The 56657-nt window shown below is 60.5% G+C and carries 55 protein-coding genes and 1 pseudogene (2 of these 56 running past the window's edge); 27 read left to right on the top strand and 29 right to left on the bottom strand.

Going from position 1 to position 56657, the window contains the following annotated elements; genetic code table 11:
• From mupP to FW796_RS09100, 3 genes are all read left to right on the top strand, one after another.
• Positions 1–21: the final stretch of an N-acetylmuramic acid 6-phosphate phosphatase MupP gene (gene mupP / locus FW796_RS09110; RefSeq protein WP_346632203.1), read on the top strand. The gene continues 651 nt to the left of window position 1, outside the view; 21 of the gene's 672 nt are visible here — the last part of the coding sequence; the start codon falls outside the window, past its left edge; the stop codon is at positions 19–21.
• Positions 22–77: 56 nt separating this feature from the next.
• Positions 78–818: a YciK family oxidoreductase gene (locus FW796_RS09105; RefSeq protein ID WP_015636577.1), complete on the top strand. Its 741-nt coding sequence runs from the start codon at positions 78–80 to the stop codon at positions 816–818.
• A 369-nt stretch (positions 819–1187) separates the two neighbouring features.
• On the top strand, positions 1188–2114 hold the full coding sequence (locus FW796_RS09100) for a GGDEF domain-containing protein (protein WP_346632204.1): 927 nt from the start codon (positions 1188–1190) through the stop codon (positions 2112–2114).
• Positions 2115–2210: 96 nt separating this feature from the next.
• Here FW796_RS09100 and FW796_RS09095 read toward each other — a convergent pair whose 3' ends face one another.
• From FW796_RS09095 to FW796_RS09065, 7 genes are all read right to left on the bottom strand, one after another.
• On the bottom strand, positions 2211–2963 hold the full coding sequence (locus tag FW796_RS09095) for a TenA family transcriptional regulator (protein WP_371261283.1): 753 nt from the start codon (positions 2961–2963) through the stop codon (positions 2211–2213).
• A gap of 77 nt (positions 2964–3040) precedes the next feature.
• Positions 3041–5500: an EAL domain-containing protein gene (locus tag FW796_RS09090; RefSeq protein WP_404937461.1), complete on the bottom strand. Its 2460-nt coding sequence runs from the start codon at positions 5498–5500 to the stop codon at positions 3041–3043.
• Between the two features lie 207 nt (positions 5501–5707).
• The gene (locus tag FW796_RS09085; protein WP_446439264.1) at positions 5708–7528 is read right to left on the bottom strand and encodes an ABC transporter ATP-binding protein; all 1821 of its coding nucleotides are present in this window, start codon (positions 7526–7528) and stop codon (positions 5708–5710) included.
• Positions 7521–8123 carry a DsbA family protein gene (locus FW796_RS09080; RefSeq protein ID WP_346632561.1) on the bottom strand — a complete coding sequence of 201 codons (603 nt, stop codon included), beginning with the start codon at positions 8121–8123 and terminating at the stop codon, positions 7521–7523. The genes FW796_RS09085 and FW796_RS09080 overlap by 8 nt, the downstream gene beginning before the upstream one ends.
• A gap of 36 nt (positions 8124–8159) precedes the next feature.
• Positions 8160–9101: an oxygen-dependent tRNA uridine(34) hydroxylase TrhO gene (gene trhO, locus FW796_RS09075; protein ID WP_346632208.1), complete on the bottom strand. Its 942-nt coding sequence runs from the start codon at positions 9099–9101 to the stop codon at positions 8160–8162.
• Positions 9102–9203: 102 nt separating this feature from the next.
• The gene (locus tag FW796_RS09070) at positions 9204–9503 is read right to left on the bottom strand and encodes a BolA family protein (RefSeq protein ID WP_346632209.1); all 300 of its coding nucleotides are present in this window, start codon (positions 9501–9503) and stop codon (positions 9204–9206) included.
• A 12-nt stretch (positions 9504–9515) separates the two neighbouring features.
• Positions 9516–10031 (bottom strand): DUF2059 domain-containing protein, encoded by a 516-nt coding sequence (locus FW796_RS09065; protein WP_042940787.1) that lies wholly within the window; start codon positions 10029–10031, stop codon positions 9516–9518.
• A 192-nt stretch (positions 10032–10223) separates the two neighbouring features.
• Between FW796_RS09065 and FW796_RS09060 the strand changes: the two genes are divergently transcribed.
• On the top strand, positions 10224–11618 hold the full coding sequence (locus tag FW796_RS09060; RefSeq protein WP_346632210.1) for a class II fumarate hydratase: 1395 nt from the start codon (positions 10224–10226) through the stop codon (positions 11616–11618).
• 72 nt (positions 11619–11690) lie between these two features.
• Here the strand turns inward: FW796_RS09060 and FW796_RS09055 are convergent, their stop codons facing one another.
• The 3 genes from FW796_RS09055 to pap form a co-directional block, all read right to left on the bottom strand.
• Positions 11691–12650, bottom strand: a complete 960-nt coding sequence (locus FW796_RS09055; RefSeq protein WP_346632211.1) for a DMT family transporter — start codon at positions 12648–12650, stop codon at positions 11691–11693.
• Between the two features lie 159 nt (positions 12651–12809).
• Positions 12810–13994, bottom strand: a complete 1185-nt coding sequence (locus FW796_RS09050) for a thiolase family protein (RefSeq protein WP_446439263.1) — start codon at positions 13992–13994, stop codon at positions 12810–12812.
• A gap of 103 nt (positions 13995–14097) precedes the next feature.
• The gene (pap, locus tag FW796_RS09045) at positions 14098–15621 is read right to left on the bottom strand and encodes a polyphosphate:AMP phosphotransferase (RefSeq protein WP_346632213.1); all 1524 of its coding nucleotides are present in this window, start codon (positions 15619–15621) and stop codon (positions 14098–14100) included.
• Positions 15622–15769: 148 nt separating this feature from the next.
• On the opposite strand from pap, the gene mnmC reads away from it, so the two are divergent.
• From mnmC to FW796_RS09020, 5 genes are all read left to right on the top strand, one after another.
• The gene (mnmC, locus tag FW796_RS09040) at positions 15770–17746 is read left to right on the top strand and encodes a bifunctional tRNA (5-methylaminomethyl-2-thiouridine)(34)-methyltransferase MnmD/FAD-dependent 5-carboxymethylaminomethyl-2-thiouridine(34) oxidoreductase MnmC (protein WP_446439262.1); all 1977 of its coding nucleotides are present in this window, start codon (positions 15770–15772) and stop codon (positions 17744–17746) included.
• Between the two features lie 203 nt (positions 17747–17949).
• The gene (locus FW796_RS09035) at positions 17950–19722 is read left to right on the top strand and encodes an N-acetylglutaminylglutamine amidotransferase (RefSeq protein ID WP_446439261.1); all 1773 of its coding nucleotides are present in this window, start codon (positions 17950–17952) and stop codon (positions 19720–19722) included.
• 3 nt (positions 19723–19725) lie between these two features.
• Complete coding sequence (ngg, locus tag FW796_RS09030) at positions 19726–21471, top strand: N-acetylglutaminylglutamine synthetase (RefSeq protein WP_446439260.1); 1746 nt, start codon at positions 19726–19728, stop codon at positions 21469–21471.
• Between the two features lie 125 nt (positions 21472–21596).
• Positions 21597–22781 (top strand): osmoprotectant NAGGN system M42 family peptidase, encoded by a 1185-nt coding sequence (locus FW796_RS09025; RefSeq protein WP_446439259.1) that lies wholly within the window; start codon positions 21597–21599, stop codon positions 22779–22781.
• Positions 22782–22866: 85 nt separating this feature from the next.
• The gene (locus FW796_RS09020) at positions 22867–23094 is read left to right on the top strand and encodes a YheU family protein (RefSeq protein WP_025127101.1); all 228 of its coding nucleotides are present in this window, start codon (positions 22867–22869) and stop codon (positions 23092–23094) included.
• Positions 23095–23129: 35 nt separating this feature from the next.
• On the opposite strand, the gene FW796_RS09015 is transcribed toward FW796_RS09020, so the two are convergent.
• Together FW796_RS09015 and FW796_RS09010 are read right to left on the bottom strand one after the other, a co-directional pair.
• Positions 23130–23462, bottom strand: a complete 333-nt coding sequence (locus tag FW796_RS09015; RefSeq protein WP_446439258.1) for a YnfA family protein — start codon at positions 23460–23462, stop codon at positions 23130–23132.
• Between the two features lie 64 nt (positions 23463–23526).
• Positions 23527–24342: an SDR family oxidoreductase gene (locus tag FW796_RS09010; protein ID WP_346632218.1), complete on the bottom strand. Its 816-nt coding sequence runs from the start codon at positions 24340–24342 to the stop codon at positions 23527–23529.
• A 306-nt stretch (positions 24343–24648) separates the two neighbouring features.
• Here FW796_RS09010 and FW796_RS09005 point away from each other — a divergent pair, with 306 nt between their 5' ends.
• A complete protein-coding gene (locus FW796_RS09005) occupies positions 24649–24801 on the top strand; it encodes a DUF3309 family protein (RefSeq protein ID WP_003226960.1) in 153 nt (50 codons plus the stop codon).
• Positions 24802–24859: 58 nt separating this feature from the next.
• On the opposite strand, the gene FW796_RS09000 is transcribed toward FW796_RS09005, so the two are convergent.
• The 10 genes from FW796_RS09000 to FW796_RS08955 all read right to left on the bottom strand — a co-directional run bounded on the left by FW796_RS09000 (position 24860) and on the right by FW796_RS08955 (position 37347).
• Positions 24860–25840 (bottom strand): fimbrial protein, encoded by a 981-nt coding sequence (locus FW796_RS09000; RefSeq protein ID WP_346632219.1) that lies wholly within the window; start codon positions 25838–25840, stop codon positions 24860–24862.
• Between the two features lie 72 nt (positions 25841–25912).
• Positions 25913–26779, bottom strand: a complete 867-nt coding sequence (locus FW796_RS08995; RefSeq protein ID WP_346632220.1) for a fimbrial protein — start codon at positions 26777–26779, stop codon at positions 25913–25915.
• Between the two features lie 95 nt (positions 26780–26874).
• Positions 26875–29385 (bottom strand): fimbria/pilus outer membrane usher protein, encoded by a 2511-nt coding sequence (locus FW796_RS08990; RefSeq protein ID WP_446439310.1) that lies wholly within the window; start codon positions 29383–29385, stop codon positions 26875–26877.
• A gap of 226 nt (positions 29386–29611) precedes the next feature.
• Positions 29612–30352, bottom strand: a complete 741-nt coding sequence (locus FW796_RS08985; RefSeq protein ID WP_446439257.1) for a fimbrial biogenesis chaperone — start codon at positions 30350–30352, stop codon at positions 29612–29614.
• A gap of 57 nt (positions 30353–30409) precedes the next feature.
• Positions 30410–30967 carry a fimbrial protein gene (locus tag FW796_RS08980; RefSeq protein ID WP_346632223.1) on the bottom strand — a complete coding sequence of 186 codons (558 nt, stop codon included), beginning with the start codon at positions 30965–30967 and terminating at the stop codon, positions 30410–30412.
• A gap of 421 nt (positions 30968–31388) precedes the next feature.
• Positions 31389–33476, bottom strand: coding sequence for an LTA synthase family protein (locus FW796_RS08975; protein ID WP_346632224.1), 2088 nt, complete (start codon positions 33474–33476; stop codon positions 31389–31391).
• Between the two features lie 496 nt (positions 33477–33972).
• The gene (locus FW796_RS08970; RefSeq protein WP_404937470.1) at positions 33973–34164 is read right to left on the bottom strand and encodes a PLDc N-terminal domain-containing protein; all 192 of its coding nucleotides are present in this window, start codon (positions 34162–34164) and stop codon (positions 33973–33975) included.
• Between the two features lie 84 nt (positions 34165–34248).
• Positions 34249–34779: a hypothetical protein gene (locus tag FW796_RS08965; protein WP_346632226.1), complete on the bottom strand. Its 531-nt coding sequence runs from the start codon at positions 34777–34779 to the stop codon at positions 34249–34251.
• 113 nt (positions 34780–34892) lie between these two features.
• Positions 34893–35411 carry an ankyrin repeat domain-containing protein gene (locus tag FW796_RS08960; protein ID WP_446439256.1) on the bottom strand — a complete coding sequence of 173 codons (519 nt, stop codon included), beginning with the start codon at positions 35409–35411 and terminating at the stop codon, positions 34893–34895.
• A 97-nt stretch (positions 35412–35508) separates the two neighbouring features.
• On the bottom strand, positions 35509–37347 hold the full coding sequence (locus FW796_RS08955; protein WP_346632227.1) for a long-chain-acyl-CoA synthetase: 1839 nt from the start codon (positions 37345–37347) through the stop codon (positions 35509–35511).
• Between the two features lie 693 nt (positions 37348–38040).
• On the opposite strand from FW796_RS08955, the gene FW796_RS08950 reads away from it, so the two are divergent.
• Entirely contained in the window at positions 38041–38319 is a 279-nt protein-coding gene (locus FW796_RS08950; protein WP_019093389.1) for a DUF3509 domain-containing protein, read from the top strand.
• A 72-nt stretch (positions 38320–38391) separates the two neighbouring features.
• Here FW796_RS08950 and FW796_RS08945 read toward each other — a convergent pair whose 3' ends face one another.
• From FW796_RS08945 to aroC, 3 genes are read right to left on the bottom strand one after another with little or no spacing between them, the layout of a single operon-like run.
• Positions 38392–38937, bottom strand: a complete 546-nt coding sequence (locus tag FW796_RS08945; RefSeq protein ID WP_446439255.1) for a 1,2-dihydroxy-3-keto-5-methylthiopentene dioxygenase — start codon at positions 38935–38937, stop codon at positions 38392–38394.
• On the bottom strand, positions 38934–40091 hold the full coding sequence (locus FW796_RS08940) for an MFS transporter (protein WP_346632562.1): 1158 nt from the start codon (positions 40089–40091) through the stop codon (positions 38934–38936). Before FW796_RS08940 ends, FW796_RS08945 begins: the two co-directional genes overlap by 4 nt.
• A 28-nt stretch (positions 40092–40119) precedes the next feature.
• Complete coding sequence (gene aroC, locus FW796_RS08935) at positions 40120–41211, bottom strand: chorismate synthase (protein WP_446439254.1); 1092 nt, start codon at positions 41209–41211, stop codon at positions 40120–40122.
• Between the two features lie 142 nt (positions 41212–41353).
• Between aroC and FW796_RS08930 the strand changes: the two genes are divergently transcribed.
• The gene (locus FW796_RS08930) at positions 41354–42307 is read left to right on the top strand and encodes an alpha/beta hydrolase (RefSeq protein ID WP_446439253.1); all 954 of its coding nucleotides are present in this window, start codon (positions 41354–41356) and stop codon (positions 42305–42307) included.
• 98 nt (positions 42308–42405) lie between these two features.
• Entirely contained in the window at positions 42406–43197 is a 792-nt protein-coding gene (locus FW796_RS08925; protein ID WP_346632230.1) for a hypothetical protein, read from the top strand.
• Positions 43198–43248: 51 nt separating this feature from the next.
• On the opposite strand, the gene prmB is transcribed toward FW796_RS08925, so the two are convergent.
• Entirely contained in the window at positions 43249–44157 is a 909-nt protein-coding gene (prmB, locus tag FW796_RS08920; RefSeq protein WP_346632231.1) for a 50S ribosomal protein L3 N(5)-glutamine methyltransferase, read from the bottom strand.
• Positions 44158–44397: 240 nt separating this feature from the next.
• Here prmB and FW796_RS08915 point away from each other — a divergent pair, with 240 nt between their 5' ends.
• The 6 genes and pseudogenes from FW796_RS08915 to FW796_RS08890 form a co-directional block, all read left to right on the top strand.
• Entirely contained in the window at positions 44398–44988 is a 591-nt protein-coding gene (locus tag FW796_RS08915; RefSeq protein WP_346632232.1) for a cysteine hydrolase family protein, read from the top strand.
• A gap of 129 nt (positions 44989–45117) precedes the next feature.
• A complete protein-coding gene (locus FW796_RS08910; RefSeq protein WP_346632233.1) occupies positions 45118–45438 on the top strand; it encodes a hypothetical protein in 321 nt (106 codons plus the stop codon).
• 74 nt (positions 45439–45512) lie between these two features.
• Positions 45513–46070 (top strand): Smr/MutS family protein, encoded by a 558-nt coding sequence (locus tag FW796_RS08905; RefSeq protein WP_103739899.1) that lies wholly within the window; start codon positions 45513–45515, stop codon positions 46068–46070.
• 77 nt (positions 46071–46147) lie between these two features.
• Entirely contained in the window at positions 46148–46693 is a 546-nt protein-coding gene (gene folE / locus FW796_RS08900; protein ID WP_011062625.1) for a GTP cyclohydrolase I FolE, read from the top strand.
• A gap of 102 nt (positions 46694–46795) precedes the next feature.
• Positions 46796–47167, top strand: coding sequence for a glutathione S-transferase N-terminal domain-containing protein (locus FW796_RS08895; protein ID WP_404937471.1), 372 nt, complete (start codon positions 46796–46798; stop codon positions 47165–47167).
• A gap of 42 nt (positions 47168–47209) precedes the next feature.
• Positions 47210–47317: pseudogene (locus tag FW796_RS08890) on the top strand (LysR family transcriptional regulator); the annotation flags it as partial.
• A gap of 58 nt (positions 47318–47375) precedes the next feature.
• Here the strand turns inward: FW796_RS08890 and FW796_RS08885 are convergent.
• Positions 47376–47978 carry a glutathione S-transferase family protein gene (locus FW796_RS08885; RefSeq protein ID WP_346632235.1) on the bottom strand — a complete coding sequence of 201 codons (603 nt, stop codon included), beginning with the start codon at positions 47976–47978 and terminating at the stop codon, positions 47376–47378.
• Positions 47979–47988: 10 nt separating this feature from the next.
• The gene (locus FW796_RS08880; protein ID WP_446439252.1) at positions 47989–49155 is read right to left on the bottom strand and encodes an aminotransferase-like domain-containing protein; all 1167 of its coding nucleotides are present in this window, start codon (positions 49153–49155) and stop codon (positions 47989–47991) included.
• A gap of 82 nt (positions 49156–49237) precedes the next feature.
• On the opposite strand from FW796_RS08880, the gene FW796_RS08875 reads away from it, so the two are divergent.
• From FW796_RS08875 to FW796_RS08865, 3 genes are all read left to right on the top strand, one after another.
• On the top strand, positions 49238–49681 hold the full coding sequence (locus FW796_RS08875) for a MarR family transcriptional regulator (protein ID WP_346632237.1): 444 nt from the start codon (positions 49238–49240) through the stop codon (positions 49679–49681).
• Positions 49682–49972: 291 nt separating this feature from the next.
• A complete protein-coding gene (locus FW796_RS08870; protein WP_404937474.1) occupies positions 49973–51322 on the top strand; it encodes an NCS2 family permease in 1350 nt (449 codons plus the stop codon).
• A 63-nt stretch (positions 51323–51385) separates the two neighbouring features.
• On the top strand, positions 51386–52012 hold the full coding sequence (locus FW796_RS08865; protein WP_346632239.1) for a LysE family translocator: 627 nt from the start codon (positions 51386–51388) through the stop codon (positions 52010–52012).
• A gap of 146 nt (positions 52013–52158) precedes the next feature.
• Here FW796_RS08865 and uraH read toward each other — a convergent pair whose 3' ends face one another.
• Entirely contained in the window at positions 52159–52512 is a 354-nt protein-coding gene (gene uraH / locus FW796_RS08860; protein ID WP_221811274.1) for a hydroxyisourate hydrolase, read from the bottom strand.
• Positions 52513–52937: 425 nt separating this feature from the next.
• Here uraH and puuE point away from each other — a divergent pair, with 425 nt between their 5' ends.
• From puuE to FW796_RS08835, 5 genes are all read left to right on the top strand, one after another.
• Positions 52938–53864 carry an allantoinase PuuE gene (gene puuE / locus FW796_RS08855; protein WP_346632240.1) on the top strand — a complete coding sequence of 309 codons (927 nt, stop codon included), beginning with the start codon at positions 52938–52940 and terminating at the stop codon, positions 53862–53864.
• Positions 53861–54376 (top strand): 2-oxo-4-hydroxy-4-carboxy-5-ureidoimidazoline decarboxylase, encoded by a 516-nt coding sequence (gene uraD / locus FW796_RS08850; RefSeq protein WP_102860803.1) that lies wholly within the window; start codon positions 53861–53863, stop codon positions 54374–54376. Before puuE ends, uraD begins: the two co-directional genes overlap by 4 nt.
• A 99-nt stretch (positions 54377–54475) precedes the next feature.
• Positions 54476–55471, top strand: coding sequence for an allantoicase (gene alc / locus FW796_RS08845; RefSeq protein ID WP_346632241.1), 996 nt, complete (start codon positions 54476–54478; stop codon positions 55469–55471).
• A gap of 99 nt (positions 55472–55570) precedes the next feature.
• Positions 55571–56074 (top strand): ureidoglycolate lyase, encoded by a 504-nt coding sequence (locus FW796_RS08840; RefSeq protein ID WP_102880511.1) that lies wholly within the window; start codon positions 55571–55573, stop codon positions 56072–56074.
• A gap of 51 nt (positions 56075–56125) precedes the next feature.
• Positions 56126–56657: the start of a urate hydroxylase PuuD gene (locus FW796_RS08835; protein ID WP_346632242.1), read on the top strand. Its footprint extends 791 nt past the window's final position; only the first 532 of its 1323 coding nucleotides appear in the window; its start codon is at positions 56126–56128; its stop codon lies beyond the right edge, outside the window.

Genomic DNA, 56657 nt, shown 5'->3' with positions numbered 1-56657 from the left:
AACGCATTGTGCAGCTGCTAAACGGCAGCATTCCCGGCTAAGCGCCGGAGACGATCGAATTTCTGTTGAGGCCTTTTATGTTTGATTATTCCGCTCGCCCCGAACTGCTCAAGGACCGGGTCATTCTGGTCACCGGCGCCGGGCGTGGTATCGGCGCTGCCGCCGCCAAGACCTTTGCCGCCCACGGCGCCACCGTACTCCTGCTGGGCAAGACCGAAGCCAACCTGACCGAGGTCTACGACGCCATCGAAGCGGCCGGCCATCCCCAGCCGGCAGTGATTCCGTTCAACCTGGAAACTGCCCTGCCGCACCAGTATGACGAACTGGCGGCGATGATCGAGACCGAGTTCGGCCACCTCGACGGCCTGCTGCACAACGCCTCGATCATTGGCCCACGCACACCGCTGGAGCAGCTGTCGGGGGAAAACTTCATGCGAGTGATGCAAGTCAACGTCAACGCCATGTTCATGCTGACCAGCACCCTGCTGCCGCTGCTCAAACTGTCCCAGGATGCTTCGGTGGTCTTCACCTCCAGCAGCGTCGGCCGCAAGGGACGGGCCTATTGGGGCGCCTACGGCGTGTCCAAATTCGCCACCGAAGGCCTGATGCAGACCCTGGCCGATGAGCTGGATACCGTGGCTCCGGTCCGGGCCAACAGCATCAACCCGGGCGCCACCCGCACCAGCATGCGTGCCCAGGCCTACCCGGGCGAAAACCCCAGCAATAACCCGACACCGGAAGAGATCATGCCGGTCTACCTGTATCTGATGGGCCCGGACAGCACCGGAATCAACGGCCAGGCTTTCGACGCGCAGTAATCCCCTCCCGTTCGTCGCGACAGAATACTGTCGCGACGTCTTGGCAAGCCCCGATCCCCGCGGGTTTCAAGCCAAACAAATGTCAATCAAGGTGAGCCGTTTTCTCGCAGACTCACCAACCAATTGAATTCAAACAAGTTTTATTCGTGTGAACCGAATGGCACGAGTTTCGCTCTAAGAACACTCAACCCACGGCGTATTGACACTGTGGAAAACGGCTTGTGCCGAGGGCTTTCTAGCCAAAGGTGAAGCGGCATAAAATATGCGCGATTGTCCTACGGGACTGAAGGAACAGTATGACGCGCAGCTCTGAGCCGCTCTCACCTAGGCAGAAACACCGTACATAGTGCTCAGGGGGCTCAAGCTCAGATGAAAACACCGACCCAGACCAACGCAATTGACTTCGATAGCGCCAAATTGCAACGCCTGGGCTTTGGCCAGCAGACGCCGCTGATCAAACAACCCGTCAGCCTCGGACAATTGCGCCAGCAACTGGGACTGCAACTGCAAACCAGCCTTGAGCCGCAACGCATCCTCGGCCTGTTCTTTCGCGAAGTGCAACGCCTGGTCCCCCTCGACGCCCTGCATTACCAGCATTCCCCCAGCGATCTGCGCCTGGAATTCGGCCAGCGCGGGCACCACTCCATCAGCTACAGCCTGAGCCACGAAGGCCAGCCCATGGGCGAGCTGGTCTTCCGCCGCAACCAACGCTTCAGCGATACCGAACAGGGTCACCTGGAGTCGTTGCTCTCTACCCTTTTGTACCCGATGCGCAACGCCTTGCTGTATCGCGCCGCAACCCGCAGCGCCCTGCGCGATCCGTTGACCGACACCGGCAACCGCATCGCCATGGACCAGACCCTGCAACGGGAAATCGAGATGGCTCGCCGCCACTCGCTTCCACTGTCCCTGCTGATGCTGGACATCGACCATTTCAAGCGCATCAACGACAGTTACGGCCACAGCACCGGCGACGAAGTGCTCAAGGCCGTTGCCGCCTCGATCAAGGGGCAATTGCGCAATGTGGACATGGTGTTTCGCTTTGGCGGGGAAGAGTTTCTGATCCTGCTTTCCAACACCGGGCGCGACGCGGCGGCAATGGTCGGAGAACGACTGAGAAATGCCGCCCAAGCCCAGGAGTACTGGGCTGATGGCAAACTGATCGAACTCACCGTCAGCCTGGGCTGTTCGACCCTGTTGCCGGGTGAGTCCGCAGAGAGCCTGCTGCGCCGCGCCGATAGCGCGCTGTACGTGGCCAAACGGGAAGGACGCAATCGACTGGCAATGGCGGGCTAGGTACCAGGCCCCGCCCCTGCCATATCAATCACGGGCAACTCCACCACCACGGGCCGCTATCGCCCGTGACAATCGACCTGCCCGCCAAGCCCCGACTTACCCCTCAGCCAGTGCGAGACGCTCGCGGGTCACCGTGGTCTTTTCCTGCTGCATGCAGCGCTCCAGGAACAGGTACATATAGTCATAGCTCTTGCAGATGGCCTGGCGCAGCTCAACCTGCAGGGCCTTGCTCGGATTCAAACCCGCCAGGGTGACGATAATTTCCAGGGCTTCCCAGGGATGGGCATCATCGTACTGGGCATGCATCTTCAGCCACTTCATAGCGCGCTTGCGGTCTTCTTCCGGGAACGCGGCGGCATAGATGCCGTTGGAACAGACCAGGGCCGACCATTCGCCCGTCGCCCCTTCGATGGCGTAATTGGTAGCGGCGATAGCCACGATCAGCGAATCCGCCGAACTGGTGTGCCAGCACCAGTGACTCAGGGCGTGCAGTTCCGGCGGCACTTGCTGAGCTTGCAAGTCCTCCAGGGTCACACCATGGGCTCGACTCCAATGCACCCAGTAATCGGCATGATTGAGTTCGACACGAATGTTGCGCATCAGCCAGCGCCGCGCCATGTCTTCGCCGGGATGACGGGCAAAGCGAGTCTTGGTCAGGTTCTGCGCCATATACAGGGCGAACTGTTCAACCACAGGCCAGCCGCCGATCAGGTACTGACGCATGACTTTGGCACTGAGTTTGTTGTCGCGCATGCGCTGATACAGCTCATGCTCCACCACACGGCGCTTGCTCTCGCTGCAGTCCTGGATCAATTGCTGGGTCCAGGCGGGGTAGCTGGCAGCTTCCATGAGCGGACCGGTTCGGTTGAATGTGTCGATCACTGTCGGGCTCCTTTTGATTGTGATGTGCGGATCCAAAAGAGGTTTCAACGGAACGTGCCGGGCGCCTTGAACAACAAAGGCTGTGGCCGCACGGGTCGACACTGCAGGCTGTCACAGGTAAACAATTGCGGGCGTTCAATAATGTAGCCTTGAGCATAATCCACGCCGATCTCAAGCAGGGCCTGCTCGATCTGCGGTGTTTCAACAAACTCGGCAATCGTGCGCTTACCCATGACATGCCCGATGTGGTTGATCACCTCGACCATGGCGCGGTTAATCGGGTCGTCCAGCATATCCTTTACGAAACTTCCATCGATCTTGAGGAAGTCTACAGGCAAATGTTTGAGATAAGCGAACGACGACATTCCCGCACAAAAGTCATCCAGGGAAAAATGGCAGCCCAAACCCTTGAGTTCATTTATAAAACGGATCGCGCTGCCCAAATTGGCAATTGCGCTGGTTTCAGTAATTTCAAAACAGATCATCTTCGGCGGCACGCCATAGACAACGAACTGCTCTCGCAGGAAGTCGAGAAACTCGTCGTCACCAATGGTGATGCCCGAGAGATTGATCGCACACATGGCCATCGGCCCTTCCCGGCCCTCGGCAATGCACTGAGCGATGATCTTGAAGACGTTCTGCACCACCCAGCGATCCAGGGAGGTCATCAGGCCGTAACGCTCCGCCGCAGGAATGAAGCTGTCCGGCAGGATCATCCGACCGGCCTCGTCGTGCAGACGCAGAAGAATCTCCACGTGGCCACCATCGTGCTCGGTACGACCTAGAGCGGTGATTTCCTGGGAATAGAGACAGAAGCGGTTTTCCTCAAGGGCCATATGCAGCCGCTGAACCCAGGCCATCTCGCCGAATCGCAGGGACAATTCCGAATCGTCGGCATGGTAGACCTGCACCCGGTTGCGACCTTTCTCCTTGGCCATGTAACAAGCCATATCCGCTGCCCGCAACGATGCCTCAAGCGTGGTGGGAGTCTGGGCGATATGCACCAGCCCAATGCTCACGGTGGTCACGAATGGCCGGCCCTTCCAGACGAAATGCAGGTTCTGCACCGTCTGGCGCAGCCCTTCGGCAATCTTCTCCGCGGCCTCCGGCGAGCAGTTCTCCAGGAGAATCCCGAACTCGTCCCCTCCCAATCGGGCCAGGGTGTCACCTTCGCGCAGCCCCGACTGCAGCAACGCACAGATGTGCCGCAGCAACTCATCCCCAGCAGCATGGCCACAGGTGTCGTTGACCAGCTTGAACTGGTCCAGATCCAGAAACATCAGCGCATGCCGGGCGGGCTGGCGGATCAGGCTGTGCAACGCCTGCTCCAGGCGGAATTCGAACTCCCGGCGATTGGCCAGACCGGTCAAGGCATCGTGGGTCGCCTGCCAGGATAGATTGGCGATGTACTGCCGCTCCTGGGTCATGTCGTGCAACACCAGTACCGTGCCACTGACCTTCCCGGCATTGCGGATCGGCGCCCCCACCAGAGTCACCGAAACCGTACTGCCATCCAGCCGCTGGATCAGCTTGGAATGCTCGCTGCCACCACTGAGCTGACCACTGAGGATGTGTTCGATCAGAGTGAAGCCGTCGGCCTGGGCGTTTTCGTCCAAGAGATTGAACAAGGCCGCCAGGGGCAGCCCCACCGCCTGCTCGGCCTTCCAGCGAGTCAGTTCTTCCGCCGCTGGGTTCATATAGGCAATGGCGCCCTCGACATCCGTGGTGATCACCCCGTCACCAATGGACTGCAAGGTGATCTGCGCGCGCTCCTTCTCCAGTTGCAACGCGTCGGCAAAGGCATGCCGTTGGGCCAGCAACTTGTGGGTGCGCAGCAAGGCCAGGGCAATCAGGATCAGCGCCGTGGCCAGGTTGGTCACCAGCAACAGACGCAGGATGACCCGCGACCCCTCCCCCAAAGCATCGCTGAAAGCCTTTGCTGCGGGAGTGACGCCATCGTTGATGGCAAAGATCTGGCTCTTCCAGCGCTGCACATCGCCTTCACCGGCGCTGTTGCTGCTAATCCCCTGGTGCATCTCTCGGGCCACGGTATCGAGCTGCAGCAGGTAGCCGTCCCCCACAGTCCACAGATCGATGGCTTTTTCCAGGTAACTGAAATGACGGAAGTTGAGGTACAGCCAGATCAGGCTGGGGACGTCATCCGGGTGATTGCCCCCCTTGAGAATCCCCAGGCGCGCAGCCTCCAGGTCCGGCGGCTGGCGATCCAGGGCCACCCGCAGCTCATGCCCGCCCTGGGGTACGGCTATGGCGTTCTGGTACTTGAGGAAGGTGCCTTCGTCGCGGCTGTCGGCATACAGATTGAGGTAGTAGATGGCGTCTTTCTGGCCTTTGGACCACAGGCTCTCACCGGCAACATAGCCACGCACTGCCGACAGGACATACAGGCTGAGGCCGCCCAACAGCGCTTGAAATAACACCACGGCGATAAAGGGCCAGACGATGCCCAACAACCGCGGCGTTGCGAAAGTCCGCTTTTGCTTCATGAGGGTCCTTGCTTGCGCACTGCCAAATGAACACCCAGTAGTCCCGTCTCAGACAGCACAGATTAGGCTAATTTCCATGGATCCGACGCAGGCTGAGCAGCGTCCGGACCGAACCTTCACGGGGAAACGGCCGCTCTTTCACGCTGAAACGGTTATTCCACCAGGAAATTCAAGCACTAAACACAGAAACCCGGACAAAACTCAAGACTATCGAACCTGCTGCAAATGCCCGTATAGCTTGGCATAAAGACCACCATCGGCAATCAGCTGCTGATGGTCGCCATCTTCGGCAATCTGCCCGCCATCGAACACCAAAACCCGGTCAGCCTGTTTAACCGCCGAAAGGCGATGAGCAATGATCAGCGTAGTCCGCTCCCGCAGAAAACGCGTCAAGGCCTGATGCAGGTTGTACTCGGTGGCGGCGTCCAGGGCGGACGTGGCTTCGTCGAGAATCACCACCTTGGGTTCGGCCAGCACCATCCGCGCAATAGCCAGGCGCTGGCGCTGTCCACCGGAAAGGCGCACACCGGAACGCCCGACCACACTGTCCAGGCCCAGGGGCAGAGCCCTGACGGTGGGTTCCATCTGGGCAATTTCCAGGGCCTGCCAGCAAGCGCTGTCACTGCGCTCGCGGCCCATGGTCAGGTTGGCGCGAATCGTGTCGTTGAACAGCGCAGGATGCTGCAGCACCACCGCGACGTTATCCCGTACCGTCTCCAGGCCGATTTCCTGCTGAGTGGCACCGCCAAAGCGGATCACTCCGGTCTGCGGCGTATACAACCCCAGCAACAGCTGCACCAAAGTACTCTTGCCCCCGCCGCTGGCACCGACAATGGCCACTTTCTCGCCTGGGGCAATAGACAGGTTCAGGTTGTCCAGCACCCGCTCATCGCCATAACCGAAGCTCAGGCCGCGGACTTCGATGCCGACGGTTTCGCGCCCCTGGAACGGATCCACGCCACCGCTGTACTGCGGCTCATCGGCCCGCGCCAGCAACTCGTTGATCCGGGTCAGGGCCCCGCCCGCGGCGTAATAGGCGTATTGCAGATTCAGCAACTGTTCTACCGGGCCGATCATGAACCACAGGTAGCTGAACACCGCCAGCATCTGGCCGATGGACAGGTCGGAGAACAGCACTGTGAGCATTGCCGCCGCACGAAAAATGTCGATGCCGAACTGGAACAGCAAACCGCTGGCCCGGCCCGAGGCGTCGCTTTTCCACTGTGAGGCTACGGCGTAGTCCCGCACCTCCTCGGCACGCTGGCCCAAGCGTCCAAGAAAGTAGCCCTGGCGGTTGCCGGCGCGGATCTCCTGAATCGCCTCCAAGGTCTCGGTCAGGGCCTGGGTGAAGCGCGAAGTGCTGTCGTTTTCCAGCTTCTTCAGGTGTTTGACTCGCTTGCCCAGTTGCACCGTGGCAAAAATCACCAACGGGTTGAACAGCAGGATCAGCAGGGCCAGCTTCCAGTGCATCCACATCAGAATGCCGGCCGTGCCCACCAGGGTCAGCATGGCCACCAGGAATCGGCTCAGGGTTTCACCGACAAACTTGTCCACCGTGTCCAGGTCGGTGACCAGATGCGTGGTGACCGTGCCTCCCCCAAGGCTTTCGTACTCCCCCAGGGAAATGCGCTTGAGCCGTTCAATCAGACGCACGCGGATCCGATAGACGATGTCCTTGGCCAAACCGGCAAACAACCGCGCCTGGACCACGTTGAACACCAGAGCGGAGCAACGCAGGATCAGGGTGACCAAAAGCATCAGCCCGATATAGCCCGCCGCACTTTGCCAGCCATCGGGCAGCAGGCGGTTCATCACTTGTAATGCGCCATCGCCATGGCCCAGCAGCACCTCGTCCACCAGCAACGGCAGCAACAGCGGAATCGGCACACTGCACAGGGTCGCCAGCACGGCCACACCATTGGCGATCCACAGCGACTTTCTGTGTTGCAGGGCCAGACGACGGATTTCCCCCCAGCTCAGACGATCTACGTTTTTAGCGGGGGCGCTTGAATCGACCGGATCAGGCACAGGCGGCGCGCTCCAGCCAGCGTCCCAGCAACGGCGACAACTCGCTCAGCGGCTGATAGCCGTTGGTCAGCAAGGCCAACTGGCCGTTGCGCTCCGCCAGCAAGGTGGGAAATCCGGCAATCCCCAGGTCCTGGACCCAAGTGAAATCCGCTGCCGTGGCAGCATGCTGCTCGGCGCGGTCGAAGGCTTCGGCGAACTCGATCCGCGGAACCCCAGCCTGCTCCGCCAACTCCACCAGCACGCTGGCCAGGGTGACATCGCGGCCTTCGACATAAAACGCCCGCTGGATCAGCCCCAGCAGTTTCCAGGCACAGTCCGGAGCCAGGCTGCGGGCGGTGACGATGGCCCGACAAGCCGGCTCGGTGTCATAGACAAAGCCATCGGGCAAGGCTGCGTCGAAGGTGAACGGCTGGCCGGTGGCCTGATGGACCGCCTGCCAGTGTTCAAGGATGTAGCGCCGGGTATTGGGCTCCAGTGCCGCGCCGCTGCCGGTGCGCAAGCCGCCCACCACCAGATGCAACTCGACTCCGGCAGCCTGGGCCTGCTCTGCCAGGGCCTGGGCCACGGGCGCAAAGCCCCAGCACCATGAACACATCGGGTCCATCACATAGAGCAGGCGGGCAGACATGGCTCAAGCCTCGGAAGGTGATTGCTTGTAGTTGTAACCAATCGGGTGCGGCATGTTGCGAGCCTTGGCCAACTCGATCTGTTTCTGCCGATCGATGGCGCTGCGGCGAGTCTTCTCGCTCAGCTTGTCCCAGCAATGAGGACAACTGATCCCCGGCACATAGTGTTCGCTAGCCCGATCCTCGACGCTCACCGGAGTGCGGCAGGCATGACATTGATCGTAGTCGCCTTCGCTCAGGTCGTGGCGCACCGTGACCCGGTTATCGAATACGAAGCAGTCGCCCTGCCATTTGCTCTCTTGCTGCGGCACCTCTTCGAGGTACTTGAGGATCCCGCCCTTGAGGTGGAACACCTCGTCGAACCCTTCGCTGAGCATATAGCTCGATGCCTTCTCGCAACGGATGCCACCGGTGCAGAACATCGCCACCTTCTTGTGCTTGCTCGGGTCGAAGTGGGCTTTGATGTAATCGGGGAACTCGCGAAAGCTGGTGGTCTTGGGGTCGATGGCGCCTTCGAAGGTGCCGATGGACACTTCGTAATCGTTACGGGTGTCGATCAGCAGCACTTCGGGGTCGCTGATCAGGGCGTTCCAGTCCTGTGGCTCGACATAGGTCCCGACTTTCTTGTTGGGATCGACGCCGGGCACACCCAAAGTAACGATCTCTTTCTTCAACTTGACCTTGGTGCGGTAGAACGGCTGCTCATCGCAGTACGACTCTTTGTGATCGATATCGATCATGCGCGGATCGTTCTTCAGCCAGGCCAGCAGCCCGTCGATGCCTTCGCGGCTGCCGGATACCGTGCCGTTGATGCCTTCTTCAGCGATCAGCAGGGTGCCCTTGATGCCGTTGTCCAGCATGGCCTGCAGCAGGGGCTCGCGCAGGCTGACGTAATCTTCGAGGGTGACGAACTTGTACAGTGCCGCCACGACAATGGGTTGTGTCATGGGAAATCTCCAGGTGGCTACCCTCGTAAAGGGTGAACCGGATGCAAAAAAAAACGCGCCGGCATAAGCGGCGCGTTGCGGATTCTATCAAAAAAACCGCGATTAATGCTGACTGCCTCCGGCGCAGGTAGGCGAAGCCGGAGCCACACCGATCTTCGACCACTCCTCGGGCGTGTAAGTGTGCAGCGCCAACGCATGGAACTGGCCCATCAGCTCACCCAGGGTGGCGTAGACCTTCTGATGGCGCTTGACGCTGTTGAGGCCGGCGAACTGCTCGCTGACCAGTACCGCCTTGAAGTGGGTTTCCAGGCCACGGCTGTGCATGTGGCTTTCATCCAGCACTTGCAGGTGCTCGGGCTGCAATGCCCCGAGCGCCGACTCGATACGTTGTTGCATGGTCATTGCGGACTCCGCTTACTTCTTCTTCGCCGGTGCTGCCTTAGGCTCGAGCTCGGCGGTCATGTCGGCCAGCAGCTTGTTCACCACTGGTACCGCGCTTTCCAGCTTGGCCTGGGTCATCTGCGCCGATTGCTGAGTCAGCTGGGGCATTTTCTCCAGGACTTTCTTGCCCAGTGGCGACTGGTAGAACGCCACCAGGTCCTTGAGCTCGGATTCGCTGAAGTTGCTGGTGTAGAGCTTGACCATGTCCGGCTTCAGCTTGTTCCAGCCAATGGCCTGATCCAGGGCGGCATTGGCTTTGGCCTGGTAGGTTTCCAGCAGGGCACGTTTGGATTCCGGGGCTTTGGTCTGCTCAAAGCGCTGGGCGAACATTTGCTGAACTTGCATGTACACCGGAGTACCGAGCTTGTCCGCATGGGCCAGGGTCAGGAAGGCCTCGGCACTGGCGTTGTGGCTGGCGGTATCGGCAAGAACCTGGCCGCTGGCACACACCAGAACAACCGCGGTACAGATGGCACGAAAACGGGTCATCGAGTTTCCTATCTAGCAGGCGAGGTAAAACCCCAAGGGCGACCATTCTGCGCCTATTAATCCGCGTCCCTCAACCCCACCCCCTGACGCCCCCTGGTTTTGCCCGGGTGGCGGGCGGAAAAACCCCATTCACGGAACCCGAGCCGCAGATCAGGGCCTAAACTGGCCAGTCAGACTTGGAGGAATGCCACGATGAATCGAATCGAAACCGACAGCCTGGGTCAGGTTGAAGTCCCGGAAGAAGCCTATTGGGGCGCACAGACCCAACGTTCGCTGGTCAATTTCGCCATCGGCAACGAGCGCATGCCTCTATCCGTGCTGCATGCCCTGGCCCTGATCAAGAAAGCCGCCGCCCGAGTCAACGATCGCAACGGCGACGTGCCCGCCGACATCGCCCGCCTGATCGAACAGGCCGCCGACGAGGTGCTGGCCGGCGAGCATGATGACCAGTTCCCCCTGGTGGTGTGGCAGACCGGCAGCGGTACCCAGAGCAACATGAACGTCAACGAGGTGCTGGCCGGCCGGGCCAACGAGCTGGCGGGCAACCCCCGGGGCGGCAAATCCCCGGTGCACCCCAACGATCACGTCAATCGCTCGCAAAGCTCCAACGACTGCTTTCCCACCGCCATGCACATCGCTGCCGCCCAGGCCGTGCAGTTCCAGTTGCTGCCGGCGATCAGCGAACTGTCCGGAGGCCTGGCCGAACTGTCGGCCCGACACATGAAGCTGGTGAAAACCGGCCGCACCCACATGATGGATGCCACCCCGATCACCTTTGGCCAGGAAATTTCCGCCTTTATCGCCCAACTGGGATACGCCGAACGAGCCATCCGCGGCGCCTTGCCTGCGGTGTGCGAGTTGGCCCAGGGCGGCACCGCCGTGGGCACCGGACTGAACTCGCCCCACGGCTTCGGTGAGGCCATCGCCGCCGAACTGGCCGCCCTTTCCGGCCTGCCCTTCGTCACCGCCCCCAACAAGTTCGCCGCCCTGGCCGGCCACGAACCGCTGACCAATCTGTCCGGCGCGCTGAAAACCCTCGCCGTGTGCCTGATGAAAATCGCCAACGACCTGCGCCTGCTGGGCTCGGGACCGCGAGCGGGACTGGCGGAGGTCAAACTGCCGGCCAACGAACCGGGCAGCTCGATCATGCCCGGCAAGGTCAATCCAACCCAATGCGAAGCGCTGTCGATGCTGGCCTGTCAGGTGATGGGCAATGACGTGGCAATCGGCTTTGCCGCCAGCCAGGGCCATCTGCAGCTGAACGTGTTCAAACCGGTGATCATTCACAACCTGCTGCAATCGATCCGTCTGCTGGCCGATGGCTGCAGCAACTTCCAGCATCACTGCATCGCCGGACTAGAGCCCGATCCACTGCAGATGGCCGAGCACCTGGAACGAGGCCTCATGCTGGTGACCGCGCTCAATACCCACATCGGCTATGACAAGTCCGCCGAAATCGCCAAGAAGGCCTACGCCGAGAATCTGACCCTGCGCGAAGCCGCGCTGGAGCTGGGCTACCTGACCGATGAGCAGTTCGACGCCTGGGTGCGACCGGAAAACATGCTGGAGGCTGGGAAACAGGGTTAGCGCGGCGTATTTTTCGCTGGCAAGCCAGCTCCTACCGCCACACTTCTGTAGGAGCTGGCTTGCCGGCGAAGCTCACCCCGCAGCGATCCGCTGCCGCCGGGCGCGCAACCCTGCCATCAACGACGGCCCCAACGCCGTCAGCGCCGAACCCAGTACCACCAGCAGCGCCCCGCCATAACCCAGGCCATTGATCTCCTCGGCGTGCACATACTCCGGCCAGACCCAGGCCGCCCAGGCCACCGCGGCAAAAGTCACCAAAGGCGTAATGGCCAGAGTCGCACTGACCCGCGACGCCTCCCAATGGGCCAGGGCTTCGGCAAAGGCGCCATAGGCGATCAGGGTATTCAGGCAACAGGCCAGCAACAGCCAGCCCTGCAACGGACTCAGCTCCAAGGCCTCCAACGGATGCACCCACGGGGTGAGCAACAGCGCGCAGAACAGGTAGATCACCATCATCACCTGCAATGAATTCCACACGCTCAACAACTGCTTCTGGCCCAGGGCATAAAAAGTCCAGACCGCCGAAGCCGCGAGAATGGTGAGAACGCCAGCGGTGTAGTCACTCAGGGAGGTCAACAGCTCGGTCAGTCGCTGATTGAAAAACAGCCCGAAACCGAGCAAGAGCACCAGCAGTCCCAGGCCTTGCCCCAGGCTGAAGCGTTCCTTGAACACAAAGACACTGGCGATCAGCAACAGGATCGGGCCCATCTGCACCACCAGTTGCGCAGTGCCCGGGCTCAGCAGGTTCAGGCCCATCAGGTACAACACATAGTTGCCCACCAGACCGCAGACCGAAATCGGCACCAGCCACACACCCTTGGGACCGAGCGCGCGCCAGCGCGGCAAACGCCCCACCGCCGCCAGATAGAAAAACAGACAGCCGCCGGACACCAGCAGGCGAAACCAGGTCACGGTCACCGGGTCCATCACCAGCAGCACTTGCTTGAGCTTGATGGGCAGGATGCCCCACAACAACGCGGTCAATAAGGCGAGGAACAAGCCATAAACCCAACGACCGGACGAGACATGCATGCGAACCCCACAAAGCCTGACGAGCAAGGTTCACATTCTAGGCCCGGGCCAGGAGCCGACACAGAGACAGTTGGCAGCAAAGCGCAAACGCGATTGTGCAGGTCGTAAAAAGCACAAGCCGTCCCCCGTAGGAGCCGGCTTGCCGGCGAAGCCCGAAACCTAGCGCACGGCTTCGAACAGCCCCGTAGCCCCCATCCCGCCCCCCACACACATGGTGACGATGCCGTACCGCAGGTTGCGCCGCTGCAACTCACGCACCAGATGCCCCACCTGACGGGAACCGGTCATGCCAAACGGGTGGCCAATGGCAATCGAGCCGCCATTGACGTTGTACTTGGCGTTATCGATCTCCAGCCGATCCCGGGCATACAGGCACTGGGACGCGAAGGCCTCGTTGAGTTCCCACAGGTCGATGTCATCCACTGTCAGGCCCTTGGCCTTGAGCAGCTTGGGCACCGAGAACACCGGGCCGATCCCCATTTCGTCCGGCTCGCAGCCGGCCACGGTAAAGCCGCGGAAAAACGCCTTGGGCTTGAGTCCCAGGGCCAGGGCCCGTTCCAGGCTCATCACCAGGGTCATCGAGGCACCATCGGACAGCTGCGAAGAGTTGCCCGCGGTCACCGAACCATCCTCGGCAAACACCGGCTTCAGCGCTGCGAGGTTCTCCAGAGTGGTGTCGGGGCGGTTGCAGTCGTCACGATCCACCAGGCCGTCAACCATCTGCACCTGCCCGGTGTTCTTGTCCTCGACCTTGTACTTGACCGTCATCGGTACGATCTCGTCACTGAACAGGCCATCAGCCTGGGCCTGGGCGGTACGTTGCTGACTTTGCAGGGAGTAGAGGTCCTGGGCCTCGCGGCTGACGTTGTAGCGCCGGGCCACCACTTCGGCGGTCTGGCCCATGGGGAAGTAGATGCCCGGCACCTGCTCCTTGAGCAACGGGTTGATCAGGTTGTCGGTGTTGACGCTCCTCATGGTCAGGCTGATGGATTCGACACCGCCGGCGACGATGATGTCGCTGCAGCCGGAGGCGATCTGGTTGGCGGCGATGGCGATCGCCTGCAGGCCCGAGGAGCAGAAACGGTTGAGGGTCATGCCCGCCGTGCCGGTGCCCAGCGCGGAGAGCACGGCAACGTTGCGACCGATGTTGAACCCCTGGGCCCCTTCATTGGAGCCGGCGCCGACGATGCAGTCCTCGACACTGGCCGGGTCGATGCCGTTGCGGGCGAGCAGCGCATTGACGCAGTGGGCGGCCATGTCATCCGGACGGGTCTGGTTGAACTTGCCCCGAAAGGACTTGGCCAGGCCAGTCCGTACGCTGTCGACGATCACCACTTCACGCATGACGCACCTCATTGTTGTTGGGGGCAGGAAAGAGCATCGAGCATAGATCCCCCTCCTCGCCCACCGCGACAATCATTCACTGGGCGTATGCGCGACCATCGGCCTACTTCTTGTCCTTCTTCTGTTTTTTATCGTGCTTGTCGGAACGCTCGAAGGCCGCCTCCAGGGCCCGGTTGATGGTGCGCAGAACCTTGACCCGAGCCCAGCGCTTGTCGTTGGCCTCCACCAGCGTCCAGGGCGCCACTTCGGTGCTGGTACGGTCCACCATGTCGCCGACGGCGGCGCGATAGTCACCCCACTTGTCGCGGTTGCGCCAATCGTCCTCGGTGATCTTGAAGCGCTTGAAGGGAATCGCCTCCCGTGCCTGGAAGCGCTCCAATTGTGTGTCCTTGTCGATGGCCAGCCAGAACTTCACCACGATCACCCGGGCATCGGCCAATTGCTCCTCGAAATCGTTGATCTCGCTGTAGGCCCGCAGCCAGTCAGCGGGCTGACAGAAGCCCTCGACCCGCTCCACCAGCACCCGGCCGTACCAGGAACGGTCGAAGATGGTGAACTTGCCGCGCGCCGGAATATGCCGCCAGAAACGCCAGAGGTAGGGCTGCGCACGTTCATCTTCAGTGGGCGCGGCAATCGGCACGATGCTGTACTGGCGCGGGTCGAGCGCCGCCGCGACGCGGCGAATGGCGCCGCCCTTGCCGGCCGCGTCGTTGCCTTCAAACACGGCCACCAGGGCATGCTTGCGCATGCGCTTGTCCCGCAGCAAACCGGCCAGACGCGCCTGTTCGGTAATCAACTGTTCCTCGTAGTCGTCCTTGTCCAGGTGCTGGGTCATGTCCAGGCTGTCCAGCAGACTGAGCTGATCCACTGCCGACGGCAGCGGTGCAGCATTGACCTGGGCCGGTCTCAACGGCTGACGGTTCAAGGCATTCTGCAGCCCTTCCAACAGAATCCGTCCCACGGTGAGACTGCGGTAATGGGGGTCGACGCCCTCGATCACATGCCAGGGCGCGTAATCTCGACTGGTGCGGCGCAAGACCCGCTCGCCGTACTTGACGAACTTGTCGTAGGTTTCCGACTGCTGCCAATCCAGCGGGCTGATGCGCCAGCTGTGCAGCGGGTCATCCTGCAGGGACTTGAGGCGATCCTTCATCTGTTTCTTGGACAGGTGAAACCAGAACTTGAAGATCAGCGCGCCTTCATCGCAGAGCATCTTTTCCAGGCGTTCGGCGCCATTGATTGCCTGGTCCAGGCGCGGGTCCTTGATCTCGCCATGTACCCGGCCCTGGAGCATCTGGCTGTACCAGTTGCCGAAAAACACCCCCATGCGCCCCTTGGCCGGAAGCATCCGCCAGTAGCGCCAGGCCGGAGGCCGGGCCAGTTCCTCATCGGTTTGCTGGTCGAAGGTGCGCACTTCGATCAGACGCGGGTCCATCCATTCGTTGAGCAACTTGACCGTCTCGCCCTTGCCCGCGCCCTCGACGCCGTTGATCAGCACTATCACTGGAAACTTGGCCTTCTGGCGTAGCTCGAACTGTGCTTCGAGCAAGGCCTCACGCAGGGCCGGCACCTCGGCGTCGTAGGTTTCTTTGTCGATGGCGTGACCGATTTCAGCGGATTCGAACATGGGCGGCTTCCTTCCAAGAATTGTCCAAGACTAGCGGATGGACCTGCGCCAAGGAAAACAAATCCCTGAACCCGCCAAGGCTTGCCGTGGATCAGGCACGGGGCCGGTGATCGGCTAGAATGGCCGCCTTGCGCCGAACGAGCCGAACATGACACCAGAACTGCCCCACGCCCAGCTCGACTGGGACGACCAAGGACGCCCGCGCTCGCGGGTCTTCGATGATGTGTACTTCTCCAGCGAATCGGGCCTGGATGAAACCCGTCATGTGTTCATCGAACAGAACCGCCTGCGGGAGCGCTTTGCCGCGCTGAAGGCGGGCGAGAGATTTGTCATCGGTGAAACCGGCTTCGGCACCGGGCTGAATTTTCTCTGCGCCTGGCAGTTGTTCCAGGAGCAGGCGCCGGCCACTGCCCGGCTGCATTTTGTCAGCGTCGAAAAGTACCCCTTGAACCCTGCCGATCTGCAACGGGCCCTGGCCCTGTGGCCGGAACTGGCGAACCTGGCACAGCAACTGCTCAGGCACTACATCGCCGTGCACCAGGGCTTCCAGCGCATCGCCCTGGAGGGCGGCCGGGTCACCCTGACCCTGCTGATCGGCGATGCCCTGGAGCAACTGCCGCAACTGGACGCCCAGATCGATGCCTGGTTTCTCGACGGCTTCGCCCCGGCAAAGAACCCCGACATGTGGACCCCGGAACTGTTCGCAGAACTGGCGCGCCTGGCCGCACCGGGCTCCACCCTCAGCACCTTCACCAGCACCGGCTGGGTACGGCGCCTGTTGAATGGCGCTGGCTTCAAGATGAAGCGCACCCCGGGCATCGGCCACAAGTGGGAAGTGCTGCGGGGCGAGTTCCTCGGGTGGCCCGAGGACACCCCACAGCCAGCCCGGGCCAAGCCCTGGTTCGCGCGCCCGGCGCCCCAGACCAGGACCGCCCTGGTGATCGGCGGCGGACTGGCCGGTTGCGCCAGTGCCGCGAGCCTCGCCGCACGCGGCTGGCAGGTGCAACTACTGGAGCGCCACGACCAACTGGCCCAGGAAGCCTCGGGCAATCCGCAAGGGGTGCTTTACCTCAAGCTTTCAGCCCACGGCACGGCACTGTCGCAAATGATCCTCAGTGGCTTCGGCTACACCCGACGCCAACTGGAACACCTGCAACGCGGCCAGGACTGGGACGCTTGCGGGGTGCTGCAACTGGCGTTCAATCCCAAGGAAGCCGAGCGCCAGGCGCAGTTGGCGACCGCCTTCCCCACCGACTTGCTGCATGTTCTGGATCAACCACACGCCCAGGCCCTGGCCGGCATCGGCCTGGACCACGGCGGCCTGTTCTATCCCGAAGGTGGCTGGGTGCATCCGCCCGCCCTGTGCCAGTGGCAGGCCAAGCATCCGCAGATCCGGGTCCTGACTCATCAGGACGTGCTGGAGTTACGCCGGGTCGACCAGCAATGGCAAGCCTGGGACGGCGAACGGATGCTGGCCAGTGCGGCGGTGGTGATCCTTGCCGGTGCCGCCGAAATCAAACGCTTCCCGGCCAGCGCCGAATTGCCCCTCAAGCGCATCCGCGGGCAGATCACCCGCCTGCCACAGACCGCGCACAGCCAGAGCCTGGCCACCGTGGTCTGCGCCGAGGGCTACGTCGCTCCGCCGCGACTGGGCGAGCACACCCTGGGCGCCAGCTTCGACTTCAAGAGCCAGGACCTGACGCCGACCACGGCCGAACACGCCGGCAACCTTGCGATGCTGCGGGAAATTTCCAGCGACCTGCTGCAACGCCTGAACGCCGAACAGTTGCCCCTGGACAGCCTGCAAGGCCGCGCGGCCTTCCGTTGTACCAGCCCGGACTACCTGCCCATCGTCGGTCCCCTGGCGGACCCGGAAGCGTTCGCCGACACCTACGCCGCCCTGGGCAAGGACGCACGTCAGGTGCCGGACCTGCCCTGCCCCTGGCTCGACGGTCTGTACATCAACAGCGGTCATGGTTCTCGCGGCTTGATTACCGCACCGTTGTCCGGCGAACTGCTGGCCGCCTGGCTGGAAAACGAGCCGCTGCCACTGCCCAGGAGCGTGGCCGAAGCCTGCCATCCAAACCGCTTCGCCCTGCGCCGCCTGATTCGCGGCAAGGCCTGACCCAGCGCGGCGGTCTTCATTCCTGAAGGCCGCCGATGGCCATTGGACAGCGCTCAGCATCAACTCCCGCCCCCCAGCAACACCCATCGGCTTATAACCGATCGGTCTAAAACTCCCGAGTTATGCACAGGTCAGTTTCCAGGTAGCCGCCGTTTTGGCGACTGCGGATTGACTCTCCCCAACGGAAAAACCGGTAAGGACTTATGTGCGGATTAGCTGGCGAATTACGCTTTGATCATCAACCTGCCGACCTGGCAGCGGTTGAACGAATCACTCATCACCTGGCCCCTCGTGGCCCCGACGCCTGGGGCTTTCACAGCCAGGGCCCAATCGCCCTCGGCCATCGGCGGCTGAAAATCATGGACCTGTCGGATGGCTCGGCGCAGCCCATGATCGACAACCAGCTGGGGCTGTCCCTGGCCTTCAACGGCGCCATCTACAACTTCCCCGAATTGCGCGCCGAACTGGAAGCCCTGGGCTATGCCTTCCATTCCGGCGGCGACACCGAAGTGCTACTCAAGGGCTATCACGCCTGGGGCGCCGACCTGCTGCCCAAGCTCAACGGCATGTTCGCCTTCGCTATCTGGGAGCGTGATGCCCAGCGCCTGTTCATCGCCCGCGACCGCCTCGGGGTCAAGCCTTTGTACCTGTCGCGCAGCGGCCAGCGGCTGCGCTTCGCCTCGGCACTGCCGGCCTTGCTCAAGGGCGGCGATATCAATCCGATCCTCGACCCGGTGGCGCTCAATCACTACCTGAACTTCCACGCTGTGGTCCCGGCGCCACGCACCTTGCTGGCGGGCATTGAAAAACTGCCGCCGGCCACCTGGATGCGCATCGAGGCGGACGGCCGCAGCGAACAGCAGATCTGGTGGTCCCTGCCCTACGGCCCCCGTGCCGACGAAGCCCGGCTGACGCTGGAAGACTGGACTGACCGGGTGCTCGATAGCACCCGCAAGGCAGTGGCCATCCGCCAACGGGCGGCGGTCGATGTGGGCGTGCTGCTCTCTGGCGGTGTCGACTCCAGCCTGCTGGTAGGCCTGCTGCGAGAAGTCGGGGTGGACAACCTGTCGACCTTCTCTATCGGTTTCGAGGATGCCGGCGGCGAACGGGGCGACGAGTTCCAGTACTCGGATCTGATCGCCCGGCACTACGGCACCCGGCATCACCAACTGCGCATCGACGAGCACGAAATCATCAAGCAACTGCCCGCGGCCTTCCGTGCCATGAGCGAGCCAATGGTCAGCCACGACTGCATCGCGTTCTATCTGCTGTCCCGGGAAGTGGCCAAGCACTGCAAGGTGGTGCAAAGCGGCCAGGGCGCCGACGAACTGTTCGCCGGCTACCACTGGTACCCACAAGTGGACGGCGCCAGCGACCCGTATGCCGCCTACCGCGCGGCCTTCTTCGACCGCAGCTACGACGACTACGCGGCCACTGTGCAACCGCAATGGCTGACCGCACACGACGCCGCCGGTGACTTCGTCCGCGAGCATTTCGCCCAGCCCGGCGCCGATGCGCCTGTGGATAAGGCCCTGCGCCTGGACAGCACAGTGATGCTGGTGGATGACCCGGTCAAACGGGTGGACAACATGACCATGGCCTGGGGCCTGGAGGCACGGACGCCGTTCCTCGACTACCGCCTGGTGGAGCTGTCGGCCCGGGTGCCGGCGCGTTTCAAGCTGCCGGACGGCGGCAAGCAGGTGCTCAAGGAAGCGGCGCGGCGGGTGATCCCCAGCGAGGTGATCGACCGCAAGAAAGGCTACTTCCCGGTGCCGGGCCTCAAGCACCTGCAGGGCGACACCCTGGACTGGGTGCGTGAACTGCTGCTGGACCCGAGCCAGGATCGCGGCCTGTTCAACCCGGCCATGCTCGATCGCCTGCTGACCGATCCCCAGGGCCAACTGACGCCCCTGCGCGGCTCCAAGCTGTGGCAACTGGCGGCCTTGAACCTGTGGCTCAGCGAACAAGGAATCTGATCGATGAAAGCTCACGCCACGGCTTACAGCCAACGTCTGCTGCGCGGCCAGGCGCCGTCCTATGAACGTCTGCAAGCGCGCTTTGCCGAAGACGGCAGCGAACCCGGCAATGAACCCATCGCCGTGCATTGCGGCTGGGGCCGACTGCTGATCGGCCATACCTTTCCCAACCCCACCCGCCTCGCCGAGGAGTTGCTCAACGAGCGTCCCGGCGAGCGCGACATCGCTCTGTATGTGGCGGCGCCGCAACAGGTGCTCGGGCTGGAACCGGCGCAACTGTTCCTTGACCCTTCCGACACCCTGCGTCTGTGGTTCAGCGACTATCGCCAGGCCACCCGGGTGTTTCGCGGCTTCCGTATCCGTCGGGCCCAGAGCGAATCCGACTGGCAGGCCATCAATCAGCTGTATCAGGCCCGGGCCATGCTGCCCATCGATCCGAAGCTGCTGACTCCGCGCCATCAGGGCGGTCCGGTGTACTGGCTGGCCGAGGACGAAGACAGCGGCGCGGTGATCGGTAGCGTCATGGGCCTGAACCACCACAAGGCCTACCAGGACCCGGAACACGGCAGCAGCCTCTGGTGCCTGGCGGTGGACCCCGATTGCAGCCGCCCGGGTGTGGGCGAAGTGCTGGTGCGGCACCTGATCGAACACTTCATGAGCCGCGGCCTGAGCTACCTCGACCTGTCGGTGCTGCACGACAACCGCCAGGCCAAGAACCTCTACGCCAAGCTGGGCTTTCGAACCCTGTCGACCTTCGCCATCAAGCGCAAGAACGGCATCAACCAGCCGCTGTTCCTCGGCCCCGGCCCCCAGGCGGACTTCAATCCTTATGCGCGGATCATCGTCGAGGAGGCCCATCGCCGTGGCATCGATGTGCAAGTGGACGACGCCGACGCCGGGCTGTTCACCCTCAGCCACGGCGGGCGCCGGGTGCGTTGCCGGGAATCCCTGAGCGACCTAACCAGCGCCATCAGCATGAGCCTGTGCCAGGACAAGAGCCTGACTCACAAGGTGCTCAAGGGCGCCGGTCTGAAACTGCCCGCCCAGCAATTGGCGGGCAACGCCGACGACAACCTGGAGTTTCTCGACGAGCACCAGCGGGTGGTGGTCAAGCCGTTGGACGGAGAACAGGGACAAGGCGTGGCCGTGGACCTGAGCACGATTGAAGAGGTGCAGCGCGCCATCGACCATGCCCGCCGCTTTGACAGCCGAGTGTTGCTGGAAAGCTTTCACGAAGGGCTGGACCTGCGCATCCTGGTGATCGGCTTTGAAGTGGTGGCCGCGGCCATCCGCCGTCCCGCCGAGATCATCGGCGACGGTCGGCATTCCATTGGCGCCTTGATCGAGGCCCGCAGCCGCCGACGCCAGGCGGCCACCGGCGGCGAAAGCAAGATCCCCCTGGACGCGGAAACCCAGCGCACCCTGCATGCCGCCGGTTACGACTACAACAGCGTGCTGCCGGCCGGCGAGCGGCTGTTCGTCCGGCGCACCGCCAACCTGCACACCGGCGGCACCCTGGAAGACGTCACCGGCATTCTCCATCCGACCCTGGCCGACGCCGCCATCCGCGCGGCCCGGGCTCTGGACATTCCGGTGGTCGGCCTGGACCTGCTGGTGCCGGCAGCAGACCAGCCGGACTACGTGTTCATCGAAGCCAACGAGCGCGCAGGGTTGGCCAACCACGAACCGCAGCCCACTGCCGAGCGTTTTATCGATCTGCTGTTTCCCCACAGCCAGCCGGCGCCTTGATCCTTCGCCGGCCAGCCGGCTCCTGCCCTCATTCGTAGGAGCTGGCTCGCCAGCGAAGGCGCCCCAGGCCCTCCATCCATGCCCTCATCGAAACCATCGATGGCCTTTTTTCATCAGGAGTTTCCATGACCCGCCCGATTCCCCAACCGGACCTCGCCTACCTGCAGAAAGTCCTCCTGGAAATGCTCGCCATTCCCAGCCCCACCGGCTTTACCGACACCATCGTGCGCTACGTCGCCGAACGCCTGGAAGAACTGGGCATCCCCTTCGAACTGACCCGGCGCGGCACCATCCGCGCCACCCTCAAGGGCCAGAAGAACAGCCCTGACCGGGCCGTCTCGGCGCACCTGGACACCATCGGCGCCAGCGTCCGTGCAGTGAAGGACAACGGCCGCCTGACCCTGGCCCCGGTGGGCTGCTGGTCCAGCCGCTTTGCCGAAGGCAGCCGGGTCAGCCTGTTCACCGACAACGGCGTGCTGCGCGGCAGCGTGCTGCCGCTGATGGCCTCCGGCCACGCCTTCAACACCGCGGTGGACGAGTTGCCCATCAGTTGGGACCACATCGAACTGCGCCTGGACGCCTACTGCACCACCCGCGCCGACTGCGAATCCTTAGGCATAGGCGTGGGCGACTTTGTCGCCTTCGACCCGTTGCCGGAGTTCACCGAAAGCGGCCACATCAGCGCCCGGCACCTGGATGACAAGGCCGGCGTCGCCGCCTTGCTGGCGGCGCTCAAGGCCATTGTCGACAGCGGTGAAACCCTGATGATCGACTGCCACCCGCTGTTCACCATCACCGAGGAAACCGGCAGCGGTGCGGCGGCGGCCCTGCCCTGGGATGTCAGTGAATTCGTCGGCATCGACATTGCTCCGGTCGCACCGGGCCAGCACTCCAGCGAGCACGCGGTGAGCGTGGCGATGCAGGACTCCGGCGGCCCTTACGACTATCACCTGTCCCGGCACCTGCTGCGTCTGGCCGCCGAGCACGAGTTGCCGGTGCGCCGCGACCTGTTCCGCTACTACTTCAGCGACGCCCATTCGGCGGTCACCGCCGGCCATGACATCCGTACCGCCCTGCTGGCCTTCGGTTGCGACGCCACCCACGGCTACGAGCGCACCCATATCGACAGCCTGGCGGCGCTCAGCCGCTTGCTCAGTGCCTATATCCTCAGCCCACCGGTGTTCGCCAGCGATGCACAGCCGGCCCAGGGCTCCCTGGACCGCTTCAGTCATCAGCTGGAACACGACACACAGATGGAAAGCGACACTCGGGTGCCCTCGGTGGACAGCCTGGTGGGCAACAAGTCCTGAACCGCGACCCGGGGTTTGTGCGCGCTACAACTGGCGGCACGCCCCCGGGCGCAGTAGCATCCGGGATTGTTTTTCGGAGGCCCCCATGCTGATTCCCCACGACCAACTTGAAGTCGACACCCTGACCCGTCTGATCGAAGACTTCGTCACCCGCGAGGGCACCGACAACGGCGATGAGACGCCTCTGGAAACACGCGTGCTGCGGGTTCGTCAGGCCCTGAGCAAGGGCCAGGCGGTGATCGTTTTCGATCCGGACAGCGAACAGTGCCAGTTGATGCTCAAGCACGACGTGCCCAAGGAGCTGTTCGACTGATGCCTGGACCGGCCCAAGCCCTTGGGCCGGGATGCTTAACCGTTGGAAAAGCGCGGGCCGAACAGAATCACACTGGCCCCGATCACACACAGTGCCAGCCCCAGCCAGTCCGAGCCCAGGGGCCGCACCCGCTCCACCACCGCCAGCCAGCCAATAGAAGCAACAATATAGATGCCACCGTAGGCGGCGTAGGTGCGCCCGGCATAAGTGGCTTCGACTTTGGTCAGCAACAGGGCGAACAGGGTCAGGCTGATCAGGGCGGGAATCACCCACAAGGCGCTCTTGCCCTGGCGCAGCCACATCCAGAAGGCATAGCAGCCGGCGATTTCAAACAGCGCGGCAAGGAAGAACCACAGGTAATTGAGCATGCAAGGTCTCGTCAGGATTGCCAGGTGCCGGCAACCCTAACGAGGCCGTGGTGGTGGGGCAAGCTTAGTTGGCGCCTTGTTTGGCCTTGGCGCGCATCTTGTCCGCCATCAGGGTCATTTCGTCGTACAGCGCCTGAGGGTTTTTCTGCTTCAAGGCCCAGGCCATGCGCCCCTGCTCGTGGGGCAGGATCATGAACTGGCCGGCGTTGACCTGGGTGTGGATGTAATCGGCAATCTGGGCGGCGGTAATCGGCGAGCTTTCCAGCAATTTGCCCACCTGGGCCTTCATCGCCGGGGTCGGACCACGGAAGGAGTCCAGCAGGTTGGTCTGAAAGAATGACGGGCAGACCACGTGCACGCCGATTTCCTGCTGCGCCAGCTCGACCAGCAGGCTCTCGGACAGCGCCACCACTCCGGCCTTGGCCACGTTGTAGTTGCTCATGGCCGGGCCCTGCATCAAGGCGGCCATGGAGGCGATGTTGATGATCTTGCCCTTGCTCTGTTCCAGCAGCGGCAGAAAGGCCTTGCAGCCCTTGACCACGCCCATCAGGTTGATCGCGATCTGCCAGTCCCAATCCTCCAGGGACAGCTCGCTGAAGAACCCGCCGGACGCCACGCCAGCGTTGTTGACGATGATGTCGATGCCGCCGAACTTGACCTCACAGGCCTGGGCAAAGGCCGTCAGCTGGCTGTAGTCACGCACATCACAACGCTGCACGAAACCGTCGCCACCGGCGGCGCGTACCTGCTTCAGGGTTTCCTGCAGGCCCGCCTCGCTGACATCGGACAAGGCCAGCCGCCAGCCATCGCGGGCCCAGCGCAAAGCGATTTCGCGACCCAGGCCGGAGCCGGCGCCAGTAATCATCATGCGATTTTGCATAAAAGTTGCCTTGTTGTTCCGGGGAAGATGGGCCGCAGTGTAGCGAAGGCCCCTGCGCCACCCACGCACCATCAGGGTGCTGAATGCCCCAGGCAAACCGATGACTTGGTGAACACTAGGCGCCCGCAGAGTGCAACGCGTGTCAGGCGTAAAGGAAATAATCCTGAAAGCGGAAAGCATTAAAAAAACTTGGAATTATCTCGATAGACACAGAGTCGGACTTAGTAAGCGCCTGGCTTTATCAATAAGGCCAAGTTGTCCTTGAACGACTGCGTTGTTCAACTCTATTCAAATAAGGAAACCGCCATGGGCACCATACTGATCATCATTCTGATTCTGCTGCTGATTGGCGGCCTGCCAGTATTTCCGCACTCCAGAAGTTGGGGTTATGGCCCTTCGGGGATTATCGGTGTCGTGCTGGTGGTGCTCTTGGTATTGCTGCTACTGGGCAGGATCTGAAACCGGGCACGAGCCTTTAGCAGTGGCCCCTCAGTGACCACTGATCGTGCTTGACGGCCTATTCATAAATCAGGGTAACGGTGGCAGTGGTCCTGACGTGTCCCCCCGTTACCGAAGACTCCGTCTGCACATAACGAGCGGTCAGAGGAATGGCGAGTCGTTCCTTATCCTGGCTGGTGGGCACCGTGGTGAAGTCGGTACGCACCCACAGCGGTTGCAAAACGCTGCTGCCGGTGTCGCCTTTGAACAACTGGATTCCCACCCCCGTTGCCATCTCTTTGCCAGTGTCATTAAGCAAAATGTCGGACTGTCTGTGCATACCATCAATGCGATAGGCAATCTTGACCCCCTTGTCGCAGTCGAGCTCAATCAAGAAGGCCTTGGCCCCCGTGCTACTGCCAATGTGGGTGAAATCTTTCAGATTGGCTGTGGGCATAGGGACACTGTCAAATGGCCTGATGGGACGGCAGCCAGAGTTTTTTTGCGTGAGGGTGAATTGGCTGAGATCGACCAGGTTGGTTTTGAAGTCGGCGTACCAGATCTCCATTCTCAGGTTTTTTGTGGTCCCCGAAGCAATGGGCCCAGTCTTTACCAGTTCAAAGGTGAATCGGTGTGGAACCTCAAACTTCGCATTGAACCAAAGCCCATTACTGAGCTGCACAGTTTTTTTTCTACCGATATAGGTCCCTCCCGGCTGATGAATCTCCGGAGGGCTGTGCCAGAACACTCGGACGCCCACACCAGGAATACCGCTTTCAAATACATGGTTGTCGAGTTCCGCACCTGAGCCTATCAACTCCATATGCATCCAGAAAGGCCCGATATCTCCGCAAGAAATGGTGGTAGCCCCCTTGTTGATCTCATCCTTGAAAATGATGGTACCTATGGGCGCATCACGGGGTATCGAGCGCTCCAAGGCGGTGTAATGAGTGCTCTGAGTTACTCCGCTGCAGATTGCCGCCCACGCGGCTCCTTGCCATAGGGAACAGGCACATAGGAGAGCAATAGGAAAAACCACCGTTCCTCTCAACCTGCCCATACATTGTCTCTTTGTCATATGAGCACCTTGGTTACACCAGAAACATGGATTCTGCGCAGTTGCTTCGACAGGTCATTCATAAAAGAAAGACACCGTCGCATTGCTCCACACTTTTCCGCCTTCCACCGTCGGAGCGGTCTGAATATAACGAGCATTCAAAGGGATAGAGAGCGGCTGCTGATCCTGAGTACCGGAAGCAATGGCCAAGTCGGTACGAGAACCCAGAGCCTGCACCATGGTACTGCCGCCATGACCTTGGAATAGCTGAATGCCCACACCTCGAGCCATACCGTCTCCCTGAGCGTTGAGCAGAACGTTGTCTTTATTAGTCGGACCATCAACTCGGTAAGCCACCCTGATGCCCCGATCACAGAGCAGGTCAATCGAAAAGTCCTTGGAACCTACAGTGAGTCCCTGCTGCTTGAACTCTCTCTGTAATACCGTGGGCAGCTCGATGGGGGGTACAGCCTGGGCTTCACAGCCGCTGTTCTGAGCGACAAATGCCACGTTGCTGAAGATGAGCTCGTTGCTCAACTGGTTGTGATAATAAATTCGAACAATTTGGTTACTGGAGCTACCCGAACTGATGGGGCCTACCTTGACCAGTTCAAACCTGAATTTTTGTGGCGGCTGATAGTTATACGCTTGAATCTGACGCGTGAACCTAGGGTGACTCATATAGGCCCCACCCTCGTGGTACCAGTAAATGCGCATGCCAATCCCGGGTATACCGCTCAGATAAACGTTTTGCCCATAGCTGGACAAGGTCGCACCGCCAACAAAACCGTGATCCAGCCACAATTTCTCACCCCACGACGCTGTGCAGGAGATACTGGCTTTACCCTGATCGATTTCTCGGGTGTAAATCACGCTACCTATGGGCGCATCACGGGGAACTTTTAGCCCGCCCAGCTCCTGACTGGTGATGCGAGTAGACAACGGCGTTCCACTGCAACCCGCCCAACTGTTCCCGGAAAATATCGCCGTGCCCAGGCTCAGCAAAACCGCGCCAGGGATTCTGAAACAAATGCCCCTCATCGAATACCTCCCACTTTTTGTTCTTCAAGCGATGAGCTACAGGACAACTCCAGCTGCTGATAGAACGCCTCTTGTAGCGACTCTTCTTCGCCGACGAAAAAAGGTGCAAGACACTGCTGATCTCTGCTCTCCCCCCACTTGACCAGAAACTCCCCCTGAGTCCCCACTCCTCGAACAAATGCCCTGCCCCCCTGACCAACAAGGGTCAAGGAGTTACCCTGGCTATCGAGCACCTGGGCTCCTAGCGGGATGCTTTGGCCATTGGGTCGCACCAATTTGAGCAATAGAGGACGTCCCACCACTGTCGGATAACTCAGCATGACCACTGCCCCTGCCCGCGGCGCGATCTGTTGCGAAGTCATCTCCAACTCCACGTCCTGGGAAGTCCCCTTGGGGTCAAGCACCATCTCGTTGCGACGATAGGGCGTCAGGCCAGTAACCACCGCGTATCCGTTATCAGCGATTCGAGTCGTTGAGTTGTTCAGTACCTGCGCCCCTTCAGCCCCTGCGGCTCGGAGCACTGCGATGGTTTCGCCCTGTCCTGCTGTTGCGTTGACCCCTCCCGGGTGTGCAACCAAAGTACCCTGCATGCCGAGGTTGGCCTGACGATAGTTTTCCCCCCGGCTGGCCCCGAGGTTATAGCTGGCATAGGCCGTGTCATAACGCAGGTTGCCGCCGTAGCTGTTGCTGCTCTGCCCCCCGTAGCTCTCACGGGAGTCATAGAGGTTATAGCCAAGCTCGCCCTGATTACCGGCAGTGCCACTCAGCGAGTTGTTGATGCTGTAGTTGCGATTACCGTCGTAGCTGATCGACGAACTCAGGTAAGGCGAGTACCGAGTACGCCCCAGCGGCACGCGGAAGCTCAACAGGTATTGATTATCCATGCGCCCGCTGCCATTACGGGTACGACTGGCGCTGAGGTTGAAACTACCCCAGTTGAAACCGTTGGAATACTCCACTTGATAGCTGATATTGCTGCCCTGATCGCGGTTCCAGTAGTTCTGTGCCATACCGGAAAATGCGAGGTAACCCAGACGCTCGCCCAGGGGTTGGTTGAGGTTCAATTGCACCCGGCTACGTTGCTTGAACAGGTTGCTAGGTGTCTCGGTGCTACGCAGGCGGGCAAACTCACCGAAGTTCAGATAGCCCTCGCTGGAAAACCGGTAGGCCGCCACGCTGAAGTTGGTTGCAGTCGTTTCAATGAGCTTGTTGTAAGTCAATCGCAGGCTTTGCCCGCTCATCTGAGCCTGACCGTCAGGCCGCGAATCGTTCAGGCCCGAAGCCTGGGAATAGGTCACATCAGCCGCGACCGCCCCCAACGCAGTGCTCAAGGCTGCCCCTCCCAACAAGGCTCGATAATCCTGTGCAACAATCCCGCCGCCATAACCTGTCAGCAGGTTGGACAGACCGCGCTGATAGCTGCCTTGAAGGAAAGTGGGAGGCGTGTCGAGACGCTGATCGCGATAGCGCCCGGCACTCAGGCTGAAACGCGAACTGTCGGGGCGCAGCAACTGCGCCACTGACGCGTAAGGCACGATAAAGTTCTTGGTCCGCCCATCGGCCTCGGTAATGGTGACGTTGAGGTCACCGGCATAACCGGAGTTGTACAGGTCGTCGATCGCAAATGGGCCAGGGGGCACCGTGGTTTCGTAGAGCAGGCTTTCACCCTGACGCACACTGACCTTGGCCGTAGTATCTGCAACGCCCCGCACCACAGGGGCAAAACCGCGCATGGAGTCGGGCAGCATTCGCTCATCACTGCTCAACTGCAATCCGGTGTAGGGCATGCTGTCGAAGAAGTTGCCAGGGGTGTAGAACTCCCCCAGGGTCAACTGCGCCTGGAGTGCCGTCATGTCCCGCTGTACATAGCTGCTCAGCGCGCTGTAATGACTGCGCCGGCCGCTGGCGGATGAATCGTTGTAGGTGTAGGAACCGTTGTGCCGCAAGCGCCAATCCCCCAGATTGACTCCTCCATTGAGGCTGCTATAGAACTGGCGACTGGTCTGCCCACTGGAACGGTTGTCGTTCAAATTGCTGCTGTAACCGAGAAAAGCGGCATTGACCCCTGAGTCCCAGTCCTTGGGTGATACATAACCACGCTTGGTCTGGCTCAAGTACAGCTGGGAAATGGACAGATCGACCCGCAACTCCGACATATCCACATCGAAACGGCTATGGGCCGGCAGATCATCAGGACCCAGACATTCAGAGGAGAGGGCACGCGCCGCTTGCTCCACGGGCAGCCTGGCAAAGTCCATCCCCAACTGTTCCAGTACGCCTGGCGGCAGACAGGGCTGTACCTTCAAACCGTCAGTGGAGGTCCTGAACAGGATCTCCTGACGCCCCACCCAGTTCTGGTTCAGGTAAAGGTCAAGCCGGTAAGTGCCCGGTGTCAGGGGGTTGCCGCGCTCAAACTGCGACAGGTCCACAGACTGTCCCCGACTGTTATCAAAGAACGCAGGGTTGAACTGGATCAGTTCCTCTGCCTCACTGACTGCACTCAGCATTCCCGACAACAGCGTCGCACCTCCAAAAATGACTTCCGCGCGCAGAGCAAAACGGCCGCACCTCGTGCGCAGGAGGCGGCTAAGCGATAAGAATGGGGGGGGAGACAAAGCGCTCATTACACCTTTCCAGACGTTAAGCACCATGCGCCAGTGCTGACGAAATCACGGCTGTCGTAGTAGCGCGAAGGAAGTTGACCAATGCAGAACCAAGCGCCCGGAATGGCTACTAGGGCTCAAGCGGGGTTTCGCGACGAACCGAAGTTCCGTAGTCGTTGATCCACTCGTAAACCACACTGCCCTGGCCCCCAGGAGGAGACGGTGTTTGCCCTAGCGTGAAGTCAGCAGAGGATTTCGGTGCCAGCATCCGGCTTTGTGCACTCAGACTTGGGCCACTCTTGAGCTTCACATCCACCGAGTTGAAGGAAACGTGAAAGGCCGAGTCATTGCGTACCCTCAGTACGGTCTCAGCACCTGACTTGACCAGGCTCCAACGGAGTTTTTCCGCCGCGTCCATGGCACTTCCCGACAGTTGTGCGGGACGAAAAAACAACTTCAAACGAGTACGAAACGCCAATTGCATGTGGTTGCTGACCTGCCCGGAAGCCAGTGGCGGAACATCCAGCAGGTTGAGCCAATACACCGATTCACGATCCTGTGGGATACCCGGTTGAGGGATGTAGGCGATGCGCAGGGTTTGCCCCTTTCCCTGGTTGATACGGGCCATTGGCGGCATGACCACAAACGGCACGTCCACATCATCAGGCTTGGAATCCGGATTGCCTTCGTCGATCCAGACTTGCACCAGTGCAGGTTGCTCACCCTTATTGCTGAGTCCAAGACTGACTTCACGCTCCTGAGCCGGATAGATGATCCGCGTTCCACTCACTACCACGTTGGCTTGCACCTTCAGGGGCAGCAACACAAGGGCACAGCAGAAACACAGCAGAAACAAAAAATGGCGGGGCATGGCTATCATCACTCGTTGCGCGGAGCCCCGGGGCCTGAACCCCGGGACGACCTTTCCTCACTCAAAAACCATGTCCAGTACAACGTTTGCAGCGACTGGACCACCGGTGGTGTTATCAACACCGGCCAGGTACTGGGCGTAGAAATTCAGCGTCGCGTCTTTGCTGTCCTTATCAACATTCACTTTCTGGATATCGTCAGGAGTGATGGTGTTCAGGTTGAGAGCCCGCTGTTGGCTGTCCAGCAATTGCACCTGAACGTTTGAAGCGGTTTCCTCGCCAGAGTAGGTGTTGATCAAAGCGCCGCTCAGCGCATCCACTTTCGTCAAGTCGGGCTTGAACCAGACCCCCACCGTACTGCCGGAGCAACCGGTGAACTTGAGCTTGAAGGGGGTCAACCCCGCAACAGTGCCCTTTTCAGCCAGTACGCTTGAACCGACAGGGGGCAGATCGACCTTGTGAACGTAGGTACCACTTGCGGTGTTTTCGACGGAGCAGGTTTCGGTGCTGATAAACCCCGTAAATTCCAACCTCACGTCGACTCCATCAGCCCAAGCAGTCCCCGCAGCCGTCAAAAGACCCGAAGCCATACCCGCTGCCACAAATAGCTTTTTCATTCCTCTCTCCATTTACCAATCTTCGTGGCGCATTGCTGATCGCACCATTCAAGAACCGATGCTGCGTGCCTGATCTAGAGCGTTATCCGTATCTGTCTGGGCCGAAGCGGGAGGGATCATTACAGTCTGTTGGGATAGCCGATATGAGATGAATCCTAAAACCCGAGAAACTTCCCAAGTTCGACCAAGAAATCGGCTGTTAACGTAGGAATTTTTCCCGGGAAACATAAGGAAATTCTTAAAACTGGGCAGATGATCTCTTGCAAAACCGATGCGAAATCCTTGGACGGAACACGTCTGCGAACACCGCCTGTTTTCGCTGCAAAAAAAAACACCCCTCATTGAGGGGTGTTCAGTGTGCCGCGAGTCGGGCCCAGTCAGTCCGCCAGCCCTCTGAAAGGATTGGCGGGAGACCTGCGGATCAATCCGGCTTGCCGTTGACCACGCCAGCGGTATTGTCTATCAAGCTCTTGGTCGCGGTCTGCAGGAAAGACTCCAGCTTCTGCTTGAGCTGCGCTTCATCCGCGGCCTCGGGAATCAACTCGCCCCCTGGAGTGGCGCCCAGTTCGTATTTATACAGACGTGGCGGCATTTCCTTGGGCAGCACCAGCACTCGGTCAGCAGTCAGTAACGCTACGGTCTGATCACTGCCCGAAGGCTTGATCACGCCAAAACCCTTGTCGCCTTCCGGCAGATTGAGCAGGTCGCGCCCCCAGCACTGATGCAGCACATCGCCACCGAGACGGCCCATGATGGTGGGCACTATGTCGATCTGAGTGCCCACGGTGTGGTCACGCTGGCCGAATTTTTCCTGGATGCCCGGCGCAATCATCAGCAGCGGTACATTGAAACGCCCCAGGTCCATTTCGGTGATCTGCTGCTCATTGCCGAAACCGTGATCGCCGACCACGACGAACAGCGTCTCCTTGAAGTAAGGTTCCTTGCTCGCCTTCTCGAAGAACTGGCCCAATGCCCAGTCGGAGTAGCGCATGGCAGTCAAGTGCTCATTGAGGCTGCCGCGATCGGTCACCTTGTCCACCGGCAATGGCGTCGGCAACGCATACGGGGTGTGGTTGGACAGGGTCTGCAGCAGAGCGTAGAACGGCTCTTTGCCTTCACGAGCCTTCAGCTCTTCCAGACCACGGTTGAACATGTCCTGGTCGGACACGCCCCAGGTCGGGTCGGAGAACACCGGATTGACGAAGTCATTACGACCAATGAAGTTGGTCATGCCCTGGTTGCTGAAGAACCCCGACTGGTTGTCCCAGGCAAAATCACCGTTGTAGACATACACATCGTCATACTTGCGGGCGCTCAGCAGCTGCGGCAGTCCAGACAGCTTGTGGCTGCCTTCCGGGGTCTGCATCAGGTATTCGAAGCCTGGCAGGTTGGGGAAGCAAGCCATGGTGGCGAACATGCCCTGGTGGGTATGAGTGCCGTTGGAGAAGAAGCGGTCGAACAGCAAGCCTTGCTTCGACAGCTTGTCGAAGTACGGAGTGATCTCCCCTGGACGTCCCAGAGCGCCCACCGAATGCCCGGCGAAGCTTTCCATCAGGATCACCACGACGTTCTTGATCGGCAGGGTCTTGTCCGCATCCGGCGTGTAGTTACGGCGTACGGCGGCAATATCCCCATCCACCAGTTTGTCGCTCGGCACCAGCAGCATGTCGCGCACTGTCTGTTGAGCCAGAGGCTGGGGCAAGGTCGCCTTCCAGATATTGGTGCGATCCTCGGACATCCGATCCTTGGCCGCCGCCATCAACTGCAGCGTGCCATTAAGGCCCAACTGGTTGGCGAAGTTCGATTCGGTGGTGTAGACATCGCCCCAACGCATCGGCGGGCCCTGCCGCAGGGTGCCACGGGCAGCCACTACACAGATCAGCAGGCAGACCACGAATACCGCAATACGTGCATACCAGGGGGCAATCTGGCGTGTGCCGACATTGCCACCGCTGAACGGCCCACGAGGCCGAGTAGCACGGTCGGCACCCTTGAACGCCAGGCTGAGGATCCAGGTCCCCACGGCCCAGGCCAGCAGGTAGCGGACCACTGGGAAACCGTACCAGAGCATGCTCATCACGGTTTTCGGGTCTTCCTTCACATACTGGAAGACCAGACCGTTGAGACGCTGGTGGAACTCACGGTAGAAATCCATCTCCATCAGGCCGAGGAACAGCGCAATACTGGAGGTCACCGTCAGCCAGAAGCGCAGCAACCCGCGAGCCGCCATAGCCCGGGCACTGAGCATGGCCAGCACCAGCGGTACGCTGAGGTAGACCACCAGCCGCAGGTCAAAACGCAGGCCATTGGCAAACGCTTCGAGGAACGTCGAAGCCGGGGTGTCGAGAATCATCTCGCGGTTGTAGATCAACAGCGCGACGCGCAACAAAGAAAACATCACCATCATGACCAGCGCGCACAGCAGCGTGTAGGCCAGATGGGATTTGACGGTCGGTTGCAGCAGGCGATTCGAGGATCGCTGCTGACTCAGGGCATCCGAGTTTGCCATGTCGTTTTAGGACCCATTGGAAGTTTAAGTTGCAAGAATACAGCTGCGTTCTGCCCTCTTATTGCCACCTGAGCGGCGGGGGAATACGCGGTGCGCAAATGGTGCACGATCACTGGAGGCATTGCCATTGATTAGTGGACAGTACCGCCAAACCCACCACCAATGGCTCTGGATCAACAGATTGCAGGGGAGATGACAGGCTAAAAAGCGCCGGCGGATTGTCTTAGAGACTTTGTGAAAATTTCGTTCAACGCATGTTTAGTCACACAAAAAAGGGCCTGACCAGGCTGTGTGAAACGTCGCGAGTGAAGGCAAGACAAGGCAAAAACAGGCGAGGAACGGCCGGGGTCGCGTTCGACTTTAGGGGGCCTAAATGAGCTTCCGAGCCTGTTTTTAACGCAGTATTGCCAAACGCAGTAGTTTTCACACCGCCTGTGACGGCCCTTCTTTTCCCTCGCCGGCAATGACTCCGGGTCTGTTCGTCACACGTCCTGGTTCAGAGCCTGACGTTGCCTCGAGGACCGGCAATGGCCCAGATGATCAGCCCAAGGACGGGAAGGAAGATGATCAACAACACCCAGATAATCTTCATCCCGGTTTCGGCGCCGCTTTTCAGAACGTTGATGATGGCCCAGATATCCAGGGCCAGAATGATCAGGCCAATCAGGCCATTGAAGGTGGAACCCATGGTGTCGCTCCCAAATGAAGGTATGCCTCTTTAGGATAGTCGCGCTGAATCAGGGTTCCGCTTTATTCCACCGCAAATGCGGATTCAGACGTGCACAGCAATCTTCAGCGCTTCCAGAGCCGGCGCCGCGACAATGCCGACCTCGGCACAGAGTTCAAGCACTCGTGGCACATCATTGCCGTAGACCAGCACCATCTGCAGCTCGTCATCCAGCAACTGGCTGAAGTTCATCAGCACGTAACCGCCATTTTCCGGATTCATGCTGCCCATCTGGATCTGGATGCGGTTCAGGGCTGTCAGCGCTTCGATCTTGGCCAACTGCTTGGGCTTGATATTGAAGGTCACGTCCTTGCCGAAAGAGGCAACGATCTGGGCGAACAGGTCGACGTAGGTATCAGCCTGAAACAGCACGGTCTCCGGCAGGCTGCCCACCACCACCCATTCGCCCAGGGGAATGGGGAAGCTGTCGTCGTAGTTGATGTCCGGATTGGCCGCCAGGAACCCCTGGGGATCAGCATAGGCCTGGGCCGCTTCATCGGCGATCTGCTGAATCTCGGCGTCGCCCATGCACCCGGAGCTGATTTTGCTGATGAGTTCGATAAGGGCGGTTTTCATGGGCGCATCCTGAAGGCAAGGAAATTTCGAGGGCGCGAAGGATAGCCTAAAGTGGACGGCCAGACCTATCACCGAGACGAAGGCCCTGCGCCCTCGCCTCCTTCCCCTCGACCTCAGGCCAGAAGTTTTTCCAGTTGTGCGGTGGTGTCCACGGCGCCCATGGTCTTGGCCGCCTCCAGGGCACTGACACCATTGGTATCCCGAGCCCTGGGATCGGCCCCCTGGCTGATCAGGTAGGTAACGATCTCCGTGCGGTTGAACATCGCCGCCATCATCAGCGCAGTACGACCGTCAAACGATGAGCCTTCCACTTGAGCTCCGCCTTCCACCAGAGCCTTGACCACTGCCAGGTCGCCCTTGAAGGCGGCGCCGGCAATCGGGCTCTGGCCATTGTCGTTGCGGATCTCAGGATCGGCCTTGTGCTTGAGCAGCACTTGCACTGCATCCACATGCCCGTGATAGGCGGCCAGCATCAGCAAGGTGTCACCCTTGTGATTGCGCAGGTTGACCGGCAGGCCACTGCCCGCCAGCTTGTCGAGCATCTGTGCATCGCCCTGGCGGGCCACGTTGAATACCTGCTCGACAAACTGGGCGGCCTCATCTTCAGTCATCTGGCGGCTTTTGTCGGTCATCGGAAACTCCAGGTTCGGTCAATCGGAAAGGCCCTAGTTTCCCCAAGCCGGCCGCGGCCTGTCATCCCTTTTTTCCCAAGAGCCGCCATAGGCAGAATCAATAACGCAGACGCCCGCCCTGGATCTCCGCAAAAATCTGCGGGGTCAATTGCACATAGGTGTCCGCCCCAGGAAGCCAGGCATAGACCGGATCGTCACCGGTTCGTTCGAGGTCGAATGCCTGCTCCTTGAGTCGACTCTTCTGGTACTTGAAGGTGCCAGTAGTGTCCATTTTCACCTTGATCCGCAGGAACAGCGGCACCGCGTAAGCCGGAAGCTGCTGCCTGGCGAATTGCAGCAAGGCACTGAAATCCAGGGTCGCCAGAGACTCCGCCGGGGTAATGGCCACCATCCCCGCACGACCGTTGGTGTTGTGGATTTCGACGCCATAGGCCACCACCTCGGCAATTTGCGGGTGCCCCAGCAGAATGTTCTCCACCTCGGTGGTGGAGACGTTCTCGCCCTTCCAGCGATAGGTGTCTCCCAGCCGATCGACGAATTGCACATGGCCAAACCCGATGTCCCGCAGCAGGTCACCGGTATTGAAGTAGCAGTCGCCCTTCTCGAACACGTCCTTGAGGATCACCTTGAGGTTCTTTTCCGGATCGGTGTAACCGTCCAGCGGCGCCTTGTCGTCGATCTTCGCCAGTAGCAGGCCCTGTCCACCCTTGGCCACTTTCTGCATGAAACCCTGGCTGTTGCGCAACGGCGCCCCGGTATCGTGGGCGTACTCCACCAATGCCCAGGGGATCAGGGAAAAACCCACGGTGTTGTCGAAGTTGAGGATATTGCTGAAACCGATATTGCCGTCGCTGGCCGCATACAACTCACACACATGACCCACACCAAAACGTTGCTTGAACTCGCTCCAGACTCCCGGACGCAGGCCATTGCCGATCATCTTCAACACCCCATGCTCGGTATCCCGGGCAGTGCTGGGCTGATCGATCAGGTAGCGACACAACTCACCGACATAACCCACAGTCGTCGCCTTGAACCGACGCGCATCGTCCCAGAACTGACTGGCGCTGAACTTGCGGCGAATGGCGAACCCCGAGGCGCCGGTAATGGCCGAGCCCCAGCAGACGCACAGCCCGGTGGCGTGGTACAGCGGCAAGGTGCAATACACCACGTCGCCGGGCTGCATATCCAGGGCAATGGTGCCGAAGCCGGCAGAGGTGCGCATCCAGCGCCCATGCTTGAAAATCCCCGCCTTGGGCAGACCCGTGGTGCCGGACGTATAGATGTAGAAGCAAGGGTCGTTGAAAAAGATGCGCTGGGCCTGTACCAGATTGTCCGCTGGATAACCGGCGCTCTCGGCCATCAGATTGACCAGGCCGTCCGGAGTCGGTCCGGGGTCGGCGAAGGTGTCCTGATCGGCCACGAACCAGGTGCGAGCCGGATCGATATCCACTTGATCGCGCACCGCGGAAAAAGCCGCCAGCAACTCAGCGCCGACCATGATTCCCACCGGTTTGACCAACTCCAGGCTGTGCACCAGCACGCTTTGGGTCTGAGCGGTGTTGAGCATCGCGCAGATCCCGCCAAGCTTGGCCACCGCCAGCACCGTGACCAGCAACTCAGGACGATTTTCGATGAAAATCGCCAGCACATCGCCCTTGCCGATGCCCTGTTCCCGCAGGTAGGCAGCGATGCGGTTGGCCCATTGATTGACCTGGGAATAACTGAGTACCCGATCGCCATACAACAAGGCCGGCCCCTCGGGATTGCGCAGGGTCGCCTGCTCGAAACTCCAACCCAGTCCGCAGGGTTGGTCAGGCTTGTCGATGTTCCCCGCCTTCATGCCTCGCACCACCCGAGGCAGCGCCTTGGCAATGGACGGCACCTTTCGCAGCATCATGCCCCAGGTAATCATGTCGCTCTTGTGCTTATTCATGGTTGCTCCGGTTCGACAGCAAAGGTCTGTGCCCAGCCAGGCCGGCCGGGTGTTGGCAACACAGCCGGCACAAGGCTCAACCGGGGTTGGCGACCCAGGGTTCGGCAACCGGCAAGCGAAGACTGCGGGGATAACCCGCAAAGGGATAAAGGCAGGGCAAGCACAGCGCTGCTGAGAGCACCGGCATTAATAATGCGGTGGGACCATTCATGGAGGGCGTCCTATGTTCTTATTATCCGTCGGGCAGGATCGCTGGATCACGCCACTACACATTCCATGTCGCAGAGACACCTTTCAAACCTGTTCGGCTGGGTCGCCGATGCAGCGTTGAAACAGCGTCACTGGCTGGAAAATACGTCAGCCGTTGCGGGCCTGTACACGGAGTTTTTGCAAACTTTTGTATCTCCCCACCGGTTATCTCCAAGGCCCTCCAGCCTCATCCATAAACGATTGAATTTTCTCTCAAGGCCAGCGGTCATAACACCGTAGCCACGCCCACGGCCAATCGCCGCCAACCTGCAAAATGCAGGATGCACGATGCACGATGGCCATTCATGCAATTTGCACGAAACCGAAATATCCTTTAAATCATAACTAATTGATTTAAAAGGACTTTATAAAAAACAATACTGGCACAATCGCTGCACCTATCACTCCACGCTTTCTCTTCAAGAGCTAACGGAGCTGATAGACATGAGCCTGATCCAAGAAAAATTTTCCTCCCTGTTCTCCAACTTCGAAGTGACCACCCAACCCCGTCCAGACGGTGGCATCCTGCTCACCCTGCGCAACAGCGAAGGCAAACAGTTCAAGCGTTCGATTTCCTACGCGCAGCTGCATGCCGCCGACCAGCTGTCCTGGGTCATCAGTGCAATTCGTCGTGATTTGGCCGAACAGGCCAGTGAGTTGCCTCAGATTTCCATGCTGCAAAGCCAAAACCGCTTTGCCTTGCCGACTTACCACTCCGCCTAAGCCACCTTCGGCTTCCTGCTCGGGCCGGCCCCACCTTGCGTGGGGCCGGCCCGTTGACGTTGAGCTTCCCGCTCAATCGTCCAGGCGTGGGAACTGACTGGCGATAGCGTCTCCGGTCAGGTTGGCCGCCCAGCCTTGGGGATTGTTGAACAGGCGGATGGCTACCAGGTGCGGCTCCTCCCCCATATCGAACCAATGAGCAGTGCCTGCCGGTACCGAAATCAGGTCGTTCCTTTCGCAAAGAACGGCATAGACATAGTCGTCGATGTGCAGAGAAAACAGCCCGCGTCCAGCGACGAAAAACCGCACTTCATCTTCGCCATGGCGATGCTCGTCGAGAAAGCTGGCACGCAGCTCGACTCGTTGTGGATGGTCACGGTTGAGGCTGATCACATCAACGCTGACATAACCCTGCTCGGTCATCAGCCGATCGATCTGCTCCTGATAGGCCGCTATCACCTCCTCCTGACTGGCCCCCGGCTCGATCCGTGTCGAGGTTTGCCAACGATCGAAGCCAATCCCCTGTTCGGCCAGGGTCGCAGCGATATCGTCGAAGTGGGTCAGAACCTTGTTCGGCAGGTCCGGGCTGGATACGTGGTAGACGGACAGGCTGCTCATAACGGCAACTCCTCTTGCATGCGGGTGGCAATGATAACGGCTGCGGCCAGGGCGGCGACGCTAGCAATACTAAAGGTCAATGTGGCGCCCAGGGCGTTCCAGCTGTAGCCGGAATACAGGGCCCCCAAGGCACCTCCGGTTCCAGCCAGGGCGGCGTACAACGCCTGGCCCTGACCCTGCTGACGAGCGCCGAAGCTGCGTTGCACAAAATGAATGGCTGCGGCGTGAAAACTGCCGAAGGTCGCCGCATGCAGCACCTGCGCCAACAACAGCACCCCGAGATGTTCCGCCAGGCCGCCCAACAGCAACCAGCGCAAAGCCGCCAAGAGGAAACTCGCCAGCAACACCCGGCGCACGGAAAACCGCGCCAGAATCCGGCTCATGGCCAGGAACATCAGCACCTCGGCCACCACCCCCAGGGCCCAGAGCATGCCGATCAGGCCACGGGTATAGCCCAGGCGCTCCAGGTGCAGGGTCAGGAAGGTGTAGTAAGGGCCGTGGCTCATCTGCATCAATGCCACACACAGATAGAAGGCCAACACACCGGGACTGCGCAACTGCTTGATAAAGCCTTCCCCGGCCAGCCGCGGCCCCTGCACCGCAGGCTGGGCGTTGGGCACCCACAGGCTGCTGAGCACGATGCCGCCCATAATCGCCACCAACGCCGCCGGATAGATATCCAGGCTCAACCACTCGAACAGGCGCCCCAAAGCCACCACGGTAAGAATGAAACCGATGGATCCCCAAAGACGGATCTGGCTGTAGCGTGAGGTCTGCCCCTGCAAGTGCGCCAGGGTGATCACTTCGAACTGCGGCAGGACTGCGTGCCAGAAAAACGCGTGCAGGGCCATGACCATGGCCAGCCAGGCATAGCTCTTGTCGACGAAGATCAGGGAAAAACAGATCAGGGTGCAGATTGCACCAAAACGCACGATCGCCAGGCGCCGGCCGGTGTAGTCCCCCAGCCAGCCCCAAAGGTTGGGCGCCACGCAGCGCATGAGCATGGGAATGGCCACCAGTTCGCCGATCCGCGCGCTGGAAAAACCCAGGTGATCGAAATACAGCGCCAGAAACGGCGCCGTCGAGCCCAGCAGGGCGAAATAGAATAGGTAGAAACTGGAAAGCCGCCAGTACGGCAGCGCCGCCACGGTCATCAGACCGTAGCGACTGGCAGAACCGCCATTACAGCTGGCCCAGTACCGGCGTGCTGACGCGCACGTCGGCATTCTGGCCGCGGTGACGCAGCAGTTGATCCATCAGCACGATGGCCATCATGGCTTCTGCAATGGGAGTGGCGCGAATGCCCACGCAAGGGTCGTGACGGCCCTTGGTGATCACGTCCACCGGATTGCCATCAACATCGATGGAGCGGCCTGGCGTGGTGATGCTGGACGTCGGCTTGAGCGCCAGGTGGGCAACGATCGGCTGCCCCGAGGAGATACCGCCAAGAATGCCACCGGCGTTATTGCTGAGGAAACCTTGCGGGGTCAGCTCGTCACGGTGCTCGGTGCCGCGCTGGGCGACGCTGGCGAAACCGGCGCCGATTTCCACGCCCTTGACCGCATTGATGCTCATCAACGCGTGGGCCAGTTCGGCATCCAGACGATCGAAGATCGGCTCGCCCAGGCCCGGCATCACGCCTTCGGCGACCACGGTGATCTTCGCCCCCACGGAATCCTGATCCCGGCGCAATTGGTCCATGTAGGCTTCCAGCTCTGGAACCTTATCCGGATCGGGGCTGAAGAACGCGTTGTCCTCCACCGAATCCCAAGTCTTGAACGGAATCTCGATCGGGCCCAACTGACTCATGTAGCCGCGCACCACGATGCCCTGGCTGGCCAGGTATTTCTTGGCGATGGCCCCGGCCGCCACGCGCATGGCGGTTTCCCGCGCCGAGCTGCGACCGCCGCCACGGTAATCACGAATGCCGTACTTGTGGTGGTAGGTGTAATCGGCGTGAGCCGGACGGAACAGATCCTTGATCGCCGAATAGTCCTTGGACTTCTGGTCGGTATTGCGGATCAACAGGCCAATGGAACAGCCAGTGGTCTTGCCCTCGAACACCCCGGAAAGGATCTCGACTTCATCGGGTTCCTGGCGCTGGGTGGTGTGACGGCTGGTGCCGGGCTTGCGCCGGTCCAGATCACGCTGCAGGTCTTCCAGGGACAGCTCGAGGCCCGGCGGGCAGCCGTCGACAATGGCGACCAACGCCGGACCATGGCTTTCGCCCGCGGTGGTGACAGTGAACAGCTTGCCGTAGGTATTGCCGGACATGCGGGGAGCTCCGTGAAATCAGCCGAAATAACTCAATCAGGATTACTGAAGGGCGCAAGTATACGCAGGCTACCCAACTAGTTCATCCTCGAACCTTCTGCCCCTGGCCGAGTCCAACCGGCACCTTATCCATGATGGCGTGATGATGCTGCGAGTCCTTCTCTTGAGCCTTTCCCTGTTCACCGGCCTGGTCAACGCGGCCGTCCTGCAACGCCCCGTAAGCCTGGAGACCGGCCACGGCGAGCTGTATGGCTCGATGCTGCTGCCCAAATCTGCGCAGCCGGTGCCGGTGGTGCTGATCATTTCCGGTTCCGGCCCCACCGACCGCGACGGCAACAACCCCGACGGCGGGCGCAACGACAGCCTCAAGCGCCTGGCCTGGGTGCTGGCCAAGCACAACATCGCCAGCGTGCGCTACGACAAGCGCGGTGTGGCTGCCAGCCTCGCGGCGACCCCGGATGAACGCAACCTGACCCTCGACGCCTATGTGGCCGACGTCGTGGCCTGGGGCAAGCAGCTCAAGGCCGACCCGCGCCTGGGCCAACTGATCGTGTTGGGACACAGCGAAGGTGCGCTGATCGCCAGCCTCGCCGCCCGCCAACTGGACGCCGCCGGGGTGATCTCCATCTCCGGCACCGCCCGGCCCGTGGATCAGGTGCTGCGCCAGCAACTGAGTTATCGCCTGCCGCCGGCGCTGATGGTGCGCAGCAATGAACTGCTGGACAGCCTCAAGGCCGGTCAGGTCGACAACGATGTGCCGCCGGCCCTGCAAGTGATCTTCCGCCCCAGCGTGCAACCCTATCTGATCACCCTGTTCCGCGAGGACCCGGCCGCCGCTTTCGCCCGCCTGAAAATGCCGGCGCTGATCATCCAGGGCAGCAACGATATCCAGGTCAGCATCGACGACGCCCGGGTGCTCAAGGCGGCGAAACCGGATGCTCAACTGACCTTGATCGATGGCATGAACCATGTACTGCGTATCGTGCCCAACGATCTCAAACGCCAATTGGCGTCCTACAAGGACCCGCAATTGCCCCTGGCGGCGGAACTGGGCCGGTCCATCATCAGTTTTATTGACGGACTTCACACCCGTTAGGCTGTTTTTACCCTCCAGTCCTGAAAAAAACGGCCGATAAGCCTTTGCCGGCCGTTCGATTGCTGTCGGCGCGCAGCGATTGGACAGGACTTGCCGTTATGACTGATACCTCGAATTCACCCGCCACCGAGCAGGAAGCCGCCGTACCGGAAGCGGCGCCGTTGCCGTGGGCGGATGTCCAGGCCGAACATCACAAGATGCTGCGCCTGGCGCCCCTGCAGACCGATCGCGCCACCGGCGGACGCCCTTTGCGTTTTGTCGAGTTCGGTTATGCCGAACGCAACAACAAAGAGCACAGCCTGCTGCGCATGACCATCAGCCTGCCCGGCCAGCGCGTGCGCAAGGAACAGAATCATCTGGATGTCTGGGTCGAGCACGACACCCACCGGGTGCATTTCGAGCCCGAAGGCGGGCTGCAGATCGAACCGCTCAACCGTGGCATCGGACGCTTCCTGCTGGCCCAGGCCGCGCAGTGGGCGCAGAAGAAGTGGCCGCACTACCGGGTGGACGGCTTCGACCTCGCCAACAAGGACGCCCTCAATGAGGACACTCGCCTGCGTCGCGATCATGTGCTGCGCACCCAGGGCTTCGACGTGGTGTATGCCGATGCCCAGCATCTCAAGGGCAGCGTCAAGGATGTTCAGGTGGGCGAGCTGCTGAGCCAGTGGAACACCGAGAAACTGCAGTTCGTGGAGATACTGGAAGCGGCGCAGATGCTCCAACAGGCCGAGCAGAACCTGGAAGAGCTGGAAGTCAAACTGCGCAAGCAGGAAGAGAAAGTCACCAAGTACAAACGTGAAGACACCGGCCTGCGCTTCACCATCACCTGCCTGGTGGCCTTTGCGGTCTTCCAGGCGGGTCTGCTGATCTGGATTGCGACTCACCGCTGAGTCGCAACCTCTTCAAGACTCAAGGCCCGCCTTGCGCGGGCCGGCAATGGCTCAGGCGCGAGCGACGAACAACGCCTGATGCTCGCGGCACTGCTCCGCAGTGAGCATGAACACACCGTGACCGCCGCGTTCGAAGTCCAGCCAGGCGAAGTCGACTTCGGGGTACAGCGCCTCGACGTGCACCTGGCTATTGCCCACTTCGACAATCAGCAAGCCTTTCTCGGTCAGGTGATCAGCGGCCTGGGCCAGCATGCGCCGCACCAGATTCAGACCATCATCGCCACAGGCCAGGCCCAGCTCGGGCTCATGCTGGTACTCGTCCGGCATGTCGGCAAAATCTTCGGCATCGACATACGGCGGGTTGGAAACGATCAGGTCGAAGCGCTGCCCCGGCAAGCCATCGAAACCATCGCCCTGAACGGTGAACACCCGCTCATCGACACCGTGGCGCTCAATATTCTGGTTGGCCACTTCCAGGGCCTCGAAGGACAGGTCGGCCAGCACCACTTCGGCCTCGCGGAACTCATAGGCACAGGCGATGCCGATGCAACCGGAGCCGGTGCACAGATCGAGAATCCGCGCAGGCTCAGTGCCCAGCCAGGGTTCGAAGCGTTTCTCGATCAACTCGCCGATGGGCGAGCGAGGAATCAGCACACGCTCGTCAACGATGAACGACATGCCGCAGAACCAGGCCTCACCCAACAGATAGGCTGTGGGCACGCGCTCTTCGATACGGCGCTTGAGCAGGTGCTGAAGGTGGACCAGTTCATCGTCTTCCAACGCGCAGTCCAGGTAGCTGTCGGCGATTTCCCAGGGCAGGTGCAAGGCTCCGAGCACCAATTGGCGGGCCTCGTCCCAGGCGTTGTCGGTACCATGGCCGAAGAACAGATCCTCCCCATGAAAGCGGCTGACAGCCCAGCGGATATGGTCACGCAAGGTGCGAAGGCGGGAAGTGATCACGGGACAGACTCCTGAAAAAACGACCGGCAATTCTAACAGCCAAAGCGCCTGCCGACGACGAATGAAAAGCCACCCCCGTACAATCGCCCGACAGACCGCTTTTGGCCCGGGAAGCCCAATACCTTGCCCCTCTTGACAAGGCTGCAGGCCAACAACGGCGCACCTTACGTTAGTAGCGATTCACAGAAGCGCTCCGCCGGAGGACAATGTCGCAAAAGCCCCACTCACAGGAGCCCCAGAATGTCCGTTCCAAAGACGATGTTTCAACTCAGCGGTCGTGGTTATGCAGCGGCCAACTTGAGCCACGCGACCCTTGTGATCATCGACGCCCAGAAAGAGTACCTCAGCGGCCCCCTGGCCCTGTCCGGCATGGACAAGGCAGTGGCCAACATCGGCCAACTGCTGGCCGCCGCCCGGGCTGCCGGCCGGCCCATCGTGCATGTACGCCATCTCGGCACCGTCGGCGGCCTGTTCGACCCTCAGGGCGAGCGCGGCGAATTCATCCCCGGCCTTGAGCCCCAAGGCGACGAGACCATTATCGGCAAGCTGCTGCCCAGTGCCTTTCACGGCACCGAACTGGAAAAGCGCCTGCAGGATCTGGGCTCCCTGGACCTGATCGTCGCCGGCTTCATGAGCCACTCCAGCGTCAGCACCACCGTACGTGCAGCGAAGAACCTGGGATTCCGTTGCACCCTGGTGGAGGACGCCTGTGCCACCCGTGACCTGCCCTACAAGGGCGGCATTCTCAGCGCCGAGCATGTTCAGCAGACTGAAATGGCGATCATGGCCGACAACTTCGCCACTCTCGCCCAGACCGCAAGCCTGACCTGACCAGCCTTGGTGAGCGGCTGGCGGGCCGCTCATCCATAAACGCCTCGCATTTGCAGCAATTGCCTTAGCCTCAGGAACCACCCGGTCAACTCCCGGTCGAAGGGCCGATACCCATTGAGGAAGGTCGGAATGAAGATATCCGATGGTTTTGACGCACGCCGATTGCGGCCCAAAAGCCCGCGAAACTGGCGCCTGCGCCTGGGGGCTGGATTCTCTGCATTGCTGGCGACCTTCGGCGTGCTGCTGGCCCTGGCTGGGACCGCAAGCCTGCTGGGACGCGCTCCGGCGCTGGGAGAGCTCAACGCCAGCCCACTGGGCTCGGCGCTGATCCTGCTGATCGGCCTGGTACTGCTGTATGTCGGTGTGCGCCTGTGGCGGCGTTGCCGGCGCCGCATGCGCCAGCCCCTGGCGCTGAACATGGCGCCGCACCTGATGAAAAAACACGACTGACAACCCTGGGCGCGATTTGCGCGCCTTAAGGTGTTCCGAGTTGGGTAAACTAGCCGCCCTTCGCGGAGGCTGACATGCAAGACGACGATTTTTCCCTATTCAAAAACGAGATCCGCGGCGTCAAGCCGATCAAGCACGATCGGGCCGACACAGGCAAACCCAAGGCCGACCGGGCACAGATCGCCAAGCTGCGCCAGGCTGCCACTGTGCGTAGCGAGACCACGACCGTGGACGGGCTGTCCGATCAGTTTGTCATCGATGTGGGGCCTGAAGATGAGCTGATGTGGGCCCGCGACGGGGTCCAGGAAAGCCAGATGCGCAAGCTGAAAATCGGCCAGATTCCCTTTGAAGGCAGCCTCGACCTGCACGGCATGACCGTGGAAAAGGCCCGGGAAACCCTCTGGGCGTTTCTCGCCGAAGCCACCAAGTTCGAAATCCGCTGCGTGCGCGTTACCCACGGCAAGGCCGTGCGCCTGGACGGTAAGCGCCCCATGATCAAAAGCCACGTCAACACCTGGCTACGCCAGCATCCGCAGGTGCTGGGCTTCACCTCCTGCCAGGCCAAACATGGCGGCACCGGGGCGCTGTACGTGATGCTCAAACGCACCATGATGGAAGGCCGCGACGAATAAAGCCGCTGCGCCAAGCTTGCAGCGCCGTGTCCGCCACCGTACCCTTGCCCTTTGCGTAAAATCCCACAGGTAGTTTCATGTCCCTGGAACAGAATTACACCGCGATCCTCGGCCAACTGGGCGAGGACGTCTCCCGCGAGGGCCTGCTCGACACGCCGAAGCGTGCCGCCAAAGCCATGCAGTACCTTTGCCGCGGTTATGCCCAAACCCTGGAAGAGGTCACCAACGGTGCCTTGTTCAGCTCCGACAACAGCGAAATGGTACTGGTCAAGGACATCGAGCTCTACTCGTTGTGCGAACACCATCTGCTGCCATTCATCGGCAAGGCTCATGTTGCCTACATTCCCAGCGGCAAGGTCCTGGGACTGTCGAAAGTCGCGCGCATCGTCGACATGTATGCCCGCCGCCTGCAGATCCAGGAAAACCTCAGCCGGCAGATCGCCGACGCCGTCCAGCAAGTGACCGGCGCCCTTGGGGTTGCCGTGGTGATCGAGGCCAAGCACATGTGCATGATGATGCGCGGTGTGGAGAAGCAGAATTCGTCGATGATCACTTCGGTGATGCTGGGTGAGTTCCGCGAAAATGCCGCGACCCGCAGCGAGTTCCTCAGCCTGATCAAGTAACAGGCCCTGAGCAGAAAAACCGGCGTTGATCGCCGGTTTTTTTTCGTCTGGCAAAAATCAGGTAAGCTGCCGCCCCTTCATTCATGGGCAAGAGGCAATACCGTGATCGTCAAAGCGCTGCGAGTCGGCCTGGGCCAACTCATCATTTTCATCGACTTCATCACCCGCCCGCGCAAGCAGAAGCGCACTGCCGCTGCTCAAGCGCAAGTCGAACAGGCCGCCAAGGGCCTGACCCTGTATCAGTTCCACGCCTGCCCGTTCTGCGTGAAGACCCGCCGTACCCTGCACCGCCTGAACGTGCCAGTAGCGCTGCGCGACGCCAAGAACAATGAGCAGGATCGCCAGACCCTGCTGGAGCAGGGTGGCAAGATCAAGGTGCCGTGCCTGCGTATCGAAGAGAATGGGCAGACCACCTGGATGTATGAATCCAAAGTGATCATCGACTACCTGAACCAGCGCTTCTCGGCTGCTTGATGCCCTCCCCCGGGCTGTTGTCCCGGGCCGATGCAACAGCACGTCAACCGCGAGATCGGCCTGATCCGCCGCCGCGGCCAGCAACTGAGTCCTGCCGCGCAGCGCTGTTATGAACTGCTGGGCCAGTCTTTGACGAACAGCGCGAATTGATGCCCCCCATAAAGCACTGAACCGGCACAAGGCCGGTCCAGTGGGCAACGCCCCTCGCTCAATCGAACATCGCCACATGCTGGGGATGGCTTTGCACCCGTTGCATCCAGGCCTGGATGGCCGGGTAGCGAGTCAGGTCGAAGCCGCCTTCATGGGCCACGTGGGTATAGGCATAGAGTGCGATGTCGGCAATGGAATAGTGCTCGCCCACCAGATATGGCGTACGGCTCAATTGTTTCTCCATCACATCCAGCGCCTTGTAGCCACGCTTGTGCAGCTTCAGGTACTCGTCCCGGCGTTCTTCGGGCAGGCCCTCGTACTGTTCAATGAAGCGCGCCACGGCGATGTAGGGCTCGTGGCTGTACTGCTCGAAGAATTGCCATTGCAGGACCTGGGTACGCAGGCGCGGTTCGCTGGGAAGGAACTCGCTGCCGTCGGCCAGGAAGTTGAGAATCGCGTTGGACTCCCACAGGCAGGTACCGTCTTCCAGCTCCAGTACCGGAATCTTGCCGTTGGGATTCTTCGCCAGGAAAGCTTCGGTCTGGGTATCGCCTCCGAGAATGTCCACTGCCTGCCACTCATAAGGCAGCCCTAGAAGACTGAGCATCAGCTTGATCTTGTAGCAGTTGCCCGAACGGTAATCGCCATAAACCTTGTACATGGCCCTCCCCTTAGGCTGCCTGTGCAGCCTGTGCTTGACGTATTACGGTGGCCAGCCGCTTGAGGCCTTCGTCCAGCCGTGCCGGATCGATATGGCTGAAATTCAACCGCAGATGCCCATGATTGCGCTCCGGTTCAGAGAAGAACGGTTCGCCGGGCATGAAAGTCACGTCTTGTTCCAACGCTGACTTGAGCAAAGTGCGGGTATCCAGGGGTTGTTTCAAGCTCAACCAGAAAAACAGACCACCCTGGGGCACCTGCCAGTCAGCCAGATCGGCAAAATGAGTTTGCAGCGCGACCTGAAAGGCATCACGGCGCAGACGATAGAAACTGCGCAGTTCACCCAAGTGCTGCTGGAACTGATCGCTGCCTATCCACTGCATGGCCTGCCACTGGCCGACACGGTTGGTATGCAGGTCCGCGGACTGTTTCAGGCGCAGCAGATGGGGGAACAGGTCCGGACTGGCGATCAGATACCCAACCCGCAATCCCGGGAGCAGGGTTTTCGATACGGTGCCCGTGTAGATCCAACTGGCCTTTTTCAAGCGGCTGACAATGGGTGTCGCGCTGCCACCGTCGAAGGTCAGCTCGCGATAGGGCTCGTCCTCGATCAGGGTCACGCCGAACTCGTCCAGCAGGGCCGCCACCGCCTCACGCTTGGCTTCGCTATAGCGCACTGCCGAAGGATTCTGGAACGTCGGGATCAGGTAGACGAATGCTGGACGATACTGCTCCAGGCGGGTGCGCATCTGCGCCAGATCCGGACCATCGGCCTCCAGTGGCACCGTCAGGCAGTCGGCACCAAACAACTGGAAGATCTGCAGGGCGGCCAGATAGGTTGGAGCTTCCAACAGGATCTGGGTGCCCTTGTCGATGTACAGCTTCGCCGCCAGATCAAGAGTCTGCTGGGAGCCGCTGACCACCAGGACCTGGCTCGCTTCGCAAGGCACGCCGAGCTTGCGCGCCTCGCCAGCCAGGGCTTCACGCAACTGCGGCTCGCCTTCACTCATACCGTACTGGCCCATGGACAAGGGCATGTCTTGCCACTGCACCTTGGGCAGCATCACCTCGGCCGGCAGCCCTCCAGCGAACGACATCACTTCCGGGCGCTGGGCCGCGGCAAGGATTTCACGGATCAAGGAGCTTTTGAGGCGCGATACACGTTCGGAGAAGGCCATGGAGGTCACCGCTAGCAAAGGTCGGAGGAAATACGTCAAACTGCTTGACCGAAATTACGCCGGTTTTCGCAGATACGTCAATATGCTTGACCTTAAAAGCCAGACCTCGCAACAAGCCGCCATGGAAGCCTTCTTCTTTGGCTATCAGGCCTTTACCGCCAAGGCCGACGAAATGCTCGAGCGCCGCGGCTTGAGTCGCGTGCACCAGCGCATCGTGTTTTTCATTGCCCGCTACCCCGGCCTGAGCGTGAAAGAACTGCTCACGCTGCTGGGGGTGAGCAAGCAGGCGCTGAATACGCCCTTGCGCCAACTCATGGAAATGCACCTGGTAGACAGCGTCGCCCCGGCCAGCGACAAACGAAAACGCCTGTTGCAACTGACCGACGATGGCGTGCGCTTTGAACACTCCCTGCGTCGCGAACAAGTGAAACTGCTGCAACGGGCCTTCGCCGAAGCCGGAGAAAGTGCGGTCAATGGCTGGCTGGCAGTAAACCAGGCACTGGCGGGAAAACCTGTAGACGACTGATAACCCCTTCCTCTCGGCGCGCCCTCCCAGGCCGCCGAGCAGGCGCTGCCCACCTTCCGCGCTATCAGGCATAAAGACCTGACGTGATATAGCCAAGTCCTCAGATTTTTCGCACACAAAACCAAAAACATTATTTGCTTTCTTTGTATACAAAAGCATAATTCGCCACGTGTGAGTTCTTGACCCGCAGGTCAACAAACCCCACAAGCCCTGCCTGCCTCAAAGAGCCGCTGCCCACCCTCCCGTGCCCGGCTCTGGAAAAAACAATAAAACTCTTGAGGAGTACTCGCTGTGGAAAGCCGCAAATCCGAAGCCTCTCCGCTGGACCTCTCGCCCTCGCTGAACAGCGGCTGGCTGGAGCGCATCTTCAAACTCAGATTGCATGGCACCACGGTGAAGACCGAGCTGATTGCCGGTCTGACAACCTTCATCACCATGGCTTACATCATCTTCGTCAATCCCAACATCATGGCCGACGCCGGCATCGATCACGGCGCCGCCTTCGTTGCCACCTGCATCGCCGCCGCCCTGGGCTGCCTGCTGATGGGCCTGTACGCCAACTGGCCGGTGGGCCTGGCCCCGGGCATGGGCCTCAACGCCTTCTTCACTTACACCGTGGTCGGCACCATGGGCTACAACTGGGAAACCGCCCTCGGCGCGGTATTCATCTCCGGGGTGCTGTTCATGATCCTGACCTTGTCGCGGATTCGTGAATGGCTGCTCAACAGCATTCCGGTGAGCTTGCGCTTCGCCATGGGAGCCGGTGTCGGGCTGTTTCTCGGGCTGATCGGGCTGAAAACCGCCGGCATCATCGTCGATAGCCCGGCCACCCTGATCAAGCTTGGCTCCCTGCGTGAACCGGGCCCGCTGCTGGCGGCCATCTGCTTTCTGATGATCGCGGTGCTCAGCTACCACCGAGTATTCGGTGCAATCCTCATCAGCATCATTGCCGTGACCCTGGCCGGTTGGGGCCTGGGGCTGGTGCACTACAACGGCATCCTGTCCACCCCGCCGAGCCTGGCGCCCACCTGGATGGCCATGGATATTGCCGGGGTGTTCAACGTCAGCATGATCAGCGTGGTCCTGGCCTTCCTCTTCGTGCACATGTTCGACACTGCCGGCACCCTGATGGGCGTGGCCCAGCGTGCCGGTCTGGTGAATGCCGACGGCAAGATCGAAAATCTCTCGCGCGCCCTCAAGGCTGACAGTGCTTCTAGCGTCTTCGGTGCAGTGGTCGGGGTGCCACCGGTGACCAGCTACGTGGAAAGTGCCGCCGGTGTGGCCGCTGGCGGTCGGACTGGCCTTACCGCCGTCACCGTGGGTGTGCTATTTATTGCCGCCATGTTCTTTGCTCCGCTGGCAGGCATGATCCCTGCTTACGCTACCGCGGGTGCCTTGATCTATGTCGCGATGCTGATGATGGGAGGCATGGCCCATATCAACTGGGACGAAGCCACTGACAGCATTCCGGCGATTGTCACGGCAATCATGATGCCGCTGACCTTTTCCGTCGCCGACGGCATTGCCCTGGGTTTCATCACCTATGTGGTACTGAAGGCCGGGACGGGCAAACACAAGGAAATCTCCATCAGCCTGTATGTGCTGTGTGCGATCTTCATCGCCAAGTTCATTTTCTTGTAAGTCGCACCTGGTCCTACCCGCCCCATCCCTTCGGATGGGGTTTTTGTGCATATGGAGAATCTAATGAGTGTGGAAACCTGGCTGCTGTTCAGTGGCGCTGCCTTGGTAGTGATCCTGATCCCGGGTCCCTTGTCGTTGCTGATGATCAGCAACAGCCTGAACTATGGCCTGCGCCGCTCATACCCGGCCTTTCTCGGCGGGGTCTTGGCCTCGATCTGCCTGTTGAGCGCATCAGCGTTGGGCCTGGGTGCACTGCTGCTGGCTTCGGAGCAACTGTTCAGCGCCCTGAAGATCGTCGGCGCCCTCTATCTGTTCTACCTCGCCTGGCAGAGCTGGCAGCAATCGCGGCAGCCGTCCCACGGCGCCGTGGTGCCGGAAGTCGCACCGAAACCGCGCTTTCACGCACTGTTCGGGCGCGCTTTTGTCCTGGGAGCCAGCAACCCTAAGGACATTCTGTTCTTTGCCGCATTCCTGCCGCAGTTTCTCAGTGCCCAGCAGCCTTTCCTGCCACAACTGCTGATCATGATCGCTACCTGGACCTTGCTGGACCTGACGTGCAAGCTGGCCTACGGCCTCGGTGCCCATGGCGCCGCGCGTTACTTGCGCAGCGGCAAGGGCCAAAGCTGGTTCAATCGCATCAGTGCCGGGCTGTTCACAGGGGCTGGAGCCGCATCCCTGTTGAGCCGTTAAGCGCTTCGCCGACAAGCCGGCTCCTGCAACGGTCAGCCAGGATCCGACGTGCCGGAGACGACTTTTTAACCGGCGAAAAAAAGCCCGCAGTGTGAGCGGGCAAGGACCAAAGAAGCTATTTGCGCAGGATTCTTGGGGGGAAAGTCCTAGCTTCCTCTGTAGGTCGAATAGCTGTAAGGCGAGATCAGCAGCGGCACGTGGTAATGCTCCTGCTCGGCACTGATACCGAACCGCAGTACTACTACATCAAGGAAAGCCGGCTGTGGCAGTTGTACACCCCGGGCGCGGTAGTAATCGCCAGCGTGGAAATGCAGTTGGTAAACCCCGGAACGGTAGTCATCGCCCTGCAGCAGCGGCGCATCGCAACGGCCATCGCTGTTGGTCAGGGTGCTGGCGACCAACTCCAACTGCGCCCCTTCAACCCGATACAGCTCGACCTTGATAGCGCTGCCGGGGCAGCCGTGTGCGGCATCCAAAACGTGTGTAGTCAAACGTCCCATTGATTCTGCGTGCCTGACGCAACTGCTGCGCCCAGGCCTCGCGCCTCCCGGAGTCAGTGATTGAAAGAGGACCGCGGCGTTTCGACGGGTGAAAGGCTGCGGCGAGGTCATGATTAAGACATTTTTCAAAAAAATTGTACACAATAATAATCGCAAATATTCACTCGCGCACTGCCCCACCCGGGAGCCTGTGGATTGACCTCAACACCACAGCAACAGACGACTTGCCATCCATTAGCTGACCATCCAGGCAAGTTTCTTGCAGCTGTAGGCCATAGCGATAAAAGCAGAAAAATGCAAAAAATCAGGCTTACAAAGTGAATATAAACTTGTATACAATCAGCCCATCGCAGTGACGCTCACCTGGGTTACCGGCTTCAGGTTCCGCCACGCCACCCTTATCACGAATAAGAAGGAAGACTGCAGTGAGCGCTGACTACCCTCGCGACCTGATCGGTTATGGCTCTACCCCCCCTCATCCTCACTGGCCGGGCAATGCCCGTGTCGCCCTGTCCTTCGTGCTCAATTACGAAGAGGGCGGCGAGCGCAACATTCTTCATGGCGATAAGGAATCGGAAGCTTTCCTGTCGGAAATGGTTTCAGCGCAGCCGCTGCAGGGCGAGCGCAACATGAGCATGGAATCGCTGTACGAGTATGGCAGCCGCGCCGGCGTCTGGCGGATCCTCAAGCTGTTCAAGGAATTCGACATTCCGCTGACCATCTTTGCCGTAGCCATGGCCGCTCAGCGCCATCCGGACGTGATCCGCGCCATGGTCGAGGCTGGCCATGAGATCTGCAGCCACGGCTACCGCTGGATCGACTACCAGTACATGGACGAAGCCCAGGAACGCGAGCACATGCTCGAAGCGATCCGCATCCTTACCGAAATCACCGGTGAACGCCCCCTGGGCTGGTACACCGGTCGTACCGGCCCGAACACCCGGCGCCTGGTAATGGAGGAAGGCGGCTTCCTCTATGACTGCGACACCTACGACGACGACCTGCCCTACTGGGAACCCAACAATCCCACTGGCAAGGCGCATCTGGTCATCCCTTACACCCTGGATACCAACGACATGCGTTTCACCCAGGTCCAGGGCTTCAACAAGGGCGACGACTTCTTCCATTACCTCAAAGATGCCTTCGATGTGCTCTACGCCGAAGGTGCCGAAGCCCCGAAGATGCTTTCCATCGGCCTGCACTGTCGTCTGATCGGCCGCCCGGCCCGCCTGGCATCCCTCAAGCGCTTCATCGAATACGTCAAAGGTCACGAGCAGGTCTGGTTCACCCGTCGTGTCGATATCGCCCGCCACTGGCAACAGACCCATCCTTACCAGGGAGCGGCGCAATGACTGCTTTCCAGAGCCTCAAGCCATCGACCCTGAGCCGTGAGGCCTTCGTCGAGGCTTTCGCCGACATCTATGAACATTCGCCATGGGTCGCTGAAAGAGCCTACGACCTGGGGGTTGACGCCTCCGTCGACCAGATTGAAGGCCTGCACCAGCGCATGAGCGATATCCTGCTGAGCGCCGATCACGCCAGCCAGTTGGCACTGATCAACGCTCACCCGGACCTGGCCGGCAAAGCCGCCGTCCAGGGCCAGTTGACCGAAGCCAGCACCAACGAACAGGCTGGCGCCGGCATTCACCAATGCACAGCCGAAGAGTTCCAACGGTTCACCGAGCTGAACGATGCCTACAAGGCCAAGTTCAAGTTTCCCTTCATCATGGCGGTGAAAGGCAGCAACCGGCACCAGATCCTCGCAGCGTTCGAAACCCGTATCCACAACTCGGTGGACACCGAGTTCAAGTGCGCGCTGGCAGAGATCAACAAAATCGCATTGTTCAGATTGCTGACCCTGTAGCGACTCGCTCCTGAGGATAGCCCCGAGAATCTGGATACCTCCTGCTACTCCCGGTTCTGCGTGCATCCCCAGCCACCTATTTCAAGGCAGACAAGAAGAATGAAAGCTTACGCCGTCCCTTTCGAGAAGTTCGTCAACCTGGCCGACGCCCGCCTGGGCACCAAGATCATCTCGGTCACCGATGACTGGTTCGCTGACGCGAACCGCCTGTTCCAGCCAACCCCGGCTATATGGAAGGAAGGCGTGTTCGATGATAACGGCAAGTGGATGGATGGCTGGGAATCCCGTCGCAAGCGCTTCGAAGGTTACGACAGCGCAGTGATCCGCCTGGGCGTGCCGGGCTCGATCAAGGGCGTGGACATCGACACCTCATTCTTCACCGGCAACTTCCCGCCATCGGCATCTCTGGAGGCCTGTTTCCTGAGCGAAGGCGAACCTGGCGAAGACACCCAGTGGGTCGAAGTACTATCTGCTGTCGAGTTGCAAGGCGACAGCCATCACTACCACGAGATCAACAACGACCAGCCGTTCAGTCACCTGCGCTTCAACATCTATCCGGATGGCGGTGTAGCGCGTCTGCGGGTCTACGGCACGCCGTACCGCGACTGGTCGGCCATCGCTGACAACGAACAAGTCGACCTGGCTGCGGCTCTCAACGGTGGTCGTGCCCTGGCCTGCTCCGACGAACACTTCGGACGCATGGGCAACCTTCTCAATCCGGGTCGCGGGATCAACATGGGCGACGGCTGGGAAACTGCTCGTCGTCGCACTCCCGGCAATGACTGGGTGATCGTCGCTCTGGGCCACGCCGGCGAAATCGAGAAGATCATCGTCGATACCCTGCACTTCAAGGGCAACTACCCGGACAGCTGCTCGATCCAGGGCGCATTCGTCAAGGGCGGCACCGACAGCCAGATCGAAACCCAGAGCCTGTTCTGGCGTGAACTGCTGCCCAGCCAGAAGTTGGAAATGCACGCCGAGCACAGCTTTGCCGAGCAGATCAAAGCCCTGGGCCCGATCACTCATATCCGTCTGAACGTGTTTCCAGACGGAGGCGTCAGCCGCTTGCGCCTCCTGGGCAAGGTCGCGAAATAAGGTAGCCCCTCCATCGCAGGCAAACCCGCGTCTTTAGGAGCGAGTTGGCTCGCGATGACCGCAGAACAGACAAAACAAACTCAAGATAAGAAGAACAGCATGCGCACATTGATGATTGAACCCCTGAGCAAAGAAGCCTTCGCCCCTTTCGGTGACGTGATCGAAACCGATGGCAGTGATCACTTCATGATCAACAATGGTTCGACCATGCGCTTCCACCGCCTGGCGACGGTTGAAACCGCCCAGCCGGAGGACCAGGCGATCATCAGCATCTTCCGCGCCGACGCGCTGGAAATGCCGTTGACCATCCGCATGCTGGAACGCCATCCGCTGGGCAGCCAGGCCTTCATTCCGCTGCTCGGCAACCCCTTTCTGATCGTGGTCGCGCCACTTGGCGATGAACCTGTATCAGGCTTGGTCCGCGCCTTCGTCAGTAATGGCAGGCAGGGCATCAATTACCATCGCGGCGTCTGGCACCACCCGGTGCTGACGATCGAAAAGCGGGATGACTTCCTGGTGGTTGATCGCAGTGGCAAAGGCAATAACTGCGATGAGCATTTCTTCAAAGAGGATGAGTGTTTGATCCTCGCCCCCCACCAATAAGAGAAGGTCTGATCACCCGACAACAAGGGTGACAGGCAAGAGGTAAAGACTGTGGAAGCACATCTGTTGGAATGGCTCAACCTGAGCGTGCGTTGGGTACATATGATCACTGGTGTGGCCTGGATCGGCGCATCGTTCTACTTCGTCTGGCTGGAGAACAACCTCAATCGCGTCAACCCCAAGGACGGCCTGTCCGGCGACCTCTGGGCGATTCACGGTGGCGGTATCTATCACCTGGAAAAATACAAACTGGCCCCGCCCTCGATGCCGGAGAACCTGCACTGGTTCAAGTGGGAAGCCTACTTCACCTGGATGTCGGGGATTGCCCTGCTGTGCCTGGTGTTCTACTACAACCCGATGCTCTATCTGGTTGCCCCCGGCAGCGGCCTGACCGGTCCTGAAGGCGTGGCCATCGGTATCGGTGCATTGATCGCCGGCTGGTTCGTCTACGACTTCCTCTGCGATTCGCCATTGGGCAAGAAACCCGCCCTGCTCGGCTTCATCCTGTTCGTTCTGCTGATTGCCGCCGCTTACGGCTTCAGCAAAGTGTTCAGCGGCCGTGGCGCATACCTGCATGTGGGCG

The organism is Pseudomonas sp. 910_21, from assembly GCF_052850735.1.
The sequence above is the reverse complement of the archived record's forward strand: the minus strand, read 5'-3'. Positions and strand labels throughout refer to the sequence as shown.

What these genes read in the sequence shown, in the direction of transcription:
- FW796_RS09070 (WP_346632209.1), bottom strand. Translation starts at nt 9,503, where the DNA reads ATGACCATGCAACAACGTATCGAGTCGGCGCTCGGGGCATTGCAGCCC.
- FW796_RS08970 (WP_404937470.1), bottom strand. Translation starts at nt 34,164, where the DNA reads ATGGGTTCCACCTTCAATGGCCTGATTGGCCTGATCATTCTGGCCCTG.
- FW796_RS09010 (WP_346632218.1), bottom strand. Translation starts at nt 24,342, where the DNA reads ATGCAAAATCGCATGATGATTACTGGCGCCGGCTCCGGCCTGGGTCGC.
- alc (WP_346632241.1), top strand. Translation starts at nt 54,476, where the DNA reads ATGAAAGCTTACGCCGTCCCTTTCGAGAAGTTCGTCAACCTGGCCGAC.
- mnmC (WP_446439262.1), top strand. Translation starts at nt 15,770, where the DNA reads ATGACACCAGAACTGCCCCACGCCCAGCTCGACTGGGACGACCAAGGA.
- uraH (WP_221811274.1), bottom strand. Translation starts at nt 52,512, where the DNA reads ATGGGACGTTTGACTACACACGTTTTGGATGCCGCACACGGCTGCCCC.
- FW796_RS08925 (WP_346632230.1), top strand. Translation starts at nt 42,406, where the DNA reads ATGACTGATACCTCGAATTCACCCGCCACCGAGCAGGAAGCCGCCGTA.
- trhO (WP_346632208.1), bottom strand. Translation starts at nt 9,101, where the DNA reads ATGACACAACCCATTGTCGTGGCGGCACTGTACAAGTTCGTCACCCTC.
- FW796_RS08960 (WP_446439256.1), bottom strand. Translation starts at nt 35,411, where the DNA reads ATGACCGACAAAAGCCGCCAGATGACTGAAGATGAGGCCGCCCAGTTT.
- FW796_RS09000 (WP_346632219.1), bottom strand. Translation starts at nt 25,840, where the DNA reads ATGGGCAGGTTGAGAGGAACGGTGGTTTTTCCTATTGCTCTCCTATGT.
- FW796_RS08840 (WP_102880511.1), top strand. Translation starts at nt 55,571, where the DNA reads ATGCGCACATTGATGATTGAACCCCTGAGCAAAGAAGCCTTCGCCCCT.
- FW796_RS08930 (WP_446439253.1), top strand. Translation starts at nt 41,354, where the DNA reads ATGATGCTGCGAGTCCTTCTCTTGAGCCTTTCCCTGTTCACCGGCCTG.
- FW796_RS08875 (WP_346632237.1), top strand. Translation starts at nt 49,238, where the DNA reads ATGCTTGACCTTAAAAGCCAGACCTCGCAACAAGCCGCCATGGAAGCC.
- FW796_RS08880 (WP_446439252.1), bottom strand. Translation starts at nt 49,155, where the DNA reads ATGGCCTTCTCCGAACGTGTATCGCGCCTCAAAAGCTCCTTGATCCGT.
- aroC (WP_446439254.1), bottom strand. Translation starts at nt 41,211, where the DNA reads ATGTCCGGCAATACCTACGGCAAGCTGTTCACTGTCACCACCGCGGGC.
- FW796_RS09005 (WP_003226960.1), top strand. Translation starts at nt 24,649, where the DNA reads ATGGGCACCATACTGATCATCATTCTGATTCTGCTGCTGATTGGCGGC.
- FW796_RS08940 (WP_346632562.1), bottom strand. Translation starts at nt 40,091, where the DNA reads ATGACCGTGGCGGCGCTGCCGTACTGGCGGCTTTCCAGTTTCTACCTA.
- FW796_RS09095 (WP_371261283.1), bottom strand. Translation starts at nt 2,963, where the DNA reads ATGGAAGCTGCCAGCTACCCCGCCTGGACCCAGCAATTGATCCAGGAC.
- FW796_RS08905 (WP_103739899.1), top strand. Translation starts at nt 45,513, where the DNA reads ATGCAAGACGACGATTTTTCCCTATTCAAAAACGAGATCCGCGGCGTC.
- FW796_RS08965 (WP_346632226.1), bottom strand. Translation starts at nt 34,779, where the DNA reads ATGAAAACCGCCCTTATCGAACTCATCAGCAAAATCAGCTCCGGGTGC.
- FW796_RS09050 (WP_446439263.1), bottom strand. Translation starts at nt 13,994, where the DNA reads ATGCGTGAAGTGGTGATCGTCGACAGCGTACGGACTGGCCTGGCCAAG.
- pap (WP_346632213.1), bottom strand. Translation starts at nt 15,621, where the DNA reads ATGTTCGAATCCGCTGAAATCGGTCACGCCATCGACAAAGAAACCTAC.
- FW796_RS08980 (WP_346632223.1), bottom strand. Translation starts at nt 30,967, where the DNA reads ATGAAAAAGCTATTTGTGGCAGCGGGTATGGCTTCGGGTCTTTTGACG.
- FW796_RS09065 (WP_042940787.1), bottom strand. Translation starts at nt 10,031, where the DNA reads ATGACCCGTTTTCGTGCCATCTGTACCGCGGTTGTTCTGGTGTGTGCC.
- folE (WP_011062625.1), top strand. Translation starts at nt 46,148, where the DNA reads ATGTCCCTGGAACAGAATTACACCGCGATCCTCGGCCAACTGGGCGAG.
- FW796_RS09090 (WP_404937461.1), bottom strand. Translation starts at nt 5,500, where the DNA reads ATGAAGCAAAAGCGGACTTTCGCAACGCCGCGGTTGTTGGGCATCGTC.
- FW796_RS08985 (WP_446439257.1), bottom strand. Translation starts at nt 30,352, where the DNA reads ATGCCCCGCCATTTTTTGTTTCTGCTGTGTTTCTGCTGTGCCCTTGTG.
- FW796_RS09100 (WP_346632204.1), top strand. Translation starts at nt 1,188, where the DNA reads ATGAAAACACCGACCCAGACCAACGCAATTGACTTCGATAGCGCCAAA.
- FW796_RS08945 (WP_446439255.1), bottom strand. Translation starts at nt 38,937, where the DNA reads ATGAGCAGCCTGTCCGTCTACCACGTATCCAGCCCGGACCTGCCGAAC.
- FW796_RS09060 (WP_346632210.1), top strand. Translation starts at nt 10,224, where the DNA reads ATGAATCGAATCGAAACCGACAGCCTGGGTCAGGTTGAAGTCCCGGAA.
- FW796_RS09105 (WP_015636577.1), top strand. Translation starts at nt 78, where the DNA reads ATGTTTGATTATTCCGCTCGCCCCGAACTGCTCAAGGACCGGGTCATT.
- FW796_RS08975 (WP_346632224.1), bottom strand. Translation starts at nt 33,476, where the DNA reads ATGGCAAACTCGGATGCCCTGAGTCAGCAGCGATCCTCGAATCGCCTG.
- FW796_RS08950 (WP_019093389.1), top strand. Translation starts at nt 38,041, where the DNA reads ATGAGCCTGATCCAAGAAAAATTTTCCTCCCTGTTCTCCAACTTCGAA.
- FW796_RS08915 (WP_346632232.1), top strand. Translation starts at nt 44,398, where the DNA reads ATGTCCGTTCCAAAGACGATGTTTCAACTCAGCGGTCGTGGTTATGCA.
- FW796_RS08990 (WP_446439310.1), bottom strand. Translation starts at nt 29,385, where the DNA reads ATGCTGAGTGCAGTCAGTGAGGCAGAGGAACTGATCCAGTTCAACCCT.
- ngg (WP_446439260.1), top strand. Translation starts at nt 19,726, where the DNA reads ATGAAAGCTCACGCCACGGCTTACAGCCAACGTCTGCTGCGCGGCCAG.
- FW796_RS09055 (WP_346632211.1), bottom strand. Translation starts at nt 12,650, where the DNA reads ATGCATGTCTCGTCCGGTCGTTGGGTTTATGGCTTGTTCCTCGCCTTA.
- FW796_RS09035 (WP_446439261.1), top strand. Translation starts at nt 17,950, where the DNA reads ATGTGCGGATTAGCTGGCGAATTACGCTTTGATCATCAACCTGCCGAC.
- FW796_RS09015 (WP_446439258.1), bottom strand. Translation starts at nt 23,462, where the DNA reads ATGCTCAATTACCTGTGGTTCTTCCTTGCCGCGCTGTTTGAAATCGCC.
- FW796_RS09025 (WP_446439259.1), top strand. Translation starts at nt 21,597, where the DNA reads ATGACCCGCCCGATTCCCCAACCGGACCTCGCCTACCTGCAGAAAGTC.
- FW796_RS09080 (WP_346632561.1), bottom strand. Translation starts at nt 8,123, where the DNA reads ATGTGTTCATGGTGCTGGGGCTTTGCGCCCGTGGCCCAGGCCCTGGCA.
- FW796_RS09020 (WP_025127101.1), top strand. Translation starts at nt 22,867, where the DNA reads ATGCTGATTCCCCACGACCAACTTGAAGTCGACACCCTGACCCGTCTG.
- FW796_RS08955 (WP_346632227.1), bottom strand. Translation starts at nt 37,347, where the DNA reads ATGAATAAGCACAAGAGCGACATGATTACCTGGGGCATGATGCTGCGA.
- FW796_RS08885 (WP_346632235.1), bottom strand. Translation starts at nt 47,978, where the DNA reads ATGTACAAGGTTTATGGCGATTACCGTTCGGGCAACTGCTACAAGATC.
- FW796_RS08910 (WP_346632233.1), top strand. Translation starts at nt 45,118, where the DNA reads ATGAAGATATCCGATGGTTTTGACGCACGCCGATTGCGGCCCAAAAGC.
- uraD (WP_102860803.1), top strand. Translation starts at nt 53,861, where the DNA reads ATGACTGCTTTCCAGAGCCTCAAGCCATCGACCCTGAGCCGTGAGGCC.
- FW796_RS08865 (WP_346632239.1), top strand. Translation starts at nt 51,386, where the DNA reads ATGAGTGTGGAAACCTGGCTGCTGTTCAGTGGCGCTGCCTTGGTAGTG.